This window comes from Urechidicola vernalis (genome assembly GCF_031846385.1).
GTDB classification, from domain to species: Bacteria; Bacteroidota; Bacteroidia; order Flavobacteriales; family Flavobacteriaceae; genus Urechidicola; species Urechidicola vernalis.
Window position 1 is genome coordinate 1 of sequence record NZ_JAVRHV010000007.1, and the last position, 57,671, is coordinate 57,671.

At 33.9% G+C, this 57,671-nt stretch carries 51 protein-coding genes (1 of these 51 running past the window's edge); 38 read left to right on the forward strand and 13 right to left on the reverse strand.

Features of this window, described 5'->3' with window-relative positions; translation table 11 throughout:
- From RM519_RS11990 to RM519_RS12020, 7 genes are all read left to right on the forward strand, one after another.
- A partial coding sequence (locus RM519_RS11990; RefSeq protein WP_311594057.1) for an Ig-like domain-containing protein occupies positions 1–2,950 on the forward strand: 2,950 nt, incomplete at its 5' end.
- 4 nt (positions 2,951–2,954) lie between these two features.
- On the forward strand, positions 2,955–3,875 hold the full coding sequence (locus RM519_RS11995) for a PorP/SprF family type IX secretion system membrane protein (protein ID WP_311594058.1): 921 nt from the start codon (positions 2,955–2,957) through the stop codon (positions 3,873–3,875).
- Positions 3,876–4,013: 138 nt separating this feature from the next.
- Positions 4,014–7,418 (forward strand): isoleucine--tRNA ligase, encoded by a 3,405-nt coding sequence (gene ileS, locus RM519_RS12000; protein WP_311594059.1) that lies wholly within the window; start codon positions 4,014–4,016, stop codon positions 7,416–7,418.
- Positions 7,419–7,423: 5 nt separating this feature from the next.
- Positions 7,424–7,801 carry a TraR/DksA family transcriptional regulator gene (locus RM519_RS12005; RefSeq protein WP_311594060.1) on the forward strand — a complete coding sequence of 126 codons (378 nt, stop codon included), beginning with the start codon at positions 7,424–7,426 and terminating at the stop codon, positions 7,799–7,801.
- 19 nt (positions 7,802–7,820) lie between these two features.
- The gene (locus RM519_RS12010) at positions 7,821–8,492 is read left to right on the forward strand and encodes a lipoprotein signal peptidase (RefSeq protein ID WP_311594061.1); all 672 of its coding nucleotides are present in this window, start codon (positions 7,821–7,823) and stop codon (positions 8,490–8,492) included.
- 125 nt (positions 8,493–8,617) lie between these two features.
- Positions 8,618–10,405, forward strand: a complete 1,788-nt coding sequence (gene uvrC / locus RM519_RS12015) for an excinuclease ABC subunit UvrC (protein ID WP_311594062.1) — start codon at positions 8,618–8,620, stop codon at positions 10,403–10,405.
- The gene (locus RM519_RS12020; protein ID WP_311594063.1) at positions 10,402–12,624 is read left to right on the forward strand and encodes a patatin-like phospholipase family protein; all 2,223 of its coding nucleotides are present in this window, start codon (positions 10,402–10,404) and stop codon (positions 12,622–12,624) included. Before uvrC ends, RM519_RS12020 begins: the two co-directional genes overlap by 4 nt.
- Before the next feature lie 57 nt (positions 12,625–12,681).
- Here the strand turns inward: RM519_RS12020 and RM519_RS12025 are convergent, their stop codons facing one another.
- Together RM519_RS12025 and RM519_RS12030 are read right to left on the reverse strand one after the other, a co-directional pair.
- Entirely contained in the window at positions 12,682–14,217 is a 1,536-nt protein-coding gene (locus RM519_RS12025; protein WP_311594064.1) for an Rne/Rng family ribonuclease, read from the reverse strand.
- A 276-nt stretch (positions 14,218–14,493) separates the two neighbouring features.
- Positions 14,494–14,784, reverse strand: a complete 291-nt coding sequence (locus RM519_RS12030) for an HU family DNA-binding protein (protein ID WP_311594065.1) — start codon at positions 14,782–14,784, stop codon at positions 14,494–14,496.
- Between the two features lie 131 nt (positions 14,785–14,915).
- Here RM519_RS12030 and mutY point away from each other — a divergent pair, with 131 nt between their 5' ends.
- Genes mutY through gldD form a run of 4 tightly spaced genes read left to right on the forward strand, consistent with a single transcriptional unit; the run spans position 14,916 to position 18,346 of the window.
- Entirely contained in the window at positions 14,916–15,980 is a 1,065-nt protein-coding gene (gene mutY / locus RM519_RS12035) for an A/G-specific adenine glycosylase (protein ID WP_311594066.1), read from the forward strand.
- A gap of 13 nt (positions 15,981–15,993) precedes the next feature.
- Positions 15,994–16,428 carry a single-stranded DNA-binding protein gene (locus RM519_RS12040; RefSeq protein WP_311594067.1) on the forward strand — a complete coding sequence of 145 codons (435 nt, stop codon included), beginning with the start codon at positions 15,994–15,996 and terminating at the stop codon, positions 16,426–16,428.
- A 21-nt stretch (positions 16,429–16,449) separates the two neighbouring features.
- Positions 16,450–17,796, forward strand: coding sequence for a gliding motility-associated protein GldE (gene gldE, locus RM519_RS12045; protein ID WP_311594068.1), 1,347 nt, complete (start codon positions 16,450–16,452; stop codon positions 17,794–17,796).
- Positions 17,786–18,346, forward strand: a complete 561-nt coding sequence (gldD, locus tag RM519_RS12050; RefSeq protein ID WP_311594069.1) for a gliding motility lipoprotein GldD — start codon at positions 17,786–17,788, stop codon at positions 18,344–18,346. Before gldE ends, gldD begins: the two co-directional genes overlap by 11 nt.
- Position 18,347: 1 nt before the next feature.
- On the opposite strand, the gene RM519_RS12055 is transcribed toward gldD, so the two are convergent.
- The gene (locus tag RM519_RS12055) at positions 18,348–18,746 is read right to left on the reverse strand and encodes a heavy-metal-associated domain-containing protein (protein ID WP_311594070.1); all 399 of its coding nucleotides are present in this window, start codon (positions 18,744–18,746) and stop codon (positions 18,348–18,350) included.
- A 91-nt stretch (positions 18,747–18,837) separates the two neighbouring features.
- On the opposite strand from RM519_RS12055, the gene RM519_RS12060 reads away from it, so the two are divergent.
- From RM519_RS12060 to RM519_RS12105, 10 genes are all read left to right on the forward strand, one after another.
- Positions 18,838–19,719 carry a DMT family transporter gene (locus RM519_RS12060; RefSeq protein WP_311594071.1) on the forward strand — a complete coding sequence of 294 codons (882 nt, stop codon included), beginning with the start codon at positions 18,838–18,840 and terminating at the stop codon, positions 19,717–19,719.
- Between the two features lie 130 nt (positions 19,720–19,849).
- The gene (gene rplU / locus RM519_RS12065; RefSeq protein ID WP_311594072.1) at positions 19,850–20,353 is read left to right on the forward strand and encodes a 50S ribosomal protein L21; all 504 of its coding nucleotides are present in this window, start codon (positions 19,850–19,852) and stop codon (positions 20,351–20,353) included.
- Between the two features lie 22 nt (positions 20,354–20,375).
- On the forward strand, positions 20,376–20,636 hold the full coding sequence (gene rpmA / locus RM519_RS12070) for a 50S ribosomal protein L27 (RefSeq protein WP_311594073.1): 261 nt from the start codon (positions 20,376–20,378) through the stop codon (positions 20,634–20,636).
- 82 nt (positions 20,637–20,718) lie between these two features.
- Positions 20,719–21,963, forward strand: coding sequence for a 3-deoxy-D-manno-octulosonic acid transferase (locus RM519_RS12075; RefSeq protein WP_311594074.1), 1,245 nt, complete (start codon positions 20,719–20,721; stop codon positions 21,961–21,963).
- Positions 21,960–22,952: a GTP 3',8-cyclase MoaA gene (moaA, locus tag RM519_RS12080; RefSeq protein ID WP_311594075.1), complete on the forward strand. Its 993-nt coding sequence runs from the start codon at positions 21,960–21,962 to the stop codon at positions 22,950–22,952. The genes RM519_RS12075 and moaA overlap by 4 nt, the downstream gene beginning before the upstream one ends.
- The gene (locus tag RM519_RS12085; RefSeq protein ID WP_311594076.1) at positions 22,953–24,179 is read left to right on the forward strand and encodes a molybdopterin molybdotransferase MoeA; all 1,227 of its coding nucleotides are present in this window, start codon (positions 22,953–22,955) and stop codon (positions 24,177–24,179) included.
- A 3-nt stretch (positions 24,180–24,182) separates the two neighbouring features.
- Positions 24,183–24,659, forward strand: coding sequence for a cyclic pyranopterin monophosphate synthase MoaC (moaC, locus tag RM519_RS12090; RefSeq protein WP_311594077.1), 477 nt, complete (start codon positions 24,183–24,185; stop codon positions 24,657–24,659).
- The gene (mobA, locus tag RM519_RS12095; protein ID WP_311594078.1) at positions 24,652–25,782 is read left to right on the forward strand and encodes a molybdenum cofactor guanylyltransferase; all 1,131 of its coding nucleotides are present in this window, start codon (positions 24,652–24,654) and stop codon (positions 25,780–25,782) included. Before moaC ends, mobA begins: the two co-directional genes overlap by 8 nt.
- 110 nt (positions 25,783–25,892) lie before the next feature.
- The gene (locus RM519_RS12100) at positions 25,893–26,078 is read left to right on the forward strand and encodes a hypothetical protein (protein WP_311594079.1); all 186 of its coding nucleotides are present in this window, start codon (positions 25,893–25,895) and stop codon (positions 26,076–26,078) included.
- A complete protein-coding gene (locus RM519_RS12105; RefSeq protein WP_311594080.1) occupies positions 26,078–27,157 on the forward strand; it encodes a ThiF family adenylyltransferase in 1,080 nt (359 codons plus the stop codon). Before RM519_RS12100 ends, RM519_RS12105 begins: the two co-directional genes overlap by 1 nt.
- On the opposite strand, the gene rluF is transcribed toward RM519_RS12105, so the two are convergent.
- Together rluF and RM519_RS12115 are read right to left on the reverse strand one after the other, a co-directional pair.
- Positions 27,154–27,876 (reverse strand): 23S rRNA pseudouridine(2604) synthase RluF, encoded by a 723-nt coding sequence (rluF, locus tag RM519_RS12110; RefSeq protein WP_311594081.1) that lies wholly within the window; start codon positions 27,874–27,876, stop codon positions 27,154–27,156. The two genes, RM519_RS12105 and rluF, sit on opposite strands and share 4 nt — an antisense overlap.
- A gap of 2 nt (positions 27,877–27,878) precedes the next feature.
- A complete protein-coding gene (locus tag RM519_RS12115) occupies positions 27,879–28,304 on the reverse strand; it encodes a molybdenum cofactor biosynthesis protein MoaE (protein ID WP_311594082.1) in 426 nt (141 codons plus the stop codon).
- An 83-nt stretch (positions 28,305–28,387) separates the two neighbouring features.
- Between RM519_RS12115 and RM519_RS12120 the strand changes: the two genes are divergently transcribed.
- Entirely contained in the window at positions 28,388–28,666 is a 279-nt protein-coding gene (locus RM519_RS12120) for a DUF3817 domain-containing protein (protein WP_311594083.1), read from the forward strand.
- Positions 28,667–28,691: 25 nt separating this feature from the next.
- Here the strand turns inward: RM519_RS12120 and RM519_RS12125 are convergent, their stop codons facing one another.
- Complete coding sequence (locus tag RM519_RS12125; protein ID WP_311594084.1) at positions 28,692–28,934, reverse strand: MoaD/ThiS family protein; 243 nt, start codon at positions 28,932–28,934, stop codon at positions 28,692–28,694.
- 56 nt (positions 28,935–28,990) lie between these two features.
- Between RM519_RS12125 and queG the strand changes: the two genes are divergently transcribed.
- From queG to RM519_RS12190, 13 genes are all read left to right on the forward strand, one after another.
- Positions 28,991–29,917: a tRNA epoxyqueuosine(34) reductase QueG gene (gene queG / locus RM519_RS12130; RefSeq protein WP_311594085.1), complete on the forward strand. Its 927-nt coding sequence runs from the start codon at positions 28,991–28,993 to the stop codon at positions 29,915–29,917.
- Between the two features lie 60 nt (positions 29,918–29,977).
- The gene (locus tag RM519_RS12135; protein ID WP_311594086.1) at positions 29,978–32,254 is read left to right on the forward strand and encodes an NADP-dependent malic enzyme; all 2,277 of its coding nucleotides are present in this window, start codon (positions 29,978–29,980) and stop codon (positions 32,252–32,254) included.
- Between the two features lie 37 nt (positions 32,255–32,291).
- On the forward strand, positions 32,292–32,873 hold the full coding sequence (gene ruvA, locus RM519_RS12140) for a Holliday junction branch migration protein RuvA (protein WP_311594087.1): 582 nt from the start codon (positions 32,292–32,294) through the stop codon (positions 32,871–32,873).
- A gap of 4 nt (positions 32,874–32,877) precedes the next feature.
- Positions 32,878–39,972, forward strand: coding sequence for a T9SS outer membrane translocon Sov/SprA (gene sov / locus RM519_RS12145; RefSeq protein WP_311594088.1), 7,095 nt, complete (start codon positions 32,878–32,880; stop codon positions 39,970–39,972).
- 19 nt (positions 39,973–39,991) lie between these two features.
- A complete protein-coding gene (gene gcvH / locus RM519_RS12150) occupies positions 39,992–40,372 on the forward strand; it encodes a glycine cleavage system protein GcvH (RefSeq protein ID WP_311594089.1) in 381 nt (126 codons plus the stop codon).
- Positions 40,338–40,724 carry a VanZ family protein gene (locus tag RM519_RS12155; protein WP_311594090.1) on the forward strand — a complete coding sequence of 129 codons (387 nt, stop codon included), beginning with the start codon at positions 40,338–40,340 and terminating at the stop codon, positions 40,722–40,724. Before gcvH ends, RM519_RS12155 begins: the two co-directional genes overlap by 35 nt.
- Before the next feature lie 63 nt (positions 40,725–40,787).
- The gene (locus tag RM519_RS12160) at positions 40,788–41,507 is read left to right on the forward strand and encodes an energy transducer TonB (protein ID WP_311594091.1); all 720 of its coding nucleotides are present in this window, start codon (positions 40,788–40,790) and stop codon (positions 41,505–41,507) included.
- A gap of 105 nt (positions 41,508–41,612) precedes the next feature.
- Positions 41,613–42,365 carry an energy transducer TonB gene (locus RM519_RS12165; RefSeq protein ID WP_311594092.1) on the forward strand — a complete coding sequence of 251 codons (753 nt, stop codon included), beginning with the start codon at positions 41,613–41,615 and terminating at the stop codon, positions 42,363–42,365.
- Positions 42,366–42,496: 131 nt separating this feature from the next.
- Entirely contained in the window at positions 42,497–43,393 is an 897-nt protein-coding gene (gene deoC / locus RM519_RS12170) for a deoxyribose-phosphate aldolase (protein WP_311594093.1), read from the forward strand.
- Between the two features lie 2 nt (positions 43,394–43,395).
- Positions 43,396–44,859 carry an aldehyde dehydrogenase family protein gene (locus RM519_RS12175; protein WP_311594094.1) on the forward strand — a complete coding sequence of 488 codons (1,464 nt, stop codon included), beginning with the start codon at positions 43,396–43,398 and terminating at the stop codon, positions 44,857–44,859.
- A gap of 5 nt (positions 44,860–44,864) precedes the next feature.
- Complete coding sequence (locus RM519_RS12180) at positions 44,865–45,725, forward strand: aldehyde dehydrogenase family protein (RefSeq protein ID WP_311594095.1); 861 nt, start codon at positions 44,865–44,867, stop codon at positions 45,723–45,725.
- Positions 45,726–45,752: 27 nt separating this feature from the next.
- Positions 45,753–46,334 (forward strand): acyltransferase, encoded by a 582-nt coding sequence (locus RM519_RS12185; RefSeq protein ID WP_311594096.1) that lies wholly within the window; start codon positions 45,753–45,755, stop codon positions 46,332–46,334.
- On the forward strand, positions 46,331–48,397 hold the full coding sequence (locus RM519_RS12190) for a gliding motility protein RemB (RefSeq protein WP_311594097.1): 2,067 nt from the start codon (positions 46,331–46,333) through the stop codon (positions 48,395–48,397). The genes RM519_RS12185 and RM519_RS12190 overlap by 4 nt, the downstream gene beginning before the upstream one ends.
- On the opposite strand, the gene RM519_RS12195 is transcribed toward RM519_RS12190, so the two are convergent.
- Together RM519_RS12195 and RM519_RS12200 are read right to left on the reverse strand one after the other, a co-directional pair.
- A complete protein-coding gene (locus tag RM519_RS12195) occupies positions 48,394–48,825 on the reverse strand; it encodes a DUF3192 domain-containing protein (protein ID WP_311594098.1) in 432 nt (143 codons plus the stop codon). The genes RM519_RS12190 and RM519_RS12195 overlap by 4 nt on opposite strands.
- Positions 48,826–48,855: 30 nt before the next feature.
- On the reverse strand, positions 48,856–49,308 hold the full coding sequence (locus RM519_RS12200; protein WP_311594099.1) for a hypothetical protein: 453 nt from the start codon (positions 49,306–49,308) through the stop codon (positions 48,856–48,858).
- A gap of 166 nt (positions 49,309–49,474) precedes the next feature.
- Between RM519_RS12200 and RM519_RS12205 the strand changes: the two genes are divergently transcribed.
- Positions 49,475–50,617 carry a methionine aminotransferase gene (locus RM519_RS12205; protein WP_311594100.1) on the forward strand — a complete coding sequence of 381 codons (1,143 nt, stop codon included), beginning with the start codon at positions 49,475–49,477 and terminating at the stop codon, positions 50,615–50,617.
- A 12-nt stretch (positions 50,618–50,629) separates the two neighbouring features.
- The gene (locus RM519_RS12210; protein WP_311594101.1) at positions 50,630–51,409 is read left to right on the forward strand and encodes an amidohydrolase; all 780 of its coding nucleotides are present in this window, start codon (positions 50,630–50,632) and stop codon (positions 51,407–51,409) included.
- Here RM519_RS12210 and RM519_RS12215 read toward each other — a convergent pair.
- The 3 genes from RM519_RS12215 to RM519_RS12225 are packed head-to-tail and all read right to left on the reverse strand — an operon-like array spanning position 51,406 to position 53,603.
- Positions 51,406–52,401 carry an acyl-ACP desaturase gene (locus tag RM519_RS12215; protein ID WP_311594102.1) on the reverse strand — a complete coding sequence of 332 codons (996 nt, stop codon included), beginning with the start codon at positions 52,399–52,401 and terminating at the stop codon, positions 51,406–51,408. The two genes, RM519_RS12210 and RM519_RS12215, sit on opposite strands and share 4 nt — an antisense overlap.
- A 12-nt stretch (positions 52,402–52,413) precedes the next feature.
- Positions 52,414–53,163 (reverse strand): lysophospholipid acyltransferase family protein, encoded by a 750-nt coding sequence (locus RM519_RS12220; RefSeq protein ID WP_311594103.1) that lies wholly within the window; start codon positions 53,161–53,163, stop codon positions 52,414–52,416.
- Between the two features lie 17 nt (positions 53,164–53,180).
- Positions 53,181–53,603, reverse strand: a complete 423-nt coding sequence (locus tag RM519_RS12225) for a hypothetical protein (RefSeq protein WP_311594211.1) — start codon at positions 53,601–53,603, stop codon at positions 53,181–53,183.
- A 157-nt stretch (positions 53,604–53,760) separates the two neighbouring features.
- Between RM519_RS12225 and RM519_RS12230 the strand changes: the two genes are divergently transcribed.
- Positions 53,761–54,942: a heparan-alpha-glucosaminide N-acetyltransferase domain-containing protein gene (locus tag RM519_RS12230; protein ID WP_311594104.1), complete on the forward strand. Its 1,182-nt coding sequence runs from the start codon at positions 53,761–53,763 to the stop codon at positions 54,940–54,942.
- Positions 54,943–55,040: 98 nt separating this feature from the next.
- Here RM519_RS12230 and RM519_RS12235 read toward each other — a convergent pair whose 3' ends face one another.
- Positions 55,041–56,537 (reverse strand): RagB/SusD family nutrient uptake outer membrane protein, encoded by a 1,497-nt coding sequence (locus tag RM519_RS12235; protein WP_311594105.1) that lies wholly within the window; start codon positions 56,535–56,537, stop codon positions 55,041–55,043.
- 11 nt (positions 56,538–56,548) lie between these two features.
- Positions 56,549–57,671: the 3' portion of a SusC/RagA family TonB-linked outer membrane protein gene (locus tag RM519_RS12240; protein WP_311594106.1), read on the reverse strand. The gene runs 2,096 nt beyond the window's last position; only the last 1,123 of its 3,219 coding nucleotides appear in the window; its start codon lies beyond the right edge, outside the window; its stop codon occupies positions 56,549–56,551.

The window sequence follows — 57,671 nt, forward strand, 5'->3', positions numbered from 1 at the left end:
CGCTGTAAATGACAATGGTACTCCAGATAACCCAACAGATGATGGAATTGATTATACCCCTTTTGTAAACTATCATGGATTAGATAGTTTTGAATATGAGATTGAAGATGCAAATGGAGATACTAGCAGAGCTACAGTTTTAATAGAAGTGATTCCTGTGAATGATTTACCGACGGCTGTAGATGATACGCTTACAGTTGATGAGGATAGTATGGATACTAGAATCAATGTATTAGTGAATGACGACTTTGGAGGAGATGGACCAAATACGGGAGGTATTACATTACCAGAAGGTTCTGTGACAGGTCAAGATGATACCGGTCAGGTGAATCCAACGAGTAATGATGGATTGATAACGGTAGATGACAACGGGACACCAAATGATCCAACAGATGATACGATATTGTATTCTCCAGCACCAAATTATAATGGGTTAGACGAATTTAATTATGCAATTACCGATGGTAATGGAGATGTAAGTATTGCAACAGTTTATATAACGGTGAACGCAATTAATGACTTGCCAATAGCAGAAATTGACTTTTTATTAACCGTAGAAGATGCTCCATTAACTACTATAAATGTAACAGAGAATGATGACTTTGGTGGAGATGGTCCGAGTTCAACTCCAATTACTATTGCAAGCGGTACAAGTTCTGCGGGTGGTGTAATAGCCGTAAATGATAATGGTACTCCAACAGACCCAACAGATGATGGTATAGATTATACACCAATGGCCAACTATTTTGGAAATGATAGTTTTGAATATACAATAACGGATAGTGATGGAGATACATCAACAACACCAGTGTATTTATACTTAGATGCCGTAAACGATTTACCAATGGCAGAAGATGACAGTGCTACTGTAATTGAGGACAGTGGAATAACTGTTATAGACGTAACGAGTAATGACGATTTTGGAGGTGATGGTCAAAATTTAGGGTCAATAATAATTGGAATTAGTACTACACCAAATGGTAGTGATATTAGTGTTAATAGTAATGGTACACCAGACGATCCATCAGATGATAAGATAGATTATACGCCAGCGTTAGATTTTAACGGTACAGATAGTTTTGATTATACTATTACTGATAGTGACGGTGACACAAGCACAGCAATAGTTAGGGTGACGGTAACCCCTGTGATTGATGTTAAAAATGATATCATTTTTACAAATGAGGATACGCCAGAAATAATTGATATTTTAGGGAATGATAATGATATTTCTAATACCACAACTATAACTGTTATACCACCAGTTGGTGGAGTTGTAGATATCGATACAAATAATACACCAACAATTCTAGATGATGTATTTACTTATACTCCAGTAGAAGATTATAATGGATTAGATCTATTTAGTTATGAAGTTTGTGAATCAGGTGATTGCTATTCTACAGAAGTTTTAATTTCAATAAAACCTAAATTGGACGTTGAGGATGATTTCTATTTAATTAAAACAAATACCATTAATCCATTACCTTTATTTGAAAATGATAATGATATTCCGCATGACGGATCTATTGTATTTACAAATCCTGGAAATGGAGTGTTAGTTTATGATGACCGAGGAACTCCAAATAACCCAAGTGATGATTTGTTTACATATACACCAAATACTGATTTTGTAGGAGAGGACATGTTAGAATATACAGTTTGTGATGTAGACAATCCATCTTATTGCGAAACAGGTACCGTAACAATTTTAGTTGCATATGCGGGTGCGAATGATGATGAAATTGAAGTGGATGAAGATGGTATAGTTGATATTTTCATGCTTCAAAATGATTTAGACATTCCTCAAACGGGTCGAATTTCATTTGAAGACCCAACGAGTGGAGTGGTGGAGTTAATGAACAATGGTACAATTGATGATCAAAGAGATGATTATTTTGTATACAAGCCAAATGTGGATTTCAATGGTTCAGATAGTTTCATGTATACGGTTTGCGATCAAGGAGAATATTGTACTTCTGCGATGGTAAATATTACAGTTAATCCAATTTTAGATGTAATTGATGATATTGCCGAAACGAATGAGAATTCATCTATAGATATTTCAATATTTGGAAATGATAATGATATTCCAGTAATTGGAACTCTTTCGTTGTCAGCACCTAATTTAGGCGTTGCAGAAATAGTGGATAATGGAACTGCGAATGATATATCAGATGATTATGTTAGCTATACGCCAAATGACGGGCTTTATGGTAATGATTCATTTACGTATACAGTTTGTGACAATAACGGTAACTGCGGAACAGCAATGGTTTCCATATTAATAATCCCAAACATTATACTTTCTAATGATCAAGTAGTAACGGAATATGAAACACCGATAGATATATTTATTTTGGACAATGATGAATTTGTTCCAAGCGATGGATTAATAGCTTTTACAAATCCTTCTAATGGGGTTTTATCAATTAATGATAATAATACTTTAACTGATACTTCTGATGATTTTGTAGAGTATACACCAAATGATAGGTTCTATGGTTTTGATGAATTTACGTACACCATAACAGATGTGAATGATCCTAATAACTCGGCAACTGCAACGGTAAGTATTGAGGTGTTATTGCCAACTACATTCGTTTTACCAAACGAACCAGGAAGTAACAACAAAGGTTTTGGCTTCTCACCAAACGGCGATGGACAGAATGATGTATTACGAATCCACAGTTATAACGGGGAGGTGTTTATTGAAGAACTGTATCCTAACTTTAGTGTTGAGATCTTTAATAGATGGGGCGATCGCTTGTATGAATATAGCCATACAGGTGGTAGTAATACTCCTCAACCAGGTTGGGATGGAACTTCACAAGGAAAGCGGAATTTAGGTGCCAGAGAAGTATTACCAACAGGAACTTATTTCTATACGGTATTTTTTAATGATGGAATTAGAGAGCCTTATTCTGGTTGGATATATTTAAGCAAATAAAAGCATGAACAAGAAGATTTTAATATTAAGCGTGTTTGTATTGTTATCTTTAATTGGATATAGCCAACAAGATGTTCAGTTTACGCAGTATATGTATAATATGAGTGTGATTAACCCTGCCTATACGGGGTCAAGAACCTCGTTGAGTATGTCTATGATGGGGCGAACACAATGGAATGGATTGGATGGGGCACCAAGAACTATTTCTGTAGCGGCAAGTGGACCGATTGCAGATAGAATGGGCTTAGGGGTTACCTTGTTGTCGGATATAATTGGTCCGGTAAAAGAAGAAAGTATTTATGCAGATTACACCTATACCATTAACACTTCTGAAACGGGTAAACTGGCTTTTGGGGCAAAGTTAGGCGCTACTTTTCAAAAGATAGACTTCTTGTCTTTGAGTTTAGATTTAGAAGGAGACCCTTTAATAGATCGTGATAATTTAAACCAAACCTATCCTAATTTTGGAGCTGGATTGTTTTATTACACAGAGAAGTTTTACGCAGGATTTTCTATGCCCAACATAATCAAGTCTCGTCATTTCGAGAAAGAGAATGGTTTTGTTTCTGAGGCTTCAGAAGAAATGCATTTCTTTTTTAATAGTGGTTATGTGTTTGATGTTTCACAAGATATAAAAGTGAGGCCTTCTGTTATGATGAAGGGTACAGCCAATACGCCAATTTCCATAGATGTTGCTGGAAACTTATTGTTTTATGAAATATTTGAATTGGGAGTTGCTTGGCGCGTAGATAGTTCTGTGTCGGGGTTATTTAACTTTGTATTAGGAAAGAATATGCGATTAGGCTATGCTTATGATCATACGCTTTCTAATTTTAGCGCCTACAATTCAGGTTCACACGAAGTCTTTTTCTTATACGGATTGGAATTCAGAAAGAATACCACAAACTCACAAAGGTTTTTTTAAGGAATTATTATATAGTTAGTTAGAGGTTGATTCTTCGAAGAATAGAATAGATTTACTGCTTTAATTTTACCATTTCCTAAACCTTATATATTCTAGAAAAACCGTAAATTCGCAGCCTAATTGTATCTAAGGCAAAGAATGAGCACAAAATTCAGAGAATATAAAGGATTGAACCTAACAAATGTTGCAAAAGAAACCCTTAATTTTTGGGAAAAAAACGACATTTTTCAAAAGAGTATAACTTCGCGCGAAGGAAAAGAACCATACGTGTTTTTTGAAGGGCCTCCGTCTGCAAATGGGCTTCCTGGAATTCACCACGTTATGGGGCGTGCTATTAAAGATATTTTTTGTCGATATAAAACATTACAGGGATACCAAGTAAAGCGAAAAGCTGGTTGGGATACGCATGGATTACCAATTGAATTGGGCGTTGAAAAGGAATTGGGAATTACTAAAGAAGATATTGGTACAAAAATCTCTGTTGAAGATTATAACGATGCATGTAGAAAAGCGGTAATGAAATATACCGATGTTTGGGAGAACTTAACCAAACAAATGGGACATTGGGTAGATATGAACGACCCTTATGTTACCTATAAGCCAAAATATATGGAATCTGTTTGGTGGTTGCTAAAACAATTATACAGCAAAGATTTAATGTATAAGGGATATACTATTCAACCGTATTCTCCTAAGGCAGGTACTGGATTAAGTTCACATGAAATTAATCAGCCAGGTGCATATCAAGATGTTACAGATACAACTTTAGTTGCACAGTTTAAGGCGATAAAAGAATCGTTGCCAGCATTCTTGCAAAAATTTGAAGACGATATTCATTTCTTGGCTTGGACAACTACTCCTTGGACCTTACCATCGAATACAGCCTTAACGGTTGGAAAAAAGATTGATTATGTATTAGTGCAATCTTTTAATCAATATACACATAGACCAATTCAGGTAATTTTAGCAAAAGCTTTAGTTGGAAAACAATTCTCGAAAAAATTCTTTAGCGTTGAATCGTTAGAAGATTTAAGCGATTATAAAGAAAATGATAAGAAAATTCCATATTTCATTGCTGCTGAATTTAAGGGAGCGGATGTATTAGAAGCGAGATATGAACAATTATTGCCATATGCTTTACCATATCAAAACCCTGAAAATGCGTTTAGAGTAATTGCAGGTGATTTTGTCACTACCGAAGACGGTACAGGTATTGTACATACGGCACCTACTTTTGGTGCAGATGATGCCTTGGTTGCAAAACAAGCAGAGCCAGAAGTACCGCCAATGTTAGTATTAGATGAAAATGAGAATCCAGTTCCTTTAGTTGATTTACAAGGGAAATTCACACATCATATGGGTGAATTTGGTGGAAAGTATGTAAAGAACGAATATTACACGGATGGTGAAGCGCCAGATAGATCAATAGATGTTGAATTGGCTATCAAATTAAAAGAAGAGAATAAGGCATTTCACGTTGAAAAATACAAGCATAGTTATCCACATTGTTGGAGAACTGATAAGCCTATTTTATATTATCCATTAGACTCTTGGTTTATCAAGGTTACCGAAAAGCGAGATAGGATGTTCGAGTTAAACGAAGAAATTAACTGGAAACCAAAATCAACTGGAGAAGGACGATTTGGAAACTGGTTAAAGAATGCAAACGACTGGAATTTATCTCGTTCACGCTATTGGGGTATTCCATTACCAATTTGGAGAACTGAAGATGGAACTGAAGAATTAATCATTGGATCTGTTGAGGAGTTGAAGACTGAAATGCAAAAAGCCATAGAGTCAGGCGTTTTAGAAAGCGATATCTATGCAGATTTTGTTGTTGGAGATATGAGTGAAGAAAACTATGCGAAGTTAGATTTACATAAAAATATTGTAGATCAAATTACCTTAGTTTCTGCTTCTGGAAAACCGATGAAACGTGAATCTGATTTAATTGACGTTTGGTTCGATTCTGGTTCAATGCCTTATGCACAATGGCATTACCCTTTTGAAAACAAGGAATTGATTGATGATAATGAGTTCTTTCCAGCAAACTTTATTGCAGAAGGAGTGGATCAAACCAGAGGTTGGTTCTATACTTTACATGCAATTGGTAGTATGGTATTCGATTCTAAGGCATACAAAAATGTTGTGTCAAACGGATTGGTATTAGACAAAGAAGGGAAGAAAATGTCGAAGCGTTTAGGAAATGCTGTAGATCCTTTTGTAACAATGGAGAAATATGGCCCGGATGCTACACGCTGGTACATGATTTCAAATGCAAATCCTTGGGATAACTTAAAGTTTGATGTTGATGGAATTGATGAAGTACGTCGTAAGTTTTTCGGAACACTTTACAACACGTATTCATTCTTTAGTTTATATGCCAACTTAGATAGTTTTAATTATTCTGAAGAAGAATTAGCAATTGAAGATAGGCCAGAAATAGACCGTTGGATTTTATCCGAATTGAACACATTGATAAGAAAAGTTCAGGATGCATTTGATGATTTTGAACCGACAAAAGCAACCCGTTTAATTCAATATTTTGTTACTGAGAATTTAAGTAACTGGTTTGTGCGTTTAAGCAGAAGACGTTTTTGGAAAGGAGATTATCAACAAGACAAGATTTCTGCATATCAGACCTTATACACTTGTATGTTAACCGTTGCTAAATTAGGTTCGCCTGTAGCACCATTCTTTATGGACGCTTTGTATAAAGATTTAGTTGCTGTTACGGATAAAGGAGAAGAGTCTATTCACTTAGATGTATTCCCAACATTTAATGAGGCATTGGTTGATAAGGATTTGGAGCGAAAAATGCAAAAGGCTCAGAAAATATCTTCTATGGTATTGTCGTTAAGAAAGAAGGAGATGATTAAAGTACGTCAGCCATTACAACGTGTTATGATTCCTGTTCTAGATAATCAAGATAGAGAGGATATTATAGCGGTTCAGGATTTAATAATTTCTGAAGTAAATGTAAAAGAAATAGAGTTGTTAGATGATGCTTCAAACATTCTAGTTAAAAATATCAAGCCGAACTTTAAAGTTCTTGGACCAAAGTTTGGAAAAGATATGAGATTGGTTGGATCGGAGATTCAAAAGTTCAGTCAAGAAGATATTAACAAAATAGAAAAAGAGGGTGAAATCGCTATAAAAATTAATGATAATTTTGTAAACTTGTCCGTAGATGAAGTTGAAATTTCATCGCAAGACATTGAGGGTTGGTTAGTAGCCAATCAGGCAGGTTTAACCGTTGCGCTAGATGTTACAATTTCAGAAGAACTGCGTAAAGAAGGGAATGCTAGAGAGTTAATTAATAGAGTTCAAAATTTACGTAAAGATTCAGGTTTAGAAGTGACAGATAAAATAAAATTAAGTATTCAACGTAATACTATTTTAGAGGAGGCTGTTAAGACGAATGAATCTTACATTAAAAATGAAACACTAACAGATTTATTGCAATTTGTAGATGTAATTGAAGAAGGAGTTGAAGTTGCTTTTGACAATGTTGAAACCAAAATATTAATTGAAAAAATTTAGAAAACATGAGTGAAATCCCTACTAAATATTCGGACGCAGATTTAGAAGAATTTAAAGAAATAATTCAGGCTAAAATTGCACATGCACAAGAAGACTTGGACATTTTAAGAGGTACATTTAAAAACGATAGAAATAACGGAACAGAAGATACTTCACCAACATTTAAGGCTTTTGAAGAAGGCTCAGAAACAATGAGTAAAGAAGCGAACGTACAGTTGGCAATTCGTCAGGAAAAATTTATTCGCGACTTAAATAATGCTTTATTACGTATTGAAAATAAAACATATGGTATTTGCCGTGTAACGGGTAAATTAATTCAGAAAGAGCGTTTAAAATTAGTTCCTCATGCTACGTTAAGCATCGAGGCTAAAAAGATGCAATAATCATTTATACACCTTTGTATTGAAAAAATATATCGCTGTTATTTTCATTATTTTATTGATTGATCAAATCTCTAAAATTTATGTAAAAACGCACTTTTTCTTAGGAGAAGATCTTCCAATTTTAGGATTGGATTGGGCAAGAATTCAGTTTGTAGAAAATAATGGAATGGCTTGGGGTACCGAGTTTGGCGGAAAAACAGGGAAATTATTTTTAACATTGTTTAGATTGGTGGCCATTTTCGGAATTGGTTATTGGTTGTGGAGTTCGGTAAAGAAGCATGCACCAAAACTTCTTCTATTTGCTATTGCTTTAATTTTTGCAGGAGCCATGGGTAACATTATAGATTCCGTATTTTATGGATTGTTATTTGACGCCTCAGATCCTAGAACAGGGAATTTAGCCGTATTGTTTGCAGAGAATAATTACGAAGGTCTCTTCTATGGTAAAGTAGTGGATATGTTCTATTTTCCAATAATTAAAAATGGAATGTTTCCAACTTGGATTCCTTTTGTGGGAGGAGATACATTCACTTTTTTCAATGCTATTTTTAATGTCGCAGACTTTGCTATTTCTTGTGGTGTTGGAATTTTAATTGTGTTTAATAAACGAGTTTTTCCAAAAGAAGAGTGGGAAAACACAAGTGAGGAAAGAGCAGCGGATAAAAGTTTATTACAGAAACTATTTGGTTAAATTTTCATGTTGTTTTAATCTGCAAGGATTTATTATAAAGAACAGGATTCAATTTTAAGATTTTTCTTAACATTGAATCCTGTTTTGTTTGTGCTCATAGCTCGGATTTTTAGTAACTTCGTTCTATGCCAACCAATTTAGAATTACAAATAAAAGTACTACCTCAAAAACCTGGAGTATATCAATACTACGATAAGGATGAGAAAATTCTATATGTTGGAAAGGCAAAAAATTTAAAGAAACGCGTTTCATCTTACTTTAATAAAAACCATGATAGTGGTAAAACACGAGTCCTGGTTAAAAAAATAAAAAGCATAAAGCACATTGTTGTTGATACCGAAACGGATGCTTTACTTCTTGAGAATAATCTAATCAAAAAATACCAGCCGCGTTATAATGTGATGTTGAAGGATGATAAAACGTATCCTTGGATTTGCATTAAAAAAGAACGATTCCCACGCCTATTCTTAACCAGAAATGTAATAAAGGACGGCTCTGAATACTTTGGTCCCTATACATCGGTAAGAACCATAAGAGCCCTTATAGAATTGATAAAAGAATTGTATCAACTAAGAACATGTAATTATTTTTTAAGTGAGAAAAATGTTGAGGAAGGCAAGTATAAAAAATGCTTAGAGTACCATATTGGCAATTGTAAAGCCCCGTGTGAAGACTTGCAAGAAGAGGAAGATTATAACAACAGCATTAGAGAAATCCGTCAAATAATTCGAGGAAACTTTAAAGAATCTCTTCAATCTTTAAACGATTTAATGAAAGGTTTTGCTGCAAATATGGAATTTGAGCAGGCGCAGAAAATTAAGGAGAAAGTAGCACTGCTTGCTAATTATCAAGCAAAATCGACTGTTGTAAACCCATCTATTAACAATGTAGATGTGTTCTCTATTGTAACTGATGAAAGTTATGCCTATATCAATTTTTTAAAAATTATGAATGGGGCTATCATTCAATCGCATACTTCAGAAATTAAAAAGAAGTTAGATGAAACGGATAAAGAGTTGTTGGAATTGTCAATTATTGAAATTAGGCAACGTTTTAATTCTTTATCTAGAGAAATATATGTGCCATTTGAAGTTGAAGTAGGGGCTGATATTAAAGTAACGGTTCCTAAACTTGGCGATAAAAAGCGTATTGTAGATTTATCCTTAAGAAATGCAAAGTATTTTAGGCAAGAACAATTTAAACAGATTAAGATAGTTGATCCAGACAGGCATGTTAACCGCATAATGGCACAAATGAAAATTGATTTGCGATTGGCAGATGAGCCTAGACATATAGAATGTTTTGACAATTCAAATATTCAAGGAACGCATCCGGTTGCAGCCTGTGTAGTGTTTAGAAATGGAAAACCAAGTAAGAAGGAATACAGGCATTTTAATATTAAAACCGTTGAGGGGCCAGATGATTTTGCTTCTATGGAAGAAGTTGTTTTTAGACGATATAGAAGATTAGTTGAAGAAGGGCAAGATTTACCTCAATTAATCGTTATCGATGGAGGAAAAGGTCAACTTTCTTCCGCTTTAAAAAGTTTAGATGTGCTGGGTTTAAGGAATAAAATTGCTATTATTGGTATTGCTAAGAGGCTAGAGGAGATTTATTATCCGAACGATCCAATTCCATTATATTTGGATAAAAAGTCAGAGTCGTTAAAAATTGTTCAACAATTACGAAATGAAGCGCACAGATTCGGGATTACACATCACCGAAACAAGCGTAGTAAAACTGCTATTCAAACAGAGTTAGAACAAATACCAGGAATTGGACGGCAAACAATAGTTACTTTGTTGCAGCATTTTAGATCAACAAAAAGAGTAACGAGTGCTACCTTGACAGAATTGACAGATGTTATAGGTGAGTCTAGGGCTAAAAAATTGTTTAATTATTACCATAAATGAAAAAGAAAACTGCTTTAATAGTACTCTTATTTCTATCAATTGGGTTGCATGCTCAATGGGAAAGATCGGATAAAGATGACATAAAAGTAGGTTTGGTTTTGTCTGGTGGGGGCGCTAAAGGTTTTGCCCATGTAGGTGTTATTAAGGTGCTAGAAGAGGCCGGAATTCGAGTTGATTTTGTTGGAGGTACAAGTATGGGAGCAATTATTGGTTCGTTGTACGCTTCGGGTTATTCATCAAAAGATATAGATTCCATTATAAGATCGGTAGATTTCGAGAAAATTATGCTCGATGAAATCCCAAGAAGAGCTAAACCGTTTTATGAAAAGCAAAGTGGAGAAAACCATGTATTAGTATTGCCTATAAAGAAGAAGAAGATTGAATTACCGAAGGCTATATCTAAAGGACAAAATGTATTAAATCTTCTAACTGAATTGTTGGATCATGTTGATACAGTATCTGATTTTAACAAATTACCTATTCCTTTTGTTTGTATTGCAACTGATATTGAAACGGGGGAACCGGTTGTGATTAGAGATGGATTCTTACCCACTGCGGTTCAGGCTAGTGGAGCATTCCCAACATTATTAGAGCCAGTAGAAAGAGATGGGAGGCTTTTAATAGATGGGGGTGTTGTAAATAATTTTCCGGTTAATGAAGTAAAAAAGATGGGGGCAGATGTTATTATTGGCGTTAGTTTAAGTAATAACTTCGATAAGAAAGAGGACTTAAATTCCATTTTAAAAATAATAAATCAAATTGTAAACTTTCAAGTGTATTCAAATTATGAAGATCAAGTAAAAAGTACAGATGTGCATTTAAATCCTGATATGCGAGGGTACGATGTAACTTCATTTGACAAATACGATACGATTTTTAATTTAGGGGAAGCTATTGCTAGAACAAGAATGCAAGATCTTTTGGAAATTGCAGAGGCTCAAAAAGAGAAAAGACCTCCATTTGAATTGACCAAAAGACAAAAAGAATTTAATATTTCGGCAATAGACATTGAGGGAAATTTAGATTACACGAATAAATATGTAATGGCTAAAATGAAGTTGGAAGTAGGTAAGACAATCTCGTATTCAGATATACTTGATGGAATAAATCAATTGTCGGCAACTGGAAATTTTACAAATATTCAATATAAACTTATCGAGGAAGAAAAGGGAGTTCGAGTTGAATTGAAATTGAAACAGAATGAAATTCCCACACACGCAAAGTTTGCTATTCATTATGACGACTTATACAAATCTGCTGTGCTTGCAAATATTACGACCAAACATGCCTTAACTAAAAATGATGTTATTTCGGCTGATTTGATTTTAGGAGATAATATCAGATATAATTTCGATTATTTTATAGATAATGGATCTAATTGGAGTTTTGGATTGAATTCTAGATACAATACATTCAAAGCAGATGTTCAAGTTGATTGGATTCCTAGTGTGGTTAATAAAATAGACCTAAAATATCGTGATTTTACGAACCAAATTTATTTTCAATCAGTAATAAATAGATCATTTGCGGTTGGAATAGGTGCAGAGCACAAGAATATAAGAGCGTATACGGAAACATTTGTACCTTCGACCACATCAAATGAAGATGAAGACCGCAATTATTTTGACAAATCTAATTACTACAACTTTATTTCTTATCTAAAGTTAGACACTTACGATAAAAAATATTTTCAAAAAAGCGGTTTAAATCTAGATATAGATTTTAGGTGGTATTTATTTTCTAACGATTATAATAATAATTTTGAGTCGTTCTCTCAATTGAAAGGGAAATTTGGTTATGCACATACTTTTTTTGATAAATTAACACTACATTTTATTACGGAAGCTGGAGTTACCATTGGTAATAATGAAAATGAAATTTTGGACTATCACTTAGGAGGATTAGGAGAGAATTATATCAATACATTCCTTCCGTTTTATGGTTATGAATTTGCCACTCTATCAGATAGCGGATTTTTATTATCAACTATTGAAACTAGATACGAATTGTTTAAAAACAATTATTTATTAGGAGCGGCAAGTGTTGCCAGAGTAGAAGATGACTTGCTTAATGAAGGACGAATATTTGAAAATACCAAAGTTGGATTTAATCTGGGTTATGGAGTAGACTCCATTATTGGTCCGGTAGAATTAAATCTTACATATTCGCCAGATACCGATGAAAGTTTTTGGTACTTTAATTTAGGATACTGGTTCTAAGACATAAAAAAACCCATTGCTATTGCAATGGGTTTTTACTTTGATATTGTGAGCCTTTTATTTACTTCCATTTACTCTATCAAAATGATATTGTAAATATTGGTAAGCATCACGAGGCAAAATTTTAATCCACTTTTTGTATTTAAAGAACCATTTAGCTTGTATAGAAGGGTATCCTTGCTTTAAATACGAAGCTATAAATGGGTGCACATTCAGTGTCACTTTTTTATAATTCTTTAAATTAATAATTTTATCAAGTTCGTTTTCAATTTTGTCAATTAAAACAATTGGTGCTTCTACTTCTCCGTTTTTATTCGGATTCGGTTCGCGCGTTTTAATAATCATTTCCGGTCTTACTCTTTGTCGAGTAATTTGCACCAGTCCAAATTTACTTGGAGGTAGAATTTTGTGTTTGGTACGATCGAAATTCATTTCTTTTTTCATATGATCGTACAATTTTTGTCTATCCTCTGCTCTGTGCATATCGATAAAATCAACAACAATAATTCCTCCCATGTCGCGCAACTGTAATTGACGTGCAATTTCACTTGCAGCAATTAAGTTCACCTCTAACGCAGTTTCGGCTTGTGATTTAGCTTTGTTAGAACGATTACCGCTATTTACATCAATAACATGTAATGCTTCGGTATGTTCAATAACTAAATAAGCACCTCTGCTCATAGAAACAGTTTTTCCAAAAGCTGTTTTAATTTGGCGTTCTATGCCATATTTTTCAAAAATTGGAACACTTGAATTGTGGAGTTTCACTATAGATTCTTTTGCTGGAGCAATTTCTTGGATATAATCTTTTATTTCAAAGAATAGTGCTTCATCATCAACAATTATGTTGCTGAAAGAATCATTAAAAACATCTCTTAAAATTGAAGATGCTCTGTTTAATTCACTTAAAACTTTTGTAGGCGGCTTGGCTCTTTTAATTTGTTTGCACATGCCTACCCATCTTTCTAAAGAATTTTGAAGGTCTTTGTCTAAGTCTGCTACTTTTTTGTCTTGAGCAACAGTTCTAACAATAACTCCAAAATTTTTAGGTTTAATACTTTTAATTAATCGTTTTAATCTTTCTTTTTCCTTTGGGTCATCTATCTTTTGAGATACAGATATCCTATTTGAAAAAGGGACTAAAACTAAGTATCTACCTGCAATTGACAACTCGGAATTAAGTCGAGGTCCTTTGGTAGAAATTGGTTCTTTTACTATTTGAACCAATAATTCTTGTCCTGTTTTAAGTACATCATTAATATTTCCATTTTTATCGATGTCTTTTTCGAAATGGAAATTTTTTAAAGTGAAATCTTTTTGTTTGCCTGTGTTAACTCCTTTAATGAATTTAGCTAAGGATAACAATTGCGCTCCTAAATCATGATAATGTAAAAAGCCATCTTTGGCATAATTTACATTTACAAAAGCAGCGTTTAAACCAGTTAATGTTTTTCCAATTTTTGCTAGAAAAATATCACCAACTGAAATTTTGTTGTCATTTGTCTCCTTGTTTAATTCAATAAGCCTCCCCTCTTTTAATAAGGCAAAGTCAATATCAGAGGAACTGGATCTAATAATTAATTCTGTTTTCACTCTGAATTGTTTTTGATCGATTTATTGTTTTAAGAACAAATCGATGGGTTAATAAATTACACAGGTTTTTAACCTGTTGAAACATGAATAAACCATGTTTCTTTTTCAAAGAACGTATCTTTTTACAAAAGAAAAAGTAAGTTAAACTTACTTTTTCTTCTTGTGTCTGTTAGCTCTTGCTCTCTTCTTACGCTTGTGCGTAGAGATCTTAGCTCTTTTTCTTTTTTTACCACTTGGCATAATTATACGGTGTTTAAGTTTTTAAAAAAGCAATAATTATTTTATTGCCACTTTTGTTTTTACTCCTTCTACAAATACTTTAGCAGGTTTAAATGCAGGTATATTGTGAGCAGGAATTTTTATAGTTGTATTTTTTGAAATATTTCTACCAGTCTTTTCAGCTCTTTCTTTAATAATGAAACTGCCAAATCCTCTTAAGTAAACATTCTCTCCACCTTCTAATGAATCTTTAACTTCGTCCATAAATGCCTCAACTGCTGCCAAAACATCTCCCTTTTCAATACCTGATTTCTCTGAAATTTTTGATACGATATCTGCTTTTGTCATTTTAAATATAATTTTTTATTTGGGTTCTAATTTGAGGATGCAAATATATGACAATAAATTCAACTTCAAAAGGTTATGGAATTAAAATTTGAGCAGATAATTAATGTATCTTTGGACCCTGATTTTAAGCAATGAAATTTTCTAATATTCTCACACAATGGTACTTATTGCATAAGCGAGATTTACCTTGGCGAAACACTACAAATCCGTATTTCATTTGGTTGTCCGAAATCATATTGCAACAAACGCGAGTTGACCAAGGAATGGCCTATTATTTTAAATTTATAGAGACTTTTCCTACCGTTCAGGATTTAGCAAACAGCTCAGAAGAAGAGGTGCTTAATCTTTGGCAAGGACTCGGGTACTACTCAAGAGCTAGGAATTTGCATTTCTCAGCAAAATATATTGTAGATGAATGTAAAGGTGAATTTCCCAATACCTACTCAGAAATTATAAAGTTAAAAGGTGTAGGAGATTATACAGCTTCTGCAATTGCTTCCATCTGTTTTAATGAATCGACTGCGGTGGTGGATGGGAATGTATATCGTGTATTGGCCCGTTATTTTGCAATTGAAACCCCAATAAATTCCACAAAAGGGATAAAGGAATTTAAGTTATTGGCCCAAGAATTAATAGATTCTAAAAATGCGGCTATGCACAATCAGGCAATAATGGAGTTTGGCGCAAGAATGTGCAAGCCTCAAAATCCAGATTGTAGTATTTGTCCCTTAAATGAGAGTTGTGTATCGCTTCAAAAAAAGAAAGTAAAATTACTACCGATTAAAGAAAAGAAAATAAAAATAAAAAAAAGACACCTTAATTATGTAGCTCTTATTTCTTCTGATAAAAAAACGATTTTAAAGAAGAGAGTAGGTAAAGGTATTTGGCAAAACTTGTATGAATTTAAGTTAATTGAATCAGAATCAAAAATTGAAAAGGCTGATTTGTTGAGTGATCTTTTTTTTACTGATGTTTTGAACGGAAAACAAATTGAATTGACAAAGTTTAACAATGATGAGATTGTTCACAAACTATCACATCAGCATTTATTTTGCACTTTTTGGGTTGTTGAATTAGACGGGGAAATGTCTAATGGTGTTCATTGGAATTCTATTGATGATTACCCTGTTCCTATATTAATTCATAATTTTGTAGAAGAATTGAAACGAAGCACAATTTTTAGTATTTTTGAATAGCAAAGAATAAATTATGGCTGGAACTTTAAATAAGGTAATGTTAATTGGACATTTAGGAGACGAAGTAAAAATGCATTATTTTGATGACAAAAATTCAATTGGTCGTTTTCCTATTGCAACTAACGAATCTTATACCAATAAGCAGACTGGTGAAAAAGTTACCACGACCGAGTGGCACAACCTTGTAGTGAGAAATAAATTAGCCGAAATTTGTGAAAAATACCTTACGAAAGGAGATAAAGTATATTGCGAAGGAAGAATAAAAACCCGTCAGTGGGAGGCTGAAGGAGTTAAACGCTATTCCACAGAAATTCATGTTGTAGACATGACTTTTCTTTCTACAAAACGAGAGTTAGGTTCGAAACCAGCGCAGCCTGCTGACAAGAGTGCTGCTCCTGTACAAAATACAAGTTCTACCGAAACGGAGAATGATGATTTGCCATTTTAGCATTAACCAAAACTGAAGTAATTGGATCCGGAACCCGCGAGTTTACAACTTATACCAGAAACGATTTTTACGGGAATTTTTATTTTGAAATTAGCAAGTATATTAATTTTGTTAGTTTGTTCGGCATTTATTTCTGGTGCCGAAGTAGCATTTTTTTCTTTATCTCAAACGGAATTAGAAAAGGCAAAGGAGTCAAAATCTAAACGTCAGAAGCAAGTGGTAACTTTCTTGGAGAAGCCCAAAAAATTGTTAGCGACTATTTTAGTGACAAATAATTTTGTCAATATTTTAATCGTTTTAATTTTCGCTTATTTGAGTGAAGATTTATTCCGAAATTTAAATTATAGTATTGATTTATATTTTTTCAATCTTTCCGTCAGATTCATATTAGAGGTAGTGCTGATCACTTTTTTAATTTTATTGTTTGGCGAGGTTTTGCCAAAAGTATATGCAAATAGAAATTCACTAAAGTTTGCATCTTTTATGGTTGTCCCAATTAAAGGGTTAAGTGTTGTTTTTACACCGATTAGTTTGCCATTAATGAAAATGACTAATTTAATAGAAAGAAGATTGGGGCAAAAAAACTCAAAGTTTTCGGTTGAAACTCTATCACAGGCATTGGAGTTGACCTCTGATAATGCCACGACAGAGGATGAGCAAAAAATATTAGAAGGTATTGTAAGTTTTGGAAATACTGAGACCATTCAAATAATGAAGCCAAGAATCGATGTTTTTGCCATTTCTGACACCGAAAGTTTTGAAAAAGTTGTTTCCGAAATTGTAAAGCATGGTTTTTCTAGAAATCCAGTTTATCATGAGAGTATTGATGAAATTGTAGGAGTACTTTATGCCAAGGATTTACTATTGCATTTAGATAAGAAAAACTTTAAATGGCAATCTTTATTAAGAGAAGTGATTTTTGTTCCTGAAAACAAAAAACTAGATGATCTTTTAAAAGAGTTTCAAGAAAAAAAGATTCATCTTGCCGTGGTAGTAGATGAATATGGAGGCACAAGTGGAATTGTAACCTTGGAAGATATAATTGAAGAAATTGTTGGAGATATTACGGATGAATTTGATGATGATGACCTTTCATATTCTAAACTAGATGCTAACAATTATGTGTTTGAGGGTAAAACCTCAATAAAAGATTTTTCTAAGGTAATTGGTATAGAAGAGGAGTTGTTTGAAGAAGAAAAAGGGGAGACGGAAACATTAGCGGGATTTATTTTAGAAGTTTCAGGGAAGTTTCCAAAAGTAAAAGAAGTAATAAAGTTTAGACAATTATCGTTTAAAATTGAGGCGATGGATAAGCGTAGAGTGAAACGAATTAAGGTAACGATAAATAGAAAATTGGATGAGAATTAGAGTAGTGTTAGTATTTGCATTGGTTACTTTATTTGCTTCTTGTTCTGAGGATGTTTTACCAAAGCCAAAGGCGCAGTTAAGATTAGAATATCCTGAAAATTCCTACCAAAGAGTAACAAGTGGTTGCCCATATGTAATTGAGATTTCTCAAAATTCACAAATAGAATTCACGGAAAATTGTTGGGCGCAAATTCATTATCCAACACTAAATGCGACAATGCATATAACCTATCGTGAGGTAGAAGATGATTTGAACGCTATACTTAAAGAAGTTGAGAAATTGACGTATGAACATACTATAAAGGCAGACAATATACCGTATGCAATTCCTTATGAAAATGATGTGAAAAAGGTGTTCGGAAAAATTATGAATGTTGAAGGCGATGTTGCTTCCAATTTACAATTTCACGTAACGGATAGTGTTAAAAATGTACTATACGGAAGTTTGTATTTTAATGTAAAACCTAATTATGATTCTATTTTGCCTGCCATAAAATACATAGAAAAAGACATTCGAAATTTGGTGGAGAGTGTAGAATGGAAAAATTAGATTATTCCGTTTCTTCCTTAATCTCTTCTATTAAGGTAAATTCATCAACAACACTTGTAGAGGTTACTTTGTATAACTCTCCTCCAGCAATTCCGTTGATGTGTTTTTCAATATCCTCAATAGAAATTTTATTGGTGTTAACTGTAAATTGCCCTAAACCTTGTTCAAAACTTACATTGGCATAAATTATTCCTTCCAGTTTATGAGTTTTAGATTCTATTAGTTTTGCACAGCCAATTTCACAAGTCATTCCTTCAATGGTAACTTCTACATTTTCAATTTTTGCAACCCGATTTTCTGAATTTGATTTGTCAACCTTTTTATTGGAAGTAGTTTGTGTATTACAAGCAAATATAATGATAGAGATAAAAGCGAATATGTAGATTCTCAAAAGTTTCATGACTTAAATTATTAGGTTGCAAAATTACAATCTAATGTCAAATATTCCGAATTATTTAACCGACTTTTGCATTTGAATAAAAAATAATTCAATGAATTTGAGTCAGAATAAATGGTTAATTTTAACAATACTATCGTTAATATGGGGCAGTTCATTTATATTAATTAAAAAAGGACTTGTCGGTTTATCTCCAGTGCAGTTAGGTGCATTACGAGTTGTTTTTACCGGGGTATTTCTTTTTTCAGTTGGGTATAAATCTTTAAAAACACTTCACAAGTCTAATTATAAATGGATTGTGCTTTCTGGATTTATTGGCACCTTTTTTCCAGCATTTTTATTTGCCTTTGCTGAAACCGAGGTAGACAGTGCTGTAGTATCGATATTAAATTCTCTAACGCCCTTGAATACGATTTTAATTGGACTGTCAGTTTTTAAAATTGGTGCAACACGTAGGCAATTTTTCGGAGTTATAATTGGATTTGTTGGTACTGCTATTTTAATTGCAGCAGGTGCAGATTTAAACCCCAATCAAAACTATTTGTATGCAGGTTTTATCATTTTGGCTAGTGTTATGTATGGAATTAATGTGAACTTAATTAAAAGGTATTTGCAAAACGAAAAACCCTTAGCTATTGCTACAGGTAATTTTATTCCAATTGTTATTCCAGCGTTTTTGATTTTGATTTTCTCCGGTTTTTTTGATTCTTCAACACTTCAAGTTGATGGTATTTATAGTTCAATTGGCTATGTTTTAATTTTGTCCATTTTCGGGACAGCCTTGGCTAAAGTGTTTTTTAATAATCTTGTTCAAATATCATCACCAGTATTTGCATCTTCTGTGACTTATGTTATGACTATTGTGGCTATAATTTGGGGGGTGTTAGACGGAGAAAGAATTGGTTTTATTCAAATCGTTGGTGGGGCAATTATTCTTTTTGGGGTGTATTTGGCAAACAAGAAAAGAGGTAATTGAATAGCAGGTGTTTAGCCGTGTATTTATTCGATTAAAATATTTGTTCATTAGTTAAAAACCACTATATTTGCACCCGCCTAAATAGTAGGTGAAAGTATATTTTAACAAAGCGAAATTTAAATTTAATCGTATGTACGCAATTGTAGAGATAGCAGGGCAGCAATTTAAAGTAGCAAAAGACCAAAAAGTATTCGTACACCGTTTACAAGGTGAAACAGGTTCAAAAGTAACTTTTGACAATGTTTTATTAGTAGATAACGGAGACATTACTGTTGGCGCCCCGGCTATAGAAGGAGCAGCAGTGACTGCCAAAATCTTAAATCACTTAAAAGGTGATAAGGTAATCGTTTTTAAGAAAAAACGTAGAAAAGGATATAAAGTAAAGAACGGTCACAGACAGTCTTTAACTGAAATCCAAATTGAAGGTATTGCAGCAAAAGGAGCTAAAAAAGCACCAGCAAAAAAAGCAGCCGCACCTAAAAAAGAAGCGAAAGTTGAAGCACCTGCAGTAGCAGAAGAAGCACAAGACTTTAGCAAAATGACTGTTGCTGAATTGAAAGATTTAGCAAAAGCAAAAGGAATTACAGGAATTTCTTCTATGAAGAAGGCTGATTTAATTGCAGCATTAAGTTAATTAACACTAAAATCGTAAAATAATGGCACATAAAAAAGGAGTCGGAAGTTCGAAGAATGGTAGAGAATCAGAATCGAAACGATTAGGAGTAAAAATATTTGGTGGGCAAGCAGCGATCGCTGGTAACATTATCATCCGTCAAAGAGGAACAACTCACAACCCAGGTGAAAATGTATATATGGGTAAAGACCATACATTACACGCAAAGGTTGATGGCTTAGTAAAATTTACTAAGAAGAGAGATAATAAATCATATGTTTCTATAGTTCCTTTCGAGGCTTAAGAACAAACTGATAAAAACACTTAAAACTCCTTTATTCATTTAAAGGAGTTTTTTTTATGGGGTTTTGTTACCTTTGGTGTCTATGTATTTTTTATACAATTTATCTGTCTCGGTAGCTGGATTTTTTCTTCAGATTATTGCGTTATTCAATAAAAAATTGAAGTTGTTTGTTGATGGTAGAAAATCGATATTTCAACAATTAGAAAGAGATATTTCTAATTCAGATAAAACAATTTGGATTCATTGTGCTTCGCTCGGAGAATTTGAACAAGGCCGTCCAATTATAGAAAAATTAAAAACACAATTTCCAAACCACAAAATTGTACTTTCTTTCTTTTCTCCCTCTGGTTTTGAGGTGAGGAAGAATTATGAAGCTGCAGATATCATTTGCTATTTACCACTAGACTCAAAATACAATGTTCATAAATTCTTGAATTTAGTACATCCTGAGTTGGCCATTTTTGTGAAGTATGAATTCTGGCCAAATTACTTAAAGGAATTAAAAAATAGAGGTATAAAGACCATTTTGGTTTCGGGGATTTTTAGAAAAAGGCAACCATTTTTTAAAGCGAATGGTTCTTGGATGCGAAAGTCATTGCAAACGTTTGATCATTTCTTTGTTCAAGATTCAAATTCTAAAGAATTGTTAAGTTCAATTGATATTGAAAATGTATCGGTAAGCGGAGACACACGATTCGATCGGGTTTGGGAAATCACAACACAGAATAATTCGTTGAAGTTTGTTGAAGAGTTTAAAGGCGAAAATCTTTTATTGGTCGCTGGAAGTACCTGGAAAGATGGGGAAGAAAAGGTGGTAGATTACATCAATGCATCTACAGTTGAAAATATTAAATTTCTAATTGCACCACATAACATCAACCCAAAAGGAATTGAAGAATTAAAAAATAGCATAAACAAGACCGTTGTATTATATTCGGAAATGGAAAAATCGGATTTGTCTACAGCAACCGTATTTATTGCTGACACTATTGGTATTTTAACTAAAATATATTCTTATGCTGATATTGCCTATGTTGGAGGAGGCTTTGCTACTGGTTTACACAATGTTTTAGAGCCCGCTACATTTGGTGTTCCGGTAATTATTGGGCCACAATACGACAAATTTAGAGAAGCCAAAGAGTTGGTAGAAGCTAGGGGTTGTTTAGTTGTAAAAGACACTGAACAGATGAAAGAACAATTCAATAAATTATTAACTGATATTGATTATAGAAAATCTACTGGTGATATTTGTACAAGTTACGTAAAGAACAATATAGGAGCTACTGAAATGGTGATGAATTATATAAGTAAGAATGTAGAGGTATGAGCGAGCATTTGTTAGATAACTTTGGTAGAAAGATTTCCTATTTGCGATTAGCAGTTACAGATCGTTGTAATCTGCGATGTCAATATTGCATGCCCGCAGAAGGAATTAAAATTGCGCCAAAAGGAGTGTTGCTTACTTACAAAGAGATGTACCGAATTACCCGTGTTCTGAGTGAATTGGGTGTAGACAAGGTGAGGTTGACAGGAGGAGAGCCATTTGTGCGCAGGGGTTTTATGGATTTCTTAAAAATGATGAATCACAACGATTTATTAAAGGAATTGAATCTTACTACAAATGGAGTTTTAATTGCGAATCATATTGAAGAATTAGAGCAATTAAAAGTAAAATCCATCAACTTAAGTATAGATAGTTTAAACAAAAAGAAGTTTGCCGAAATTACTCGACGAGATGTTTTTGAGAGTGTATTTGAAGCAATGGAACAAATTGAAAACAGTAAACTCAATTTAAAATTGAATGTTGTTGTTCAATCTGGAATTAACACCGATGAGTTAGTAGATTTTGTAGAGTTAACAAAGGATAAAGATATAGCGGTTCGATTTATAGAAGAAATGCCATTTAACGGATCAGGGCAAAAAACAAATATGGAATGTTGGAGTTTCGAAAAGATTTTGGGGCAGATTTCATCAGGATTCGATGCAATTGAAAAATTGAATGACAAACCTTCTTCTACATCTAGAAATTTTCAAGTTAGCGATTACAAAGGAACCTTTGGAATTATTCCTGCATTTACAAGAACAATTTGTAATGATTGTAACCGAATTAGGGTTACCGCAACAGGGATGTTTAAAAATTGTTTGTTCGATGATGGTGTATTTAGCGTTCGTGATTTTCTACGAAGCGGTGCGAGCAATCAAGATTTAAAAGAATTATTTATAAATACAATCGCCAAAAAGCCTAAAGATGGTTTTGTAGCTGAGGCAAAAAGAAAAAGTAAAGTAGCAGAAAGCATGTCTACAATTGGAGGATAAATGGATAAACTTACGACATCGAATAAAGCATTAGAATTTATCTTAAATAATTCTCAAAATTATGGAACTGAAGAAGTGCCATTCTCTCATTCGTTAGGGCGAGTATTGAAAGAAAATATAGTTGCAGATCGAGATTTCCCCCCGTTTAACAGAGTTAGCATGGATGGAATTGCCATTCAGTTTTCAGAATTTGAAAATGGTAAACGAACTTTCAAAGTTGAAGGAATTCAGCCAGCCGGAAGCAAGCCGCATTCTATGCAAAACCATGAGAACTGCATAGAGGTTATGACAGGTGCGGTGCTGCCAAAAAACACAGATGTTGTTATACCATATGAACAGGTTTCAATTGTTGACGGCATTGCAACAATTGAAATAAAAGAACTTCGATTCTTTCAAAATATTCACGAGCAAGGAAAAGATAAAAAAGAAGGAGATTTAATAATCCCTCAAAATAAAGTTATTTCTTCTGCAGAAATAGGTGTTTTGGCAACGGTTGGTAAATGGACAGTTAAAGTTGCGAAGCAGCCAAAAGTGATGATTGTGTCTACTGGTGACGAGTTGGTAGAGGTAAATGAAACTCCGGCTGATTATCAAATTAGGCGTTCCAATGTGCATACGCTTGTATCGATTTTAAAAAAGTATTACATCGATGCAGACTCGGCTCATATTGCTGATGATAAAAATGCGTTAAAAGAAAAAATTGAAAACTTTTTAAACGACTATGATGTGCTATTATTTAGCGGAGCCGTGAGTAAAGGAAAATTCGATTTTATTCCAGAAATTTTAGAAGAGCTAAGAGTTGAAAAATTATTTCATAAAGTTGCACAGCGCCCAGGAAAACCATTTTGGTTTGGGCACAAGATTATTGGGTCTAGTCGAAATAATCGAAACGATAAAATAGTATTCGCTTTTCCTGGGAACCCGATTTCTACTTTTGTAAGTTGTTTAAAGTATTTTGTGCCATGGTATCAAAAGTCAATGAAATTGGATTTTGAAAATCGTACTTTTGCTTTGCTAGGAGAGGATGTGATCTTTAAACCCTCATTAACCTATTTTTTGCAAGTGAAGTTAGAGAAAAGGAATGGTGATTTGGTAGCAGTACCAATTAGAGGAAATGGCTCTGGAGATTTAGCAATTTTAGTAGAAGCAGATGCATTTATTGAATTGCCAAATGATAGAGTTGAGTTTAAAAAAGACGAAGTTTTTCCGATAATAGAATATAGATAAAGTATGACTGAGTTTTCACATATTAATAAGAGTAACAATCCAAAAATGGTGAATGTAGGGGATAAGCGGATTACCAAAAGAAAAGCAACCGCCAAATCAACTATGTTTTTGGGTGCAGAGGTAGTAGCTCATTTTAAAAATGACGATATCACAACTAAAAAAGGCCCTGTATTTCAAACTGCAATTGTTGCTGGAATTCAAGGGGTTAAAAAGACTTCTGATTTAATTCCAATGTGTCATCCACTCCTAATTAATGGAGTAGACATCGAGATCGATGTAATAAATGAAACAGATATTGAAATCTATTGTACCGTTTCTATTGAAGGTAAAACAGGTGTAGAAATGGAGGCATTGACAGGAGCATCAACTACAGCTTTGACTATTTATGATATGTGTAAATCTATTTCGCAGCAAATGGTGATTAGAGAAGTGAAGTTGTTGGAAAAAACAGGAGGAAAATCTGATATTAAAAATGAGTAAACATCAAAAACATACAAATTTAGTTAGAAGAAATAACGGGATTTATGCCAACAATGAAATTTCAATATTGGGCGTAAAATGCTCAATAATCAGTGATTTAGTATATAAAATAGCGAAAAAAAATCAAAAAAAGGCAAAAATAGCCTATTTAGATGCGAGTCATTCTGACACTGTGGAGTCGCCAATTTTAGATACATTCACTTTTCATCATTCAGGTAATTTAGATTTGAATTCTAAATATGAATTGAACAAATTTAATGCGCGAATTCAATTGGCCCAATACGATTTAGTATGTATCAATGGGAACCATTATCAAGGTGAAAAACAAGTATTGATTTTAGATAATGAAAAGGAGGCTTCAGTTAAAAAAAGGGTACATCAATTAACAAATGTGCAATTTGTAATTAAGATGTCTCCAGAATCAAATTATTTTGATTTTTTAGAAAATGCAATACCGAATATCAAAGAATTACCATGTTATGCAATCGATGATATTGAGAAAATATCAAATCATTTAGGAGGTCTTATAGAATCGAATATCCCCGATATTCAGGGGTTGGTTTTAGCTGGCGGGCAAAGTACTAGAATGGGTGCCGATAAGGGGCTGTTGGAATATCACGGGATTTCTCAAAGAGAATTTTTATATCAAATTTTTCAAGATTTATTTCCTAGAAAAGAGGAGGGGCAATTAGGATCTTATTATTCAGTACGTCAGCATCAAGACATTTCAGGCAATAGCATCGTAGATAAGTTTAAAGGCCTGGGACCCTTTGGAGGTATTTGCTCAGCTTTTCAAGAAAATCCAAATACTGCATGGCTTGTGATTGCAACCGATGTTCCTTTTGTTTCAGAAGAAAAAATTTCTCTATTGTTAAAACATAGGAATCCTTCTAAAATTGCGACAACCTTTAAAGGAAAAAATAAGGAGTTTCCTGAACCATTAATAACAATTTGGGAGCCGAAAGCATATCCATTATTATTACAGTATTTGTCACAAGGTTATTCTTGTCCTAGAAAAGTATTGATAAATTCGGATGTGGAGATTGTAGAGATTGAAGATGATTTTATCAGAAATATAAATACGCCTCAAGAATTTGAAGAGGCTAAAAAAGAATTGAAATAAAACGTCAACTAAATTGTCACACTGAGCCTGTCGAAGTGTAGTAGTTGATACAAAATAAAAAGATGAGATGCTGAATCGAGTTCAGCATGACAAAAAAATATAAATAAAGTATGTTAACATTTGGAGTATTATTTTTTGCTGTTGGATTTATTTTAGTACTGTTTAATACAGTAGATTTTTCATTTGTAAAAGATCAAGAGAAGAATAAAAAACAGGCAATTGCAGGTTGGGTTATAGGTCTTTCTGGAATTGCTTTATTCGTATTGGCAATCATAAGAATGACCAATGGAGAGTAATGAATATTAGTAAAAATCAAATTTTTCAAAGACAAACCACGCTCCAGGAAATTGGTGAGCAAGGGCAGCAAAAATTGCAAGATGCAAAAGTTGCTGTTGTGGGTTGTGGAGGTTTAGGTTCCATAGCAGCTGTATACTTGGCTGCAAGTGGTATTGGTAAACTTCAATTGATAGATTTTGATGTGGTTGATGTGAGTAATTTACACCGTCAAGTTTTTTACACGGTAGATGTTGTTGGAAAGTCTAAAGCGGATGTATTGGCGAATCATATCAATGAAATGTCGCCTTTTGTAGAGGTGCGAGTTTCGAACATTGCAATTACAAAAAACAATATTGCAGAGTCGCTTTCAGATTGGGATATTGTATTGGATTGCACAGACTTACTTCCAATAAAGTATTTGTTAAACGACTTTTGTGTGCTGTCGAACAAAACATTGGTGTACGGATCCTTGTATAAGTTCGATGGATATGTGGCTACATTTAATTTAAATGGAGAAACATCAAACTTACGAGACGCTTTTCCTGAGATTCCAACAGAAAGCATTCCTAATTGTTCGGCTTTGGGCACATTAAACTCAATTGTTGGAATTATTGGATTGATGCAGGCGAATGAGGTTTTAAAAATTGTAACTGGTGTTGGAAGCCCTTTGGTAAATGAATTATTGATCTATAATTCACTTGATAATTCTCAGTTTAAAATGAAATTGAAGCCAACCTTTTCTAAAGATACAATTGCTGAATTGTTTCTAAAGGAGACTTATGAAGAAGTTTCTTGTGAAATTAATGATGAATTAGAAATTTCGTCGGTGGATTTTAAAAATATACTTGAAAGTGACGAGGGTGTTTTTGAGATCGTTTCGGTAATAGAAAACACAAGTCAAGATTTACCGTTTAAGGTTGATGTCAAAACACCTCTATCAGAATTTGAGGAGTGGATTTCTGAAGATTTTGATGAAAATAAAAAGTATATATTTATTTGTAATCGTGGAATTTCTAGTATGATTGCGGCAACACAAATTAAAGAAGAATTCCCGAATACAGAAGTACTCAGTTTGGTAGGGGGAATTTCCGAATTTTAATCGTGTGTTTTTTCAGAACTAGAAACAAGTCTATTTATTTCATTTAGTTCCTTTGCTGTTAAATCGCGCCATTTTCCTATCGGAACATCCAAAGGAATGTTCATAATTCTAACACGTTTTAATTTTGTAACTCTGTAGTCAAAATACTCACACATACGCCTTATCTGACGATTTAATCCTTGGGTAAGAATAATTCTAAAGCGATATTCTCCAATTTGCTCAATAAAGCATTTTTTGGTGTAAGTGTCCAAAATCGGAACACCATTTCCCATTCGTTTAATAAAGTCTTCAGTTATAGGCTTGTTTACAGTAACGATATATTCTTTTTCGTGATTGTTTCTTGCACGTAATATTTTATTAACTATATCACCATCATTGGTAAGGAAAATTAGACCTTCACTCGGTTTGTCTAAACGACCTATTGGGAAAATTCTAGTTGGATAATTTATATAATCAATTATATTTCTTTTTTCCCGCTTGGAATCTGTAGTGCAAACAATTCCGACTGGTTTGTTAAAAGCAATATAAACAGGTTTGTCAGCTGGTTCCGAAATTAGTTTCCCATCAACACGGACTTCATCTAATTTGGTTATTTTCGTACCAAGTTCAGGTATTTTACCATTAATGGTAATTTTACCTTGTTCTAATAGTTTATCTGCTGCTCGTCTAGAGCAATAACCAACTTCGCTTAAATATTTATTGATTCTAGTTTCTTTCATTTTTAAGGAGTTGAATTTACCCAAACTTCGCCATCCGAAAAATGTTCTTTCTTCCAGATCGGTACAGTGTCTTTTAGAGTGTCAATTGCATACTGACATGCTTCAAAAGAAGCATTTCTATGAGGAGATGAAACGGAAATGATTACAGGAATATCGCCAATCTTTAATTCTCCTTTTGCATGATGAATTGCGATTTTTTCAATACTGAATTTTTCTAATGCTGCAAGCCCAATTTTCTCCATTTCTTTTAAAGCCATAGCTTCATAAGTTGAGAAATCTAGAAGCGTTACTTCTTTGTTTTGTGTTTTGTTTCGAACCGTTCCAATAAACACAGCAATTCCACCACAAGCAGGCTCTTGAACAAAGTCATAGCATTCTTGTAAGTTTAATTTTTCCGCTGTTATTTTTATTGAACAATTTTGAATCAAGATAATGGTGTTAAATGTTCTTACAAAATTAAATAATTAATCAGTCAATATGTACATTTGCAACCGAAATTAAATTTTAAGTCATGGAGAAAATATTTAGAATAGTGGCCTTTTTAGAAGGGGTTTCATATATCCTTTTGTTGTTTATAGCAACACCAATTAAATATTTGGCAAACGATCCTAGTTATGTAAAAATGTTAGGGATGCCGCACGGAATGTTATTTATAGCATATGTGATTTTGGCATTTATGATTCGTTCTGAATATAAATGGAACTCTAGACAATTTTCTGTGGTTTTAATTGCGTCAATAATTCCTTTTGGGACCTTTTATGTAGATAAAAAGTACTTGAAAAAAGCCTAAGTCTTTTTATATATCTAAATAAAATTTAGCCACCACTTACAGGAGGAATAATAGCGATAACATCGTTGGCATTAATTGCGATTTCATCTGTAGCGTATTCCATATTTACGGCAACAGAAAAACTTTTATAGTCTTTTAATTTAGGGTATACTTCGCTTAATTTTTGTTTGATGTCTGCTACAGTCATCCCTGCTAAAAAATCGAATTGAATTGATTTTTGACCTACAATGTCTGTGGTAATTCCAAAAAATAATACTTGAACCTGCATAGAATTCTTTTGTGTAAAGATACTCGTTTTTGAGTATATTTGAATTAAACTATTCTTTGAATTTAATCGCAAAATATGCAAAACTAATCAAAGCCGAAGCGCAACGTTTGGGTTTCTCGACATGCGGTATTGCTAAGGCAGAATTTTTAGAAGACGAGGCTAGGCATTTAGAAAATTGGCTCAAGAATGGTTATCACGGAGAAATGCAATACATGGAGAATCATTTCGATAAGCGACTGGATCCACGGTTGTTAGTAGAAGGTTCCAAATCTGTAATTTCTTTATCCTATAATTACTTCCCTGAAAAAGAACAAAGTAAAGATTCTTATAAAATTGCTAAATACGCCTATGGGCAAGATTATCATCATGTTGTAAAAGGAAAACTAAATGAATTGTATAATTTTATTCAGTATGAAATTGGGGAAATAAACGGTAGAGCATTTGTAGACTCTGCACCAGTTATGGAACGCGCCTGGGCGGAACGATCTGGATTAGGATGGAATGGTAAACATTCACTTTTAATTCAGAAGGAATTAGGGTCATATTTTTTTTTAGCAGAGCTAATTATCGATTTAGAATTGGAATACGACACACCTTTTCAAACTGATCATTGTGGAACTTGCACCAAATGTATCGATGCATGTCCAACCGAGGCAATTCTTCCAAATAATACAATTGACGGGTCTAAATGTATATCGTATTTTACAATAGAGTTGAAAAATGAAATTCCAACTTCAGTAAAAGGTCAATTCGAAGATTGGATGTTTGGTTGTGATATTTGTCAGGATGTTTGTCCATGGAATCGATTTTCTAAACCGCATAGCGAGCCGCTTTTTAAACCTCATGTAGACTTACTTTCTATGACCAAGACCGATTGGCAAGAAATCACAGAGGATGTTTTTAAAAAAGTGTTTAAAAAATCCCCTGTAAAACGAACTAAATATGCTGGTTTACAGCGAAATATTCAATTTTTAAAAGACTAGAATTTTATAGTACTACTATTTAAATTTCTATATATTTGTTAGTTAAATTATTATTCAATTATGAGTAAATCTAGAGCAAGACAGGAAGCACTTTTATACCATGCAAAACCAAAGCCAGGTAAGATTGAAGTAGTGCCAACAAAAAAATATACAACACAAAGAGATTTAGCATTGGCCTATTCCCCTGGAGTTGCAGAGCCATGTTTGGAGATTGAAAAGGATAAGAAAAACGCATATAAATATACATCTAAAGGAAACTTAGTAGCCGTTATTTCAAATGGCACAGCTGTTTTAGGTTTAGGAAATATTGGTCCTGAAGCTTCGAAACCTGTCATGGAAGGTAAAGGTCTTTTGTTTAAGATTTTTGCGGATATTGATGTTTTTGATATTGAAGTCGATGCCACGGATGTAGATAAATTTGTAGAAACTGTTAAGGCAATTGCGCCTACATTTGGAGGGATTAATTTAGAAGATATCAAAGCTCCTGAGGCTTTCGAAATTGAAAGAAGGTTAAAGGAAGAATTGGATATTCCGGTAATGCATGATGATCAACATGGTACAGCAATTATTTCGGCAGCAGCATTGAAAAATGCAGTGGAAATTACGGGTAAGGACATTTCTAAGGTTCAAATTGTAGTAAATGGAGCAGGAGCAGCGGCAATCTCTTGTTCGAAATTGTATTTGGCAATCGGAGCAAAGAAAGAGAATCTAGTAATGTGCGACAGTAAAGGTGTTATTCGTAAAGATCGGGATAATTTAACTTCTGAAAAAACTGAATTTGCTACGGATAAAGATGTTACAAGTCTAGAGGATGCGGTTAAAGATGCAGATGTTTTTATTGGACTTTCTATTGCAGACGTTTTAACTCCAAAAATGCTATTGAGCATGAATGATACGCCAATCGTTTTTGCGATGGCCAATCCAAATCCTGAAATCGATTATAATTTAGCTATTAAAACAAGGAAAGATGTAATTATGGCTACAGGTCGTTCAGACCATCCTAACCAAGTAAATAACGTACTTGGTTTTCCATTTATATTTAGAGGAGCATTAGATGTTAGGGCAACCAAGATTAATGAAGAAATGAAAATTGCAGCGGTACATGCAATTGCGGATTTAGCGAAGTTTCCAGTGCCAGAACAAGTGAATTTGGTATATGATGAAAAGAACCTTTCATTTGGTGAAGACTATATTATTCCAAAACCATTTGATCCAAGATTAATTTATACAGTACCACCTGCTGTTGCGAAAGCAGCAATGGAATCTGGAGTTGCTACTGAGCCGATTGAAAATTGGGAGAAGTACGGGGATGAATTAATGGAGCGATTAGGAACAGGAAATAAAATTATCCGAATGCTTCATAATAGGGCGAAATCTGATCCTAAACGAATTGTATTTGCTGAGGCTGATCATTTAGATGTGTTAAAAGCGGCTCAGATTGTTCATGACGAAGGCATTGGAATTCCAATTTTATTAGGAAACAGAGAGATTATTTTAGAGTTGATGGAGGAAATCGACTTTACAGGTGATGTTGAAATTATTGACCCAAAAACACGGGAGCAAAAGGAAAGAAGAGATTGTTACGCAAAGAAATATTGGAAAACGAGACAAAGAAAAGGAATTAAATTATTGGATGCGCAAAAGTTAATGCGCGAGCGTAATTACTTTTCTGCAATGATGGTGAATCAAGGAGATTCAGATGCCTTGTTAACAGGGTATTCAAGAAACTATGCGTCTGTAGTAAAACCGATGTTAGAGTTAATTGGAATGGATATGGGCGTGACGAGAGTTGCCGCGACTAATCTAATGTTGACTAAAAGAGGGCCAATGTTTTTAGCAGATACTACTATTAATATTGACCCTACAGCAAAGGATTTAGCAAAAATCACACAACTTACAGGGATGCTTGCAAAAATGTTTGGTATTACACCGAATATTGCCATGTTGTCGTTTTCAAACTTTGGTGCTTCTGATAATGAAAATGCTAAGAAAATTAGAGAAGCGGTTAAATTAGTGCATAAGCAATACCCAGGTGTAATAATTGATGGAGAAATTCAAGCAGATTTTGCATTGAATTCTGCGCTGTTAAAAAAGGAATTTCCATTCTCTAAATTGGTAGATAAAAAAGCCAATGTATTGATATTCCCTAACTTAGATGCAGCGAATATTAGTTATAAAATGATGAAAGAGTTATATGGGGCAGAGTCCATTGGGCCGATTATGTTAGGGCTAAAAAAGCCAGCGCACATCGTTCAATTAGGTTCTAGTGTAGATGAAATGGTTAATATGGCTGCCATAGCGGTTGTAGATGCTCAAAATAAATCGAAAAAGAAATAATTAATTCATTACATTTGAACATAAAGAACCCTATTTCATGATAACCCATCTTCGAGGAAAATTAGTTGAAAAAAACCCAACTTATGTAGTTGTTGAATGTGGTGGAATTGGATATTTCGCCCATATTTCGTTAAATACATTTTCAAAAATTCCTGATAATGAGGCAGTGTTTTTATATACCTACTTATCGGTTAAAGAAGATTCTCATACTTTGTTTGGTTTTGCTGAAAAAATTGAACGAGAAATATTCAAACTATTAATTTCTGTTTCTGGAGTAGGACCAAGTATCGCTAGAACAATGCTGTCATCCATGTCTACTGAAGAAATTCAGCAGGCAATAGCGTCGTCTAATGTAGGCGTAATTCAATCTGTAAAAGGAATTGGAGCAAAAACTGCACAACGAGTAATTATAGACTTAAAAGATAAAATTGTTAAGACCTTTGGTCTTGATGAAGTTTCGGCTGTTCAAAGCAATACAAATAAGGATGAAGCGTTAATAGCATTAGAAGTTTTAGGGTTTAATAAAAAGCAGTCTGAAAAAGTGTTGGATAGGATTTTAAAGGATGATGCCGATCAGAGCGTTGAAGATCTAATAAAAAAGGCGCTAAAAAACTTATAGTGTATTGAAAAAGAATACTTTAATAAGTAATTTTGTTGTATTGTTTCTGTTGAGTTTTTTTACTCAACTAGACGCTTTTTCTCAAATTCCACCTTCTCCAACGCCTACCCCAACACCACAGCAGCAAGATACGGTAATTGTAGTTAGAGATAGTATTCCTTATAATTTTAAAAATTCGCAAGACGGAAGTCTTTTTTTAAATTCACCGAAAACATATGAGGTTACCTATGATTCTGAATTGCAAATGTATGTGATTAGAGAAAAGATTGGTGACTATTATGTGTCCACACCAAAATACATGACTTTTTCTGAGTATCGAGAATATCGATTAAAACAAGATATGCTCGGACATTACAAGGATAAACTAAGCGCTATTGGCGGGAAAACGGCTGGAGCAGAGGAGGCTCAAAAGAATTTACTGCCAACGTACTACGTAAACTCAAGTTTTTTTGAATCACTTTTTGGAGGAAACAGTATAGAGGTAAATCCTTCGGGAAATATTGAAGTTAAACTTGGAATTCTTTCACAAAACATTGAGAACCCTCAAATATCGGAAAGGAATAGAAAAAACACCACATTTGATTTTGATCAACAAATCACTGCAAGTATCAATGCTAAGGTTGGAACACGTTTAGGAATTACGGCAAATTATGATACACAGGCATCGTTTGATTTTCAGAATCAGATTAAGTTAGAATATACACCTACTGAAGACGACATTATTCAGAAAATTGAAGTGGGTAATGTTAGTATGCCAATAAGTAATTCTCTTATTACCGGAGCGCAAAGTCTTTTTGGAGCCAAAACTGAATTGCAATTTGGAAAAACGAAAGTGACGGCCGTTTATGCAGAGCAAAAATCTCAAACTAGAACGGTTGCAGCTGAAGGAGGTGCCACATTGAATGAATTCGAGTTAAGAGCAACTGATTATGATGCAAATCGTCACTTTTTCTTATCGCAAGCATTTAGAGATAATTACGACAAGGCATTAGAATTGTTACCATTGGTTAATAGCCAAATCAATATTACAAGAATGGAAGTTTGGGTAACGAACAGACAGGCATCAACAATAGATTTTAGAAATATTGTTGCAATGGCGGATTTGGCAGAGAATGACCCAACAAATATTGGTGGATCAAATATTAATCCAAGCCCAGGGGTGCATCAAGACCCATCTAACGGATCGAATGATTTGGTAAACATGATGACCTTAACGAATCCGGTTAGGAAAATAGCCACAGTGCCAACGGCAGTTGCTCCATATGGAGTGCAGCAAGGTAGAGATTATTCGGTGTTGGAAAATGCTAGAAAATTAACACCTGGAGAATATAAAGTGAATCAGCAATTAGGATTCATTTCATTGAATAGAAGACTGGGGGATTCTGATGTATTAGCGGTTGCCTATGAGTACACGATTAGTGGTAGTGATAAAGTATTTAAAGTAGGAGAATTAACAACTGATGGGATTATAGCACCTGATAATTTAGTTGTAAAACTACTTAGGAGTGAGATTATAAATACGGATGTTCCGGTTTGGGACTTGATGATGAAGAATATATATTCTTTAGGAGCCTATCAAATGACTAGAGATGGATTTAGATTTGAGTTGTTATACAGAGATGATGCGAATGGAGTTTCTACAAACATGCTTCAAAATGCGCAATCAACTGGCGTTTCGGAAAGAACTTTAATGAATATCTTTAATATTGATAAATTGGATCAAAATGAATTCGCAATTCCTGAAGGTGATGGATATTTTGATTACGTAGAAGGAATAACTGTTGACTCCAATCAAGGGTATGTTATTTTTCCTACAGTACAACCATTTGGTGAAAGTCTAGATCCAATTTTAACAGATCCAGATGATGAGATATATATATTTGATGAACTGTATACTTATACCCAATCACAAGCAAGAAATAATTATCAGAATAAAGATAAATATTTTTTAAAAGGATATTATAGATCTGAAGGGGCAGGAGGAATCCCTTTAGGCGCTTATAATGTGCCACAAGGTTCTGTTACTGTAACAACTGGCGGTAGACAATTGGTAGAGGGAATTGATTATGTTGTGGATTATGTAGCTGGAAGAGTAGAAATTATTGACCCATCTTTAGAGGCATCTAACGCGCCGATTGAAGTTTCAGTAGAGAACAATTCTGTTTTTAATTTACAATCAAAAAGTTTTTTTGGTGTAGATGTTGAGCACAAATTTTCTGATAAATTTATTGGGGGAGCCACCTTTTTAAATCTAAAAGAAAGACCCTTAACACAAAAGACAAACTTTAATTCAGAGCCTATAAATAACACCATTCTGGGCCTTAGAGCAGATTACGGTTCAGAGATGCCCATATTTACCAAATGGGTGAATAAGTTGCCGAATATGGATACTGATGTAGCATCCAATTTTTCCGTTCGTGGAGATTTTGCATATTTACTTCCTGGAAGTCCAAAACAGGTTGAAGAAGGAGGTGAAGCAGTTTCTTATATCGACGATTTTGAAGGAGCACAGATTCCACTAGAATTAAAATCGCCATTACAATGGTATTTAGCAAGTACACCTCAAGGGCAAACACAATTCGATTTTGGAGGTGATGATTTGGATCTGGATTATGGAAAAAAGAGATCGAAATTGGGATGGTATATTATTGATCAATTATTTTACGGAAGTTCATCATTACAACCTGATAATATTGACGATACCGAATTGTCTAGAGCAGAGGTTAGAAGAATTAGATACGAAGAATTATTTCCAGAACAAGATTTAGACATTACACAATCTTCAATTGTTCGAACGTTGGATTTATCTTTTTACCCATCAGAAAGAGGGAGTTATAATTACGATACAAATAATGTCGGTGGTGATGGAAAATTTATTGACCCGGAAGAGCGCTGGGCAGGGGTTACAAGACCGTTGACCGTTACAAATTTTGAACAAGCCAATATAGAGTATATTCAGTTTTGGATGTTAGATCCTTATCCGCACTATTCTATTACTACTGAAGAAGGTCTTCCAGTTGGGGTAAATCCACAAGACCCTTCTAATCAAGTTGGAGAATTATATTTTAATTTGGGAAATGTATCAGAAGATGTTCTAAAAGATGGAAGAAAAATGTATGAAAATGGACTTCCTGAAAACGGAGGTACGGACAATACAGATCCATCAATTTGGGGTAAAATACCAACCGGGCAATCCTTGCAGTATACGTTCGATACTAGTGATACTTCTAGATTAAATCAGGATATTGGTTATGATGGATTGAATGATGAAGAAGAAGCGAATATGTTCGGTACAACTTTCGGAGTCGACCCTTCATCAGATAACTATCGTTATTTTAGAGGGACTGAATACGACGCTCAAGACGCTTCGATTTTAACAAGATATAAAGATTACAACAATTCTCAAGGAAACTCACCAACCGCGTCGCTATCAGGAGAATCTTATCCAACTTCAGCAACAACCTATCCAGATGTAGAAGATATAGATAAGGATCAAACCATGAGTAGTGTAGAGAGTTACTATCAGTACAAAGTTTCTTTAAACGCGAGCGATTTAATTGTAGGACGAAATAATATTGTAGACGAGAAAAATGTTTCTGTAACCTTAGATGATGGTAGCCGGAAAGATTTTAGATGGTTGCAATTTAGAATTCCAATCAATACGCCAGATGAGGTAATTAACGGAATGAGTGGATTTAATTCTGTTCGTTTTATGAGAATGTTTATGACCCGATTTAAAATGCCAGTTGTCCTTAGGTTTGGAGAATTGCAATTGGTTCGAGGAGATTGGAGACGTTATACAAAGGTTATTGATGAGATGGACAATCCAAATCCTCCAGATTTAACACCACAGCAGTTAGCAGATTTTCAGGTAGGAGTAGTTAGTATTGAACAAAATGCTTCGAGAACACCAATACCTTATGTTGTTCCACCTGGAATTGAAAGAGAAAGATTACAAGGTAGTACTAGAATTCAATTGCAAAACGAACAATCTATTTCGGTAAAAGTTTTGAATTTAGATTCCGAACAAACCCGTATGGTTTATAAGAATACAAATTTTGATATGAGGATGTATAAACGCTTAAAAATGTTTGTACATGCTGAAGGTCTTCAAGGAGAAGCCTCTTTAATGGATGATGAGTTTCATGCAATTTTAAGAATAGGAAGTGATTTAATAGACAATTATTACGAAATTTCATATCCATTAAAAGTAACTCCGTTTACGGCAACTTCACCCGAAGAAATTTGGCCAAATGATTTGGATATTATCTTGGAAGAGTTAGGAAGACTAAAGCTGCAACGCTATGAAGATGGAGTTCCTCCAAATGAAATTTATCCTGCTTATAGCCCAATTTTACCTGATGAAGAATATCAAATTAGAGTTAAGGGTAATCCAAGTTTGTCCAACGCAAGAACTTTAATGCTTGGTGTTAAAAACACCACAAATCACAATCAAAGTGCTGAGTTGTGGTTTAACGAATTAAGAGTGTCTGAATTTGATAATGATTCTGGTTGGGCTACTGTGGTGAGTGCTGATGCGAATTTTGCAGATTTTGCTGATATTTCTATGACTGGCAGAATGGAAACTATTGGTTTTGGCGGTATTGAGCAACGTGTTAATGAAAGAAGCCAAGAAGACAGCCAGTTATATGATTTAGTTACCAATGTGAATGTTGGAAAATTATTACCGCAAACGGCGGGTATTCAAATTCCGTTAAATTACAGTATCTCGGAAGAATTTCATGACCCAAAATACGACCCACAATACCAAGATGTATTGTATGATGATGCGAAGGATGTTAATCCAAATAGTGATAAGTCAAGAGACCAAACTAAGCGAAAAAGTATCAGTTTAATTAATGTTAGAAAGGAACGTACAAATTCGAACCCTGATAAGAAACCTCAATTTTATGATGTAGAAAATTTATCAGTTTCTTATGCATATAATGAAATGGAGCATAAGGATTATAATGTAGAGAAGTTTTTAGATCAAAATGTAAGAGCCTCTGCAAATTATAATTATGCTTTTCAACCAAAAAGTATTGAACCATTCACTAATTGGGGTTTTATTACAAAATCGAAGTACTTAAGATTTATTAAAGATTTTAACTTGAATTTATTACCGTCATCGGTCTCTGTAAATTCAAATATTGTTAGAAGTTATAACGAACAAAAATCAAGAAGTTTGGTGGAAGGGTTACCAGAACTACCAACGCTAACCCAAAGAAACTTTATGTTTAATTGGGATTATAACATTGCCTATAATTTAACCAAATCCATGCAGTTCAATTTTAGAGCATTAAATGGATATGTATATGACGATTTTGATGCGAATGGAGATTTAACCTTGTTCGATAATTTCTTCACGGTGGGTAGACCAGACCATTATCATCAAACATTAAATGGAACCTATCAAATACCTATAGATAAGATACCATATTTAGATTTCTTAAGAGCAGATTATGCTTTTACAACTGATTATGATTGGCAAGCAGCTTCTCAATCATATGTAGAGCAAATAGGAAACATTGTGCAAAATGCAAATACCCAAAATTTATCTGTAGATGGAGATTTTGAAAAATTATACAGAACTGTTGGGCTTACAAAATTGTTTGCAAAAAAATCAAACGCAAGTACTCAGAGGAATTCTTCAGTTCCTTTAAAACCCGGAGAGCAAGCGCCTCCGCCCCCTAAAAGAACCAGTAATAAGAATAAACCTGGATTTAAACAAATTGCAGGAGACTTGGTTATGATGGTGAAAAAGGCGCGAGTAACTTATACTGAGAACAATGGAATATTCTTGCCAGGATATGTTCCTGAATTAGGCTTTTTAGGAAGAGATAATTACTCGGGGAGTTTAGCACCTACATTAGGATTTGTTTTTGGATCACAAGTTGATATAAGAAATAAGGCTTTAGAAAATGGATGGTTGGTTTCTAGAAATATAAATTACCAAGACGGAACCGAAGACGATCCTTATTTTAGTAGGAATTATATTCAGACACATTTTAACAAGTTTGATGTAATGATTAATGTGAGACCAATAAGAGATTTAGAAATTGAAATTTTTGCAAATAAAATTTATACTAAAAGTGTAACGCAACAAATAGATGTTGTAAATGATTTATTTAACAGCTCTACATATTTTCAAGAGAACCCAATCTCCGAATACGGTAATTTTAGCATGAGTTTTAATATGATAAAAACCGCTTTTGGAGAAGATAGTGATGAATTATTTCAAGAGTTTAAGGATAACAGAGCCGTAATTTCGCAAAGATTAGCAGATGATAACAATGTGCCAATAGATGGCTATGGGCCAAATAGTCAGCAGGTAATGTTACCGGCATTTGTATCCGCTTATTCAGGTAAAAATGCTTCGTCGGTAAATATGAATGCTTTTAGAGATAATCCAATGCCTAATTGGAATTTAACCTATAAAGGATTGATGCGTTTAGATTGGTTCAGACAAAATTTCCAGAGTTTTAGTATTTCTCATGGATATAGATCTGCTTATTCTATTACTAATTATACGAATAACCTGTTGTATGACCAGAATGATCCATTTGGAGAAGTTGATATTTCTGGAAATTATTTTAATGAAAAGTTGTATACCAATGTAAATGTTATTGAAGAATTTTCACCTTTAGTCCAGGTAGATTTAAAAATGAGAAATTCACTTTCATTAAAGGCTGAGATTAGAAAAGATAGAGCATTAAACATGAATTTTAATAACAATACACTTACCGAAATTAAGGGAAAAGAATATGTTATTGGGATGGGGTATAGAATAAGAGATTTAAAAGTTCGATATAAATTCGATGGTAAAAATCAGACCATAAAAGGAGATTTGAATTTAAGAGCAGATTTATCTTTGCGAGATAATTTGACTTTGATCAGAGATATTGATAAGGATAACGAACAAATTACAGGTGGGCAAAAATTATTTTCGTTACGATTTTTGGCAGATTATGCGCTGAGTCGTAATTTAACCGGCTCGGTATATTACGATCAAAATTCATCGAGATATGCGATATCTACTTCATTTCCAAGGAACTCATTTAGTGCCGGGATAATGTTGAGATACAATTTAGGGAACTAACTATTAAATATTAGATAAAATGAACATTCCAGCAGATTTAAAATACACAAAAGACCACGAATGGATTAAAATTGATGGTGATGTAGCAACAGTAGGAATTACTGATTTTGCACAAGGAGAATTAGGAGACATCGTTTATGTAGATGTTGATACTGTTGACGAAGAAGTAGATAAAGATGAAGTTTTTGGATCGGTAGAAGCCGTAAAAACAGTGTCAGATTTATTTATGCCGTTAACTGGTGAAGTAATCGAATTCAACGAAGCGCTAGAAGATGCTCCGGAAGTTGTAAATTCTGATGCCTATGGTGAAGGTTGGATGATTAAAATTAAAATTTCTGATGCTTCAGAAGTAGATGGGTTATTAGATGCTGATGCATATAAAGCAATTATTGGAGCGTAATCGTTACGCGATAGCAGCAAGTTTTACCTTATTAATTATTTATTTAAGTTTAGCACCTACGTCAAATGCAATTGATGTAATAGATGTGTCGGACAAAACCCTACACACCTTTGCGTATTTTGTTTTGGCTTTAAGTTGGATTTTCGCTATAAAATCTTCACATGCTTTTTTGAAGCAAAAAATGAGCATTGGATTTTTTGTATTAGTACTTAGTATTTTACTTGAATTATTACAAGGAAGTTTAACAGATTATAGAACGGCAGACTACTTAGATATAGTTGCAAATACAATTGGAATAATAATTGCAATAGTATCATTCAAATACCTATTGCAATTATACAATACTATTTAACAATTTATAGTTGCAAATATGGTTTTAATTGTATTAAATTAGCGAACTATAAAATTTTTGAACATGGAAGTTAAAAAGAACCCTAAGGCAAATCTCGAAAGTTACACTAGATTATTCTGGCAACTAGGATTGGTTTTGACCTTACTAACGGTATACTTAGGTATAGAAAACAAGACTTATGATGAAGGAGCTGATGGATTAGCATTGGTAACTTCAGCGCACGATGAAGAAGAAGATATCCCAGAAGTAGTTATAGAACAAATTATTCAACCAAAGGCTCCACCTCCACCGGCTCCAGAAAAAATTGAGATTGTAGAGGATGAGGAAGAAGTTGAAGAAACAATAATCGAATCTACTGAAACGGATGAGACTGAGAAAATCGAAGTTGAAGAAATTGTAGAAGTAGAGGAAGAAGAGGAAATAATGGAAGATGTTCCTTTTGCTATTATTGAAGATGTTCCTGTTTATCCGGGTTGTAAAGGTTCTAAAGCAGAAAAGAAAGCTTGTTTAAATAAGTCTTTACAAAAGCACGTTGCTAGAAAGTTTAATGCTGATTTAGCAGGTGATTTAGGATTGTCTCCAGGAAAAAAGAAAATTTATATTCAGTTTAAGATTACAAAAACTGGAGGAATTGAAATCGTAGGAGCAAGAGCACCGCACCCAAGGTTAGAAAAAGAGGCGAAGAGAGTTGTAAACTTATTGCCAAAAATGACACCAGGGAAACAAAGAGGTCGTCCAGTAAACGTAACTTACATGTTACCTATTTCTTTCAATGTAGAATAAGGGTTATCATTTAATAAGATCAAAAAGGGTTCGCATTGCGAACCCTTTTCTTTTTGGTATGTTTTTTGTAATTGTCACAATTTTAACATCTTAACTTTAATAATTATGAAAACAAAAAAACACACCAACAATTTACAAAAAAGTTCTGTCATCCTGCTGCCACTCAGTTTGGTATTGGCCATGTTAACGGTTTATAGTTTAATAGAACTAAAAACTACACAGGCTTCTATTCATCAAAAGGAAATTAAATTTAACAAAATTGACCCCTATGATTTTGCGCAAATGGAGGAAATTCAGGTAGAGGAACAAAAACAGGAAGAATCAACTCAAGAAACAAAACAAGAGGTTTCAGAAAGTTTAGAAGATTTTACAACTACAGAAGATCCTGAATTTATTGAAGAAAAACTACCAGTTATAGAAGCAGAAGATAAAAACCCACCCTCTGAAGATATTGGTGAGTTTGTGGAAGTGGTTGAACCTGAGGAATTGGATGATGACAAACACCTAATGATTGATTTTGTTGATGAAATTCCAATTTATCCGGGCTGTGAGAAAGTTGACATCTCTGAAAGAAGGGCTTGTTTTGAAAAAAATATTAAAAAACTTGTGCAGAGAAAGTTCAATTCGGATTTAGCGTATTCATTAGGTTTGCCTCCAGGTAAAAAACGAATTTCAGTTAAGTTTGTGATTACAAAAAGTGGTGAAATTGAAATATTAGGCTCTAGAGCCTCACATGCTAGATTAGAAAAGGAAGGTGAGCGCATCGTAAAATTAATTCCTAGAATGGTGCCTGGAAAAGTACAAGGAAGAACTGTAAATGTTTCTTATATGCTACCAATCACCTTTAAGGTTGATTAAAAAACACATAAATTCATAAAATGAATAGCATCTCATTCAATTAATTGAGATGCTATTTTGTTTATAACCCTTCTGTAGCCTAAAACAACATAGCGATTTAATTTGTAAATTTGAATGTTAATAAAAATTGAATGATACCTAATTTAGATAATTTACCGACTTACGATACTGTTGGAGTAAATGAACGAATTAATAGATTTAAATCAAGAAGTATAAAGAAAGAGACAAAGGTCGAAGGGTTAAAATTGGCCTTGAGTATGATTGATTTAACTACGCTAGAAGGAAAAGACACTAAGGGTAAAGTCGAGCAGTTGTGTTATAAAGCAATGCACCCTCATGACACTTTAAAGGATATTCCAATGGTTGCTGCTATATGTGTCTATCCTACCTATGTTGGTGTTGCGAAAAAAGCACTAGAAGGTAGTGGAATTCAAGTTGCTTCTGTTGCTACCGCGTTTCCAAGTGGAAATTCTCCGTTGCAAGTTAAATTAGACGACACCAAATTTGCAGTTGCTCAAGGGGCGGATGAAATAGATATGGTTATTTCTCGTGGTGAATTTTTATCAGGAAATTACCAGTATGTATTTGATGAAATTTCTGCAGTTAAAGAAGCTTGTGGTAAAGCACATTTAAAAGTAATATTAGAAACTGGCGAATTAGATACTTTAGATAATGTTAGAAAGGCAAGTGAAATTGCTATGTATGCTGGAGCCGATTTTATTAAGACCTCTACGGGTAAAATTCAACCCGCTGCAACCATGCAAGTTACTTATGTAATGTTTGATGCGATTAAAGATTTTTATTTAAAAACCGGTAAAATGATCGGAATGAAACCTGCAGGAGGTATATCAACCTCTAAAATTGCCTTGCAATATTTGGTCATGCTAAATGAGGTGTTAGGAGAAAAGTGGATGAATAAAGATTACTTTAGATTTGGAGCTAGTAGTTTAGCCAATGATGTTTTGATGCAGTTGGTTAAGGCAGAAACTGGGAGGTATCAATCCGCTAATTATTTTTCAAAAGATTAACTATGAGTAAAGACACTTCTATATTTAAAGCAAGTTGGACTTATGCTGATGCTCCTGAGAGTACAGATCATATCCAATTGAAAAAACGATATGAATTATTTATTGATGGGGAATTTGTGAAACCTGTAAAAGGGAAGTATTTTGATACCGTTAACCCTTCAAACCAAAATAAAATTGCTGCCGTAGCTGAGGCTTCAACTGAAGATGTTGACAAAGCGGTTAAGGCAGCGAATAAAGCTTTTAAAGGATGGTCGAAATTATCTGGAAAAGAACGTGGAAAATACATTTTTAGAATTGCACGATTAATTCAAGAGCGTGCTAGAGAATTTTCTGTAATTGAATCTCTGGATGGGGGTAAACCAATTAGAGAGTCGCGAGATATAGATATCCCACTAGCAGCAAATCATTTCTTCTATTACGCGGGTTGGGCAGATAAATTAGAGTACGCCTTTCCGAATAGAAAGTTAAAACCGGTAGGAGTTGCAGGTCAAATAATTCCATGGAATTTTCCTTTGTTAATGGCGGCTTGGAAAATAGCACCGGCCCTTGCGACGGGTAATACCGTAGTTTTGAAACCGGCAGAGACAACACCTTTAACAGCCATGAAATTGGCTGAAATTATTCAAGAGAGTGGTTTACCAAAAGGGGTAGTAAATATTGTTACAGGTGCAGGAGATACAGGTGCCGCAATTGTGAATCATCCGGACATTGATAAGATCGCCTTTACTGGATCAACTAACGTAGGTAAATACATTCAAAAAGCCATTGCCGGAACTTCTAAAAAATTGACATTAGAATTAGGAGGTAAGGGCGCTAATATTATTTTTGAAGATGCCGCTATTGATCAAGCAGTGGAAGGAATAGTTAACGCGATATTCTTTAATCAAGGGCATGTTTGTTGTGCTGGCTCTCGATTATTTGTGCAAGAATCAGTTGCCGATATTGTTATTCAAAAACTGAAAGATAGAATGGGAACTTTAATCGTTGGAGATCCATTAGATAAGAATACAGACATTGGGGCAATTAACTCCTCGAAGCAACTTAAAACGGTTAAAGACTATATAAAAATTGGGTTAAATGAAGGGTGTGAAATTTATCAGCCTGAATGTGAATTACCAAAAAAAGGAAATTGGTGTGCTCCGACTTTATTTTTAAATGTTTCGCAATCTCATAGAATAGTTCAAGAAGAAATATTTGGCCCGGTTTTAACTATCCAAACTTTTAGAACCGTTGACGAGGTTATTGAAAAAGCGAACAATACGCCTTATGGGTTGTCCGCAGGAGTATGGACACAAAAAGGGTCAAAGATTTTTAATTTAACCCAAAAGTTAAATGCTGGAGTAGTTTGGGCAAATACCTATAATAAATTTGATCCAACGTCACCATTTGGAGGCTATAAAGAAAGCGGATTTGGTAGAGAAGGAGGATTGCATGGATTGAAAGGATATGTTAAATTTGAAGATTAAGGGATATGAGTAGAATTGACGTACATAAAACCTATAAATTATATATAGGAGGAAAGTTTCCTAGAACTGAATCTGGCAGGTACTATCCTTTAAATGATAAAAAAGGAAACTTTGTCGCTAACATGTGTTTAAGTTCACGTAAAGATTTTAGAAATGCAGTTGTAATTGCGAGAAAAGCACAAAGACCCTGGGCAAGAGCAACGGCTTTAAATAGGGGACAGATTTTGTATCGAATTGCAGAAATGCTAGAAGGAAGAAGAGCGCAATTTATTGCGGAAATAATGAAAGAGGGTGCAACTAAAAAACAAGCGGAGATAGAAGTAGATGCAAGTATAGATAGATTGGTGTACTATGCAGGTTGGTCTGACAAGTATCAGCAAGTATTTAGTGCAGTGAATCCAGTAGCAAGTTCTCATTTTAATTTTTCTAATTTAGAGCCAATGGGTGTTGTTACAATTATGGCTCCCGAAGAGCAGGGATTGTTAGGCTTAGTTTCAGTTGTAGCACCGGCTATTGTTGGTGGTAATACGGTTATAGTTTTAGCATCAGAAACAAATCCGCTTTCGGCAATATCTTTTGCAGAGGTCTTGAATAGTTCAGATGTACCTGGAGGTGTTGTAAATATTTTAACAGGTAATGTAAACGAATTACATACTCATATGGCATCTCATATGGATGTAAATGCCGTTATTTATTGCGGAAAGGATGAAAATGTAATTTCAGAAATTAACGCTTTAGCAAGTGAGAATTTGAAAAGAACAATTTTACATAAGAAAAGTGATTGGGCAAGTGATGTTTGTGAATCGCCTTATTTTATTGAGAAAACTCAAGAAGTGAAAACAACTTGGCATCCAACAAAAGTTTAATTTAAAAGTAATAACCCCAAACTTATAATGACTAATTCTTCATTTTTTGCACACGAAACGGCGGTAATTGATGCCGATTGTAATATTGGTGCAGGAACTAAAATCTGGCATTTTAGCCATGTCATGTCAAATGCAATTATTGGCGAACGATGTAATCTAGGACAAAATGTTGTAGTTTCTCCAAAAGTAACTTTAGGAACCAATGTAAAAGTTCAGAATAATGTTTCTATTTATACAGGTGTTATTTGCGAAGACGATGTTTTTTTGGGGCCATCAATGGTGTTTACAAATATTGTAAATCCAAGAAGTGCTGTGATTCGCAAAGATGAATACAAAACAACTTTAGTGAAAAAAGGTGCGAGTATTGGCGCTAATGCAACGATTATTTGTGGAAATACCATTGGAGAATATGCACTAATTGGAGCAGGTGCTGTCGTTACTAAGGATGTGAAACCTTATGCTTTGGTTGTAGGGAATCCATCAAAGCAGATCGGTTGGGTTAGTGAATATGGACATCGATTAGCGTTTGGCGCTTCAGGATTCGCAACATGCCCAGAAAGTGAAGAGAAATACAGATTAGAAAACTCCAAAGTCATTAAAATAGGATGAAATTAAAAATTAAGAGGACTAATTTATTGATGCTTTTTATGCTATTGATTTCAACAATAGCATTTTCTCAAAAAGAAAAATATCCTGTATATAAGGGCTGTGAAGAAGTAGATGCAGAAGCGCTAAAAGTTTGTTTCAAAGAAAAGGTAACAACAGAAGTTATTTCTAAACTTCAGTTGCCAGAAGAGATGAAAAAAGACAGTGTGAAGCAAACAATTAATATTGTGTTTTATGTTGATAAGGAAGGAGAATTTGAGATTCTATATGTAAACTCACCTTACAAAGATTTGAAAACGGAAGTAGAGCGCGTATTTTCAGAATTACCTACGGTTATTCCTGCAAAGTATAACAATCACAATGTAGAGATGCAGTTTGTACTGCCGATCCACATTCCTTTGGATCCAAATCAGGGTAAGATTGTTCAAGAAGTAAAAGAATTGCCGGCCGAAGAACCATTGAATTTAATTATACCTGATTCTTTGAACTTATTGGAACACCATAGCCAATTAAATATGCCTTACACACATCAGGAATATAGCGCATTGGATTATCACTTTAACAAAGGTGCAAATTCTCATACAGCTGTGAAACCATATGTGTATTCTGAAATTGAAGCATATGCAGATTTAGACGCTCAAAAGGCAGTTCTTATGAAAGACAAGAAGTCTTGGGGTGGACGAAAATTATGGAATGAACACATGTTCCAAATAGAGAGCAAAGATTATTGGTTTACGATAGATCCGGTGCTAGATTTACAAATAGGAAAAGATAATTCGGATGTAGATTTTACGTATAATAATACACGTGCCTTGTTGGTTCAAGGTTCATTAGGGAAGAAATTTAGTTTTTCTACAACTCTTTATGAAAGTCAAGGACGTTTTGCGGATTATGTCAATAGATACGCTGAATCAATTAGGCCATCTGGAGGAAATCCGGCTATTATTCCGGGTAGAGGAATTGCTAAAGAATTTAACGAAGATGCATACGATTATCCTGTTGCAGTTGGATATTTGTCATTTACACCCAGTAAATATTTTAATTTTCAATTTGGACACGGTAAGAACTTTATAGGAGATGGATACCGTTCTATGTTTTTATCGGACAATGCAACGCCTTACCCATTCTTTAAAATAAATACCAAATTTTGGAAAATTAAATACACCAATATTTGGATGTCTATGCGAGATGTAAGACCTGAAGTTACAGAAGAAGGTGTTTTTAAAACAAAGTATGTTGCATCGCATTATTTGAGTTGGAATGTTACGAAGAAATTGAATCTTGGTTTTTTTGAATCTGTAATTTGGGATGACACCAATAACCGTGGTTTTGATATGAATTATTTAAACCCAATTATTTTTTATAGAGCCATAGAATTTTCAACTGGTTCTAGAAGCGGTAATGCCTTAATTGGATTAAGTGCCAAGTTTAAATGGAATGAACGTTTTTCTCTTTATACACAACTAATGCTTGACGAAATGACTATTGGCGAAGTTGGTGGAAATGAAGGGTATTGGGGTAATAAGAATGGGTTTCAAATTGGTGCAAAATATCATCATGCATTCGGCGTTGAAAATCTTCATTTACAAGCAGAATATAATTCGGTAAGACCATTTACATATGCACACAATTTCCCGACCTTAAATTATGGGCATTCCAATCAGGCTTTAGGGCATAGTTGGGGCTCTAACTTCTATGAAATTGTTGGAATTGCAAATTATACAAACGGTCGTTGGTATGGTAATATGAAATTAAATATTGGAGAAAAAGGTTTCGATATTATTGGAGATCCAGTTAGTTATGGTGGAGATATTTACCGAGATTATTCAGATCGAAATGGAGATTACGGACATGAAATAGGACAAGGAAATACCACGAATATTTTTATAGGAGATTTACAAGTTGGATATGTATTGAACCCTGCAACGAATTTAAAATTATTTGGGTCCTTTACGTACCGATCTTTTGATGCTGAGAATGAAAATCCAATATGGGAGTCGACTAATTCTACTTGGTTCAATGTAGGCTTAAGAACTGATTTATTCGATTGGAATTTCGATTTTTAACGCATCTTACCTGAGCGTCTATAGGCTTGTAAAAATGACCAACCCTTGCCAACTAATGAATCATTTTCAAAAATCACAGGCGTACATTCATTTTTAGAAATCACTCCGTTTTGATCTTTAGGTGTAGAAAAATACCATAAAATATCTATAACCCTTTCAGGGTCTCTAGCGTATTTATTTACAAACTCTGGTTGTTTAAATACTTGATTTAAGGCCTTCATTTTGCCAACAGCAGGGACTTTTACTAAAATAGAACCACCCATTTTATTTTTTGTCATTTCTTGAGTCATACCTTCAGATATACTCTCAATTTTATTCGCTTGCTCCTTTAAAAAAGAATCGAATGTGTCGTAGTTTTTTTCAATAATTTCTTGGCTGAAACAGATTAAAGTAAAGCAATGAAGAAATAAAAGTGTTATGGTTTTCATAAACACGAAACTACAAAAATAATCTCTTTATTAAACTGTTGCTGTAGTATCCACCTTTTTGTTCTTCCAATATTGCATTACGATAAAGGTGCAAATCATAGATGATGCTATACCTTCTATAAAGATAGCGAATGCAATTAAGGGAGGAGTTAAAGATTCTCCCCATAATGTTGAACTTTCTAAAATTCGAAGGAATGAAGGATCGATATAAAATAAATAAAAGACTAAAGAGATAACCAAGAATATCAAAGCAGTCAGAGCGGTAAAAAACCCAATAAATAAATTTTGAAAATAAATAGAATTTCCATTTTCAAAAATATTTTTTTTGATGGCAGCATTTACAGCCCAAAAAACAAATAGGAAATTTAACATACGTAATTCCGTTACCGATTCTAGACCAACTAATTTCATAAGAAGAAAGAATAGAAGAATACCGATATACATTTTTATAGCGTTAGTGATTACAATTTTTTCAACAGACATAAGACAAAGATTTAAAAGTTTGAGAAAAGGACTATAGTATTTGAAAACTAGATTGTTAGTCGTTTTTTAATTTGTATCCTATCAATCTGGAATACGAATTAAATTAATTTGTAAAAAGAAAATCTTAATTTTAAGAATTAAATAATTTAAGTTAAACATTTAATTGATGCATTTTTCATCAAAACTTCCTAAGGTAAAAACCACAATTTTCACCATTATGAGCGCATTGGCTCAAAAGAATAACGCAATTAATCTTTCTCAAGGATTTCCGAACTTTGAATGTGATGAATTGCTAAAAAAAATGTGTAATGACGCAATGGTATCGGGTTATAATCAATATGCTCCTATGGCGGGTGTGATGGAATTAAGATCGGAGATTTCTAAGAAATATGAATCTTTGTATAATTCTAGTTACCATCCTGAAAGTGAAATAACAGTAACTGTCGGTGCTACTCAAGCTATATTCACGGTTATTAGTGCTTTTATTCGAGAACAAGATGAAGTAATTTTGTTTAAACCAGCATATGATTGTTATGAGCCTGCTATCGAAGTGAATGGAGGAAAGGTTATTCCTATTCAATTAAATAGACCAAATTACAGCGTAAATTGGGAAGAGGTTCAACGAAAGATTTCTAACAGGACTAAAATGATCATCATCAATACACCGCACAATCCTAGTGGTGCTATTTTTTCAGAATCGGATATGTTGAAATTGCAAGAATTAACAAATGGGACTGATATAATTTTATTGAGCGATGAAGTGTACGAGCACATTGTTTTTGACAATGCCCTCCATGAAAGTGTATGTAAATATGCTGGATTAAAATCTCGCAGTTTTATTTCGGCGTCTTTTGGAAAAACCTTTCACGTAACTGGTTGGAAGGTTGGTTATTGTTGTGGTCCAAAAGAACTGATGAAGGAGTTCAGAAAAGTGCATCAGTTTAATGTGTTTAGCGTGCATCACCCTACACAAATTGCATTGGCGAACTATTTAAAAGAGCCATGTCATTATTTGGAATTGAATGGATTCTATCAAGAGAAAAGAGATTTATTTTTGGACTTGATTAAGGGCTCTAAATTCGAATTCTCCCCATCTAAGGGGACTTATTTCCAAAATTTGAGTTTTGAAAATATAACAAATGAAGGAGATATAGATTTCGCAAAACGATTGGTAGAAGATTATAAAATAGCATCAATTCCTTTGTCAGAATTTAATGAAAACAATCGCGATGACAAAATGCTGCGTTTTTGTTTTGCGAAAAAAAGTGAGACCTTAAGACGAGCGGCTGATATTTTAAATTTGATTTAGTAATTTTAGAAGATGTTTAAAGAACTTAAAATTGCAGCGATTCAAACCAATATTCTTTGGGAAAATATTTTAGGTAACTTATCGCAATATGATGAGATGTTACAAAACATTTCGGAAGATGTAATGTTGATAGTGCTTCCTGAAATGTTTGCAACTGGTTTTACTATGCATCCAGAAAATTGTGCAGAAACCATGGATGGATCATCGGTAAATTGGATGCAGGATAAAGCCAAAGAATTGAATAAAGCTATTATGGGCTCGTTAGTAATTCAGGAACGAGAAAATTATTACAATAGAATGGTTTTTGTGTATCCAAACGGAGCACTTCGTTATTATGATAAACGACATCTATTTACTTTGGCTGGAGAGGATAAAAAGTATACACCAGGGATGGAACGATTGATTTTTGATTATAAAGGATGGAAAATTTGCCCTATGATTTGTTATGATTTGCGTTTCCCTGTTTGGTCTAGAAATACCAAAAATTATGATGTTTTAATTTATATGGCTAATTGGCCAAAACCAAGAATTAATGCTTGGGATACGCTTTTGAAAGCAAGAGCCATTGAAAATATGTCTTATGTGGTAGGTGTAAATAGGATTGGATTTGATGAAAACAACTACGAATTTAATGGACATTCACAAGCAATAGATCCTTTAGGAAAATCTATTGGAAATACATCTGAAAATTCACCCGAGATATTAGAGGTTATTCTAGATAAAAATAAATTAAATACGTTACGTAATAAGTTTCAATTCTTAAACGATCGAGATTCGTTCGAGGTTTACTAAGAAATAGGATTCATCCATTTAAAGTTGTACTTCGTATCCGGAATTACAATTCTTTCAGTAATTCTAGTCATACGGGCTGGCAACTTCATTAAATAATCACGTGCTTTTTCAGCTTCTGGAGTTAACCCGGTAATTTTATCTATTTCCCAAGCCTTGTTAAGCTTACTAAGAATATCAACATAATCGAAACCAGTATACACACCACAACGCTGTGCAACAGTAGAAAATTGATCAAACAAGTCACCTTTTTGCCCTCCAGATTCACGTAAGTGCATGGCAGGCATAACAATTTTATGTTTCATCATATGATGAAAAGCTAGCATCATTTCACTAGGATCATATTTAAAAACTTGTCTAATAAACTCAGTATATGCCAAATGATGTCTCATTTCATCACCAGCAATAATTTTTGACATTTTAGCCAATAATTTATGTCCTTTTTTACGAGCAATTTTTGCTACGTTATTATGAGAAACATATGTTGCCAATTCTTGAAAACTTGTATACACAAAGTTTTTATATGGGTCACGAGCCGTACCGATATCAAACCCATCCGAGATTAAATGTTGTGTAGTGATTTCAACTTCACGCATGTTTACGCGCCCAGATAAATAAAGGTATTTGTTCAAAACATCACCATGTCTGTTTTCTTCTCCTGTCCAAGCTCTAATCCATTTTGCCCAGCCATTATCTCCACCACCTTCACTGTGTTGTGATACGCCATCGACATCAACTAACCAAGATTCGTACGTTGGTAATGCTTCCTCGGTAATAGTATCACCAATTAAGCACACCCAAAAGTCATCGTCTAACTCTTTAGAGATTTCTCGAATTTCTTCAATCTCATGAATAAAGCTATCGCTTTGTGGATTTGGTAAAAAATCGGTTGGTTGCCAAATTTTTTCTGGAGCAATTAAAAAATTATCAACCAAACTATCGATATTTTTTTCGATAGTTTTCATTACCTCTAAACGGATATTAAATGTAGACATGACTAAATAATGTTAGTCTGGCAAAATTACGGCATTTTTAACCGTTTCTTCCACTTTTTCGAATAATTCAGGGAATTTTAATGATTTTGTTTCTATGGGTTCATGAACATCAAAAGTCAAATGAACACCTAATTCCATAGGAAAACCACCGAACTTTAAAAACTCCCATGAATTGTTAATTGTTACGGGTACTACCACCGAATTTGGAGCGAATTTGGTCAACATTTTTAACCCATTTTCTGAAAAACGTTTTGGTTTTCCATCGCGGCTTCTAGTTCCTTCTGGAAAAATAACAGCAGAAAAAGTCTTCTTTTCAATTAGTTGCCCTAATTTTTTAAGTACTGTTAAAGCTTGTTTTGGATTTTTTCTGTCAATTAAAGCACTACCTCCATGCCTTAAGTTAAAAGATACACTCGGTATCCCTTTTTCTAATTCTTGTTTGGCAACAAATTTTGGATGGTGTCTACGCATATACCAAGATAGCGTTGGAATATCATTTAAACTCTGATGATTTGAAACAATAATTAAAGGTTTGTCTGTTGGAAGGTGGTGTGAATTTCTAAATGAAATGCGCGTTCCTAAAATATGTAAAGTCCTAACCAAACAAAGATTCATAAAATTGACAACATGCCTATGTGCCGTGTAGCCACCTATATTAAGTGAAAGCCATTGTATTGGGTGAAATAATACCAAAATAAGCCCAAAGAACAAATAGTATATTGCAGACAAGGGGTAAGCAATAAGTTTTTTTAAAAACGTCATTAAATTTTTATTGAGGCTTAATTAAACCAAGTTGTCCAAGGAATTCTAGATAAAACAACAACTAAAGCCAATCCATAAAAAATGGCAATGGTTTTAAATTTAGCAGTATCGTTATCTTTCTTTTTATGTTTAGACCAACCCATTGTAATTAGCACAATTGCAATAATCATCATTAACGGGTGTTCAACTGCTAATAATCGGGTATAAGAATCAAGATTTCCAATTCCATTTTCCTTCAATAATTTATAACCTGGAGACATAAAATACCAGCCCAATCCAATCAATAATTGAATGTGAGTTACAATTAAAGTAAATAGTGAAATACGTAAGTCTTTATCTTTAAAATCTCTTTTAGAAGTTGTACCAGTTATGGCGTTTAGAGTTGCAATAATTAAGAAGGCTAAAACTAAATAGGCCCACCAAGAGTGAAGTTGAAGCATCATGTTTTTTATGGTTTTGATTCGGAAGTAAAAGTACTAAATAAATTAAACCTAAAATTTTTGTTTATCTAAATTTCGATGTTATTGGTAGAAAAATAGAGGGGACTTTCAATTTGATGAATTAGATTGTAGCATAAACTTATAAATTCAAATAAATATGGCTCAAAATAGAATTGCTTCAATTGATGTCTTACGTGCCTTAACCATGCTTTTAATGATTTGGGTCAATGATTTTTGGAGTTTAATTGACATTCCGAAATGGTTGCAACACGCATCTGCAACAGAAGATTATTTAGGTTTTTCTGATATAATTTTTCCACTATTTTTATTTATAGTTGGATTGAGTATTCCTTATGCAATTGCAGTAAGAAAGAAAAAAGGAGATTCGAATGTAGCAATTGCAAAACATGTCTTAATCAGGTCTATATCTCTATTAGTAATTGGTGTATATATGGTCAATTTTGAATCTATCAATCACGATAGTACTAGTATTGGAAAGCAATGGTGGGAAATACTGATGGCGTTGGCTGTTGTGTTAATTTGGATGAATTGGAAGCGTAGTCCATTACCAAAAAAAATGCACATTCCAATACAATTGGTTGGACTCGGAATATTAATTTGGTTGGCCGTAGTATATAAAGGTGGTGCTCATGGAGATGTTTGGATGAAGACCCAATGGTGGGGTATATTAGGCTTAATTGGATGGGCTTACTTGTTAAATGGGTTGGTCTTTTTATATGGAAAAGGTAAACTAGCCGTTATATTTGGTTTGTTTGTTTTATTGAATATTCTAGTAGTATTGAGTCATTCTGATCTACTCCCAAAATTACCAAAGTATCTGAGTTTCTTAGGAGTTTGGTATGGCGGGACGGTTCCAGTGTTTACTACAGGTGGTATTTTAGCAACCTTACTTTTTCAAAGGTTGTCTATCAACAAATCCAAATCAATAGTAAGTGTACTAACGTTGATTGGAATAATATGTATTTGTTATGGGCTATTGATAAGACCATATTGGGGTATTTCTAAAATACAAGGAACACCAGCTTGGGTTGGAATCTGTTTAGGAATTGGATTTATTTCATTTGCTGTTTTATATGTTATTTGTGATGTGAAAAAACACACGAAATGGGCAACTATTATTTCCCCTGCTGGTACTGCAACACTGACTTGTTATATGATTCCTTACTTTGTATATCCTATTGCTATACTATTGAATATAGACTTTCCTGATTTCTTAAATACGGGTGTTGTTGGACTTATAGGTTCTTTTGTTTTCGCATTATTAGTAGTGCTTTTAGTAGGTTGGTTTCAAAAAAGAGGATATAGTTTAAAGTTGTAACTTTTAATTATTAAGCATAAAAAAAAGAGGTCGTAAGACCTCTTTTTTCTTTCAAAAATTAACTCAAATAATTGATGAAAATTAACTAAAAAACAAGTTTAATATCCTGGAGTTTGCTCTAATAATGGGTTTCTTCCAATCATATCATCCGTAATAGGTAATAGTAATAGATAAGCGTCGTTTACATACTGTACTTCTTGGAATACGTAACTGTCTCCAGCTCTTCTTAAATCCCACCATCTTTTACCTTCTCCAATAAATTCTTTGTAACGCTCATTTAAAATTGCATTTGCGTTATCAGTAGGAGTGCTATTTACATAATCATGTGTTGCTGGGTCATAGTTTGCTCCAAATGCTCTTGCTCTAATTTGGTTGATTTCTCCTGAAGGATCTTGACCTTTCAAGTTTTTAGCTTCAGCAATTAAAAGCAAAACATCTGCGTATCTGTACACTGGCACATCATTTTCGAAAATTCTATCCGTAGCATCTACCTTACCCAAGAATTTATTGAAAATTGAACCGAAATAAGCAGGCTCGTCATAAGTTGGGTAGCCAGTTCCTGCATTATCATCAATATATAATCTGATAAAAGTGGCATCCTTACGCTCATCATCATTATCGTCTAACAATAAAATTGTTTTTTCATGTTGTCCGTAACGATTTGCACCTGCAATAACAAAGTCAATCATAGAATCTCCCGCATCGTTAAATTGAGGGTTGATCTCTGTACTTCTTCCAGTTAAACTATTGTAAATGTTAGAAGCTTCATCTCTTGTATAATCCATTGCAAAAATGAATTCACTATTATTTTCATTGTCTACGCCCCATAAAGTTGACATACTATCCTCTAAACTAATACCTAATCCAGCAATTGAACCAAGTGCGGTTAAAGCTTCGTCTAAATCTGTATTTCCTCCGCCTAACAAGTTTCCAGACCAGATAAATACGTCTCCTTTTAGTGCTAGCGTTGCTGCTTTAGACCAATATACTTTACTGTCTTGGAAGAAACTGTTATCAGTTCCAAATGAACTTAAAGAGGCTGCAATATCAGCTTTTATTTGTGCCATTACTTCCGTTTGAGAAGATCTAGGTTTACTTAATGCAGAAGGGTCAACATCAGCAAGAGGTTCCAAAATAATTGGCACATCTCCCCAGGTTTTTAATAGTGTATAGTAATAGAATGCTCTTAAACCATAAGCTTGTCCCATTACATGATTTTTATCTGCTTCTTCAACAAATGTAATGTTTGGTACATTTAGGATAAAGTCGTTAATTCTGTGAATTCTTGTATACAATCCGCCCCATCCACCAAAAGGTGCATTTGAAGCTGAAATATTAGATTCGATTAAGTCTAAATCGGCAGCAGACTCATAGGTTCTTCCACCCCAGATATCACTTCTTACTTCTCCTAATCTCCAAAACGTACCGGCAGATGATCTTAAGTTGGCGTGCATACCTGTAAGCGCTGTCATGGCTCCTTCTTCAGTATCCCAAAATCCGGCAGCGGTTAATTCGCTAGGACTGGTTAGTTCTAGTTGGCTTTCGCATGAACTTACAAGAACAGCGGCGAATAATATGTATATAATTTTTTTCATTTTTCTAATATTTAAAATGTTACGTCAAGTCCTAATGTAAATGTTACTGGCATAGGGAACTGTCCGTATTGAACACCTCCAACTTCTGGTGTATCTCCACTCATACTTTTAAAGTAGTGTAGGTTACTTCCTGTTGCAAAAAGGTTCATGTTTTGAACAACACCTTTAAATACATCTGTTGGTACGTTGTAATTTAAGGTTACCTCTCTAATAGCTAAGTAATCTCCTTTTTCCCAGAATTGGCTGTTACCTGCATTTTGTAAACTCGTTGAACTTCCAAATGAACTTCCTTCATTTCCTCTCCAAACGTTTTTCGCTGCATTAACGAATACCATTCTAGGCCAATCTGTGTCAGTGTTTGTTGGTGTCCATGAATCTTTCACCTCAATTGGTTGGTTCAAGTTTCCTTGCGTTTGTCCATATCCTTTTGCTCTAATATGGTTCCAAACTAAATGACCAGTTGCAAAATCTGTTTTAACAAATAAGTTGAAGTTCTTGTATTTTAAACTAGACGTTAAACCTCCAACAAAATCAGGAGTAGTTCTACCAATCACTTTTCTATCTAAACTATTGATGACATCATCACCATTTTGATCTACCCATTTTACATCTCCAGCCCAACGTTGGTTACGGCTAAAGCCTGGCATAATCTCGTCAGTAATATGGTTGTCTGCATCGGCATCTGCTTGATCTGTATAAATACGATCTTGAATGTAAGCAACAACTAAATCTGTTCCAACTCTCTGTCCTTCTTGTAGACCTCCAACCCATTCTTCTTGGCCTGTTTTAGCATTCCAGATTAATGTTCCGTATTGTCTATTTAAGTCATTGTCATTTTCTGGAAGATCAACTACATAATTTTTATTGGCAGAAAATGTTGCTCCAACATTCCATGTCCAATCGTCGTTTCTAATGATGTCTCCATTAATTTGCATTTCAACACCTTTGTTTCTAATAGTACCATTGTTTGTTAAAATGCTACTGAATCCAGTGTAATAAGGCAATGTTAAATTAGCTAATTTGTCTTCAATATCTCTAGAGTAGAAATCAGTAATTAATGTTAACCTGTTATCAAATAACGCAACATCTAAACCTCCGTTAAGCGTAGTAGATTTCTCCCATTGCAAGTCTAAT

Excerpts from the sequence above, each read along its gene's own strand:
- RM519_RS11995 (WP_311594058.1), top strand. The coding sequence starts at position 2,955 with ATGAACAAGAAGATTTTAATATTAAGCGTGTTTGTATTGTTATCTTTA.
- ileS (WP_311594059.1), top strand. The coding sequence starts at position 4,014 with ATGAGCACAAAATTCAGAGAATATAAAGGATTGAACCTAACAAATGTT.
- RM519_RS12005 (WP_311594060.1), top strand. The coding sequence starts at position 7,424 with ATGAGTGAAATCCCTACTAAATATTCGGACGCAGATTTAGAAGAATTT.
- uvrC (WP_311594062.1), top strand. The coding sequence starts at position 8,618 with ATGCCAACCAATTTAGAATTACAAATAAAAGTACTACCTCAAAAACCT.
- RM519_RS12020 (WP_311594063.1), top strand. The coding sequence starts at position 10,402 with ATGAAAAAGAAAACTGCTTTAATAGTACTCTTATTTCTATCAATTGGG.
- RM519_RS12030 (WP_311594065.1), bottom strand. The coding sequence starts at position 14,784 with ATGACAAAAGCAGATATCGTATCAAAAATTTCAGAGAAATCAGGTATT.
- mutY (WP_311594066.1), top strand. The coding sequence starts at position 14,916 with ATGAAATTTTCTAATATTCTCACACAATGGTACTTATTGCATAAGCGA.
- RM519_RS12040 (WP_311594067.1), top strand. The coding sequence starts at position 15,994 with ATGGCTGGAACTTTAAATAAGGTAATGTTAATTGGACATTTAGGAGAC.
- gldD (WP_311594069.1), top strand. The coding sequence starts at position 17,786 with ATGAGAATTAGAGTAGTGTTAGTATTTGCATTGGTTACTTTATTTGCT.
- RM519_RS12055 (WP_311594070.1), bottom strand. The coding sequence starts at position 18,746 with ATGAAACTTTTGAGAATCTACATATTCGCTTTTATCTCTATCATTATA.
- RM519_RS12060 (WP_311594071.1), top strand. The coding sequence starts at position 18,838 with ATGAATTTGAGTCAGAATAAATGGTTAATTTTAACAATACTATCGTTA.
- rplU (WP_311594072.1), top strand. The coding sequence starts at position 19,850 with ATGTACGCAATTGTAGAGATAGCAGGGCAGCAATTTAAAGTAGCAAAA.
- rpmA (WP_311594073.1), top strand. The coding sequence starts at position 20,376 with ATGGCACATAAAAAAGGAGTCGGAAGTTCGAAGAATGGTAGAGAATCA.
- RM519_RS12075 (WP_311594074.1), top strand. The coding sequence starts at position 20,719 with ATGTATTTTTTATACAATTTATCTGTCTCGGTAGCTGGATTTTTTCTT.
- moaA (WP_311594075.1), top strand. The coding sequence starts at position 21,960 with ATGAGCGAGCATTTGTTAGATAACTTTGGTAGAAAGATTTCCTATTTG.
- RM519_RS12085 (WP_311594076.1), top strand. The coding sequence starts at position 22,953 with ATGGATAAACTTACGACATCGAATAAAGCATTAGAATTTATCTTAAAT.
- moaC (WP_311594077.1), top strand. The coding sequence starts at position 24,183 with ATGACTGAGTTTTCACATATTAATAAGAGTAACAATCCAAAAATGGTG.
- mobA (WP_311594078.1), top strand. The coding sequence starts at position 24,652 with ATGAGTAAACATCAAAAACATACAAATTTAGTTAGAAGAAATAACGGG.
- RM519_RS12100 (WP_311594079.1), top strand. The coding sequence starts at position 25,893 with ATGTTAACATTTGGAGTATTATTTTTTGCTGTTGGATTTATTTTAGTA.
- RM519_RS12105 (WP_311594080.1), top strand. The coding sequence starts at position 26,078 with ATGAATATTAGTAAAAATCAAATTTTTCAAAGACAAACCACGCTCCAG.
- rluF (WP_311594081.1), bottom strand. The coding sequence starts at position 27,876 with ATGAAAGAAACTAGAATCAATAAATATTTAAGCGAAGTTGGTTATTGC.
- RM519_RS12120 (WP_311594083.1), top strand. The coding sequence starts at position 28,388 with ATGGAGAAAATATTTAGAATAGTGGCCTTTTTAGAAGGGGTTTCATAT.
- RM519_RS12125 (WP_311594084.1), bottom strand. The coding sequence starts at position 28,934 with ATGCAGGTTCAAGTATTATTTTTTGGAATTACCACAGACATTGTAGGT.
- RM519_RS12135 (WP_311594086.1), top strand. The coding sequence starts at position 29,978 with ATGAGTAAATCTAGAGCAAGACAGGAAGCACTTTTATACCATGCAAAA.
- ruvA (WP_311594087.1), top strand. The coding sequence starts at position 32,292 with ATGATAACCCATCTTCGAGGAAAATTAGTTGAAAAAAACCCAACTTAT.
- gcvH (WP_311594089.1), top strand. The coding sequence starts at position 39,992 with ATGAACATTCCAGCAGATTTAAAATACACAAAAGACCACGAATGGATT.
- RM519_RS12155 (WP_311594090.1), top strand. The coding sequence starts at position 40,338 with ATGCTGATGCATATAAAGCAATTATTGGAGCGTAATCGTTACGCGATA.
- RM519_RS12160 (WP_311594091.1), top strand. The coding sequence starts at position 40,788 with ATGGAAGTTAAAAAGAACCCTAAGGCAAATCTCGAAAGTTACACTAGA.
- RM519_RS12165 (WP_311594092.1), top strand. The coding sequence starts at position 41,613 with ATGAAAACAAAAAAACACACCAACAATTTACAAAAAAGTTCTGTCATC.
- deoC (WP_311594093.1), top strand. The coding sequence starts at position 42,497 with ATGATACCTAATTTAGATAATTTACCGACTTACGATACTGTTGGAGTA.
- RM519_RS12175 (WP_311594094.1), top strand. The coding sequence starts at position 43,396 with ATGAGTAAAGACACTTCTATATTTAAAGCAAGTTGGACTTATGCTGAT.
- RM519_RS12180 (WP_311594095.1), top strand. The coding sequence starts at position 44,865 with ATGAGTAGAATTGACGTACATAAAACCTATAAATTATATATAGGAGGA.
- RM519_RS12185 (WP_311594096.1), top strand. The coding sequence starts at position 45,753 with ATGACTAATTCTTCATTTTTTGCACACGAAACGGCGGTAATTGATGCC.
- RM519_RS12190 (WP_311594097.1), top strand. The coding sequence starts at position 46,331 with ATGAAATTAAAAATTAAGAGGACTAATTTATTGATGCTTTTTATGCTA.
- RM519_RS12195 (WP_311594098.1), bottom strand. The coding sequence starts at position 48,825 with ATGAAAACCATAACACTTTTATTTCTTCATTGCTTTACTTTAATCTGT.
- RM519_RS12200 (WP_311594099.1), bottom strand. The coding sequence starts at position 49,308 with ATGTCTGTTGAAAAAATTGTAATCACTAACGCTATAAAAATGTATATC.
- RM519_RS12205 (WP_311594100.1), top strand. The coding sequence starts at position 49,475 with ATGCATTTTTCATCAAAACTTCCTAAGGTAAAAACCACAATTTTCACC.
- RM519_RS12210 (WP_311594101.1), top strand. The coding sequence starts at position 50,630 with ATGTTTAAAGAACTTAAAATTGCAGCGATTCAAACCAATATTCTTTGG.
- RM519_RS12215 (WP_311594102.1), bottom strand. The coding sequence starts at position 52,401 with ATGTCTACATTTAATATCCGTTTAGAGGTAATGAAAACTATCGAAAAA.
- RM519_RS12220 (WP_311594103.1), bottom strand. The coding sequence starts at position 53,163 with ATGACGTTTTTAAAAAAACTTATTGCTTACCCCTTGTCTGCAATATAC.
- RM519_RS12225 (WP_311594211.1), bottom strand. The coding sequence starts at position 53,603 with ATGCTTCAACTTCACTCTTGGTGGGCCTATTTAGTTTTAGCCTTCTTA.
- RM519_RS12230 (WP_311594104.1), top strand. The coding sequence starts at position 53,761 with ATGGCTCAAAATAGAATTGCTTCAATTGATGTCTTACGTGCCTTAACC.
- RM519_RS12235 (WP_311594105.1), bottom strand. The coding sequence starts at position 56,537 with ATGAAAAAAATTATATACATATTATTCGCCGCTGTTCTTGTAAGTTCA.